54 protein-coding genes and 1 pseudogene (2 of these 55 only partly in view) are annotated in these 55,327 nt (G+C 69.5%); 21 read left to right on the top strand and 34 right to left on the bottom strand.

The features are described from left to right. A protein-coding gene (locus I4Q42_RS09495) for a DUF1003 domain-containing protein (RefSeq protein ID WP_198575825.1) crosses the window boundary here: on the top strand, positions 1–366 show its 3' portion. Its footprint begins 189 nt before the window's first position; 366 of the gene's 555 nt are visible here — the last part of the coding sequence; its start codon lies beyond the left edge, outside the window; it ends in the stop codon at positions 364–366. A gap of 9 nt (positions 367–375) precedes the next feature. Here I4Q42_RS09495 and I4Q42_RS09490 read toward each other — a convergent pair whose 3' ends face one another. After that, positions 376–1,317 (bottom strand): GlxA family transcriptional regulator, encoded by a 942-nt coding sequence (locus I4Q42_RS09490; RefSeq protein WP_198575824.1) that lies wholly within the window; start codon positions 1,315–1,317, stop codon positions 376–378. Between the two features lie 95 nt (positions 1,318–1,412). Between I4Q42_RS09490 and I4Q42_RS09485 the strand changes: the two genes are divergently transcribed. Then, positions 1,413–2,117, top strand: a complete 705-nt coding sequence (locus I4Q42_RS09485; RefSeq protein WP_198575823.1) for a DJ-1/PfpI family protein — start codon at positions 1,413–1,415, stop codon at positions 2,115–2,117. Positions 2,118–2,126: 9 nt separating this feature from the next. Here I4Q42_RS09485 and I4Q42_RS09480 read toward each other — a convergent pair whose 3' ends face one another. The 5 genes from I4Q42_RS09480 to ygiD all read right to left on the bottom strand — a co-directional run bounded on the left by I4Q42_RS09480 (position 2,127) and on the right by ygiD (position 6,691). Next, complete coding sequence (locus I4Q42_RS09480) at positions 2,127–3,413, bottom strand: TraB/GumN family protein (protein WP_198575822.1); 1,287 nt, start codon at positions 3,411–3,413, stop codon at positions 2,127–2,129. A 182-nt stretch (positions 3,414–3,595) separates the two neighbouring features. Then, complete coding sequence (locus I4Q42_RS09475) at positions 3,596–4,141, bottom strand: DUF1697 domain-containing protein (protein WP_198575821.1); 546 nt, start codon at positions 4,139–4,141, stop codon at positions 3,596–3,598. 211 nt (positions 4,142–4,352) lie between these two features. Continuing rightward, positions 4,353–4,862: a hypothetical protein gene (locus I4Q42_RS09470; protein WP_198575820.1), complete on the bottom strand. Its 510-nt coding sequence runs from the start codon at positions 4,860–4,862 to the stop codon at positions 4,353–4,355. Positions 4,863–4,953: 91 nt separating this feature from the next. Then, positions 4,954–5,664, bottom strand: a complete 711-nt coding sequence (locus tag I4Q42_RS09465) for a hypothetical protein (protein ID WP_198575819.1) — start codon at positions 5,662–5,664, stop codon at positions 4,954–4,956. 256 nt (positions 5,665–5,920) lie between these two features. Then, positions 5,921–6,691, bottom strand: coding sequence for a 4,5-DOPA-extradiol-dioxygenase (gene ygiD / locus I4Q42_RS09460; RefSeq protein ID WP_198575818.1), 771 nt, complete (start codon positions 6,689–6,691; stop codon positions 5,921–5,923). Between the two features lie 124 nt (positions 6,692–6,815). On the opposite strand from ygiD, the gene I4Q42_RS09455 reads away from it, so the two are divergent. Continuing rightward, a complete protein-coding gene (locus I4Q42_RS09455; RefSeq protein ID WP_198575817.1) occupies positions 6,816–7,976 on the top strand; it encodes an acyltransferase family protein in 1,161 nt (386 codons plus the stop codon). 173 nt (positions 7,977–8,149) lie between these two features. Here the strand turns inward: I4Q42_RS09455 and nadC are convergent, their stop codons facing one another. The 5 genes from nadC to I4Q42_RS09430 form a co-directional block, all read right to left on the bottom strand. Continuing rightward, entirely contained in the window at positions 8,150–8,992 is an 843-nt protein-coding gene (gene nadC, locus I4Q42_RS09450) for a carboxylating nicotinate-nucleotide diphosphorylase (RefSeq protein WP_198575969.1), read from the bottom strand. A 14-nt stretch (positions 8,993–9,006) separates the two neighbouring features. Beyond that, positions 9,007–9,633 carry a Uma2 family endonuclease gene (locus I4Q42_RS09445; RefSeq protein WP_198575816.1) on the bottom strand — a complete coding sequence of 209 codons (627 nt, stop codon included), beginning with the start codon at positions 9,631–9,633 and terminating at the stop codon, positions 9,007–9,009. A gap of 29 nt (positions 9,634–9,662) precedes the next feature. Then, a complete protein-coding gene (locus I4Q42_RS09440) occupies positions 9,663–11,189 on the bottom strand; it encodes an L-aspartate oxidase (protein WP_198575815.1) in 1,527 nt (508 codons plus the stop codon). A 39-nt stretch (positions 11,190–11,228) separates the two neighbouring features. Continuing rightward, positions 11,229–12,314, bottom strand: coding sequence for a quinolinate synthase NadA (nadA, locus tag I4Q42_RS09435; protein WP_198575814.1), 1,086 nt, complete (start codon positions 12,312–12,314; stop codon positions 11,229–11,231). Positions 12,315–12,519: 205 nt separating this feature from the next. Next, entirely contained in the window at positions 12,520–14,913 is a 2,394-nt protein-coding gene (locus tag I4Q42_RS09430) for a hybrid sensor histidine kinase/response regulator (protein WP_198575813.1), read from the bottom strand. Positions 14,914–14,991: 78 nt separating this feature from the next. Between I4Q42_RS09430 and I4Q42_RS09425 the strand changes: the two genes are divergently transcribed. Together I4Q42_RS09425 and I4Q42_RS09420 are read left to right on the top strand one after the other, a co-directional pair. Next, positions 14,992–15,468, top strand: coding sequence for a Dps family protein (locus tag I4Q42_RS09425; protein ID WP_198575812.1), 477 nt, complete (start codon positions 14,992–14,994; stop codon positions 15,466–15,468). A gap of 16 nt (positions 15,469–15,484) precedes the next feature. Continuing rightward, a complete protein-coding gene (locus I4Q42_RS09420; protein ID WP_198575811.1) occupies positions 15,485–16,717 on the top strand; it encodes a cell wall hydrolase in 1,233 nt (410 codons plus the stop codon). A gap of 4 nt (positions 16,718–16,721) precedes the next feature. On the opposite strand, the gene trxB is transcribed toward I4Q42_RS09420, so the two are convergent. After that, positions 16,722–17,729 (bottom strand): thioredoxin-disulfide reductase, encoded by a 1,008-nt coding sequence (gene trxB / locus I4Q42_RS09415; RefSeq protein WP_198575810.1) that lies wholly within the window; start codon positions 17,727–17,729, stop codon positions 16,722–16,724. A 27-nt stretch (positions 17,730–17,756) separates the two neighbouring features. On the opposite strand from trxB, the gene I4Q42_RS09410 reads away from it, so the two are divergent. The 5 genes from I4Q42_RS09410 to I4Q42_RS09390 are packed head-to-tail and all read left to right on the top strand — an operon-like array spanning position 17,757 to position 20,244. Further along, the gene (locus I4Q42_RS09410) at positions 17,757–18,002 is read left to right on the top strand and encodes a DUF433 domain-containing protein (protein ID WP_198575809.1); all 246 of its coding nucleotides are present in this window, start codon (positions 17,757–17,759) and stop codon (positions 18,000–18,002) included. Then, entirely contained in the window at positions 17,999–18,331 is a 333-nt protein-coding gene (locus I4Q42_RS09405; protein ID WP_198575808.1) for a DUF5615 family PIN-like protein, read from the top strand. Before I4Q42_RS09410 ends, I4Q42_RS09405 begins: the two co-directional genes overlap by 4 nt. Positions 18,332–18,346: 15 nt before the next feature. Continuing rightward, a complete protein-coding gene (locus tag I4Q42_RS09400; protein WP_198575807.1) occupies positions 18,347–18,646 on the top strand; it encodes a hypothetical protein in 300 nt (99 codons plus the stop codon). Between the two features lie 54 nt (positions 18,647–18,700). Then, positions 18,701–19,756: a pseudaminic acid synthase gene (gene pseI, locus I4Q42_RS09395; RefSeq protein ID WP_198575806.1), complete on the top strand. Its 1,056-nt coding sequence runs from the start codon at positions 18,701–18,703 to the stop codon at positions 19,754–19,756. A gap of 5 nt (positions 19,757–19,761) precedes the next feature. Then, a complete protein-coding gene (locus I4Q42_RS09390; RefSeq protein ID WP_198575805.1) occupies positions 19,762–20,244 on the top strand; it encodes a hypothetical protein in 483 nt (160 codons plus the stop codon). Between the two features lie 353 nt (positions 20,245–20,597). Here the strand turns inward: I4Q42_RS09390 and I4Q42_RS09385 are convergent, their stop codons facing one another. The 5 genes from I4Q42_RS09385 to I4Q42_RS09365 all read right to left on the bottom strand — a co-directional run bounded on the left by I4Q42_RS09385 (position 20,598) and on the right by I4Q42_RS09365 (position 25,129). Further along, on the bottom strand, positions 20,598–21,599 hold the full coding sequence (locus I4Q42_RS09385; protein ID WP_198575804.1) for a mitochondrial fission ELM1 family protein: 1,002 nt from the start codon (positions 21,597–21,599) through the stop codon (positions 20,598–20,600). 97 nt (positions 21,600–21,696) lie between these two features. Continuing rightward, a complete protein-coding gene (gene greA, locus I4Q42_RS09380) occupies positions 21,697–22,170 on the bottom strand; it encodes a transcription elongation factor GreA (protein WP_110121313.1) in 474 nt (157 codons plus the stop codon). Between the two features lie 177 nt (positions 22,171–22,347). Next, entirely contained in the window at positions 22,348–23,961 is a 1,614-nt protein-coding gene (locus I4Q42_RS26350) for a methyl-accepting chemotaxis protein (RefSeq protein ID WP_198575803.1), read from the bottom strand. Then, positions 23,958–24,317 carry a hypothetical protein gene (locus tag I4Q42_RS09370; protein WP_332873053.1) on the bottom strand — a complete coding sequence of 120 codons (360 nt, stop codon included), beginning with the start codon at positions 24,315–24,317 and terminating at the stop codon, positions 23,958–23,960. The genes I4Q42_RS26350 and I4Q42_RS09370 overlap by 4 nt, the downstream gene beginning before the upstream one ends. A gap of 146 nt (positions 24,318–24,463) precedes the next feature. Beyond that, a complete protein-coding gene (locus I4Q42_RS09365) occupies positions 24,464–25,129 on the bottom strand; it encodes a glutathione S-transferase (protein ID WP_198575802.1) in 666 nt (221 codons plus the stop codon). Positions 25,130–25,242: 113 nt separating this feature from the next. Here I4Q42_RS09365 and I4Q42_RS09360 point away from each other — a divergent pair, with 113 nt between their 5' ends. Continuing rightward, positions 25,243–27,456: a methyl-accepting chemotaxis protein gene (locus I4Q42_RS09360; RefSeq protein ID WP_198575801.1), complete on the top strand. Its 2,214-nt coding sequence runs from the start codon at positions 25,243–25,245 to the stop codon at positions 27,454–27,456. A gap of 31 nt (positions 27,457–27,487) precedes the next feature. On the opposite strand, the gene I4Q42_RS09355 is transcribed toward I4Q42_RS09360, so the two are convergent. The 8 genes and pseudogenes from I4Q42_RS09355 to I4Q42_RS09320 all read right to left on the bottom strand — a co-directional run bounded on the left by I4Q42_RS09355 (position 27,488) and on the right by I4Q42_RS09320 (position 36,353). Next, positions 27,488–28,573, bottom strand: coding sequence for an HPP family protein (locus I4Q42_RS09355; protein ID WP_198575800.1), 1,086 nt, complete (start codon positions 28,571–28,573; stop codon positions 27,488–27,490). Positions 28,574–28,629: 56 nt separating this feature from the next. Beyond that, positions 28,630–28,911, bottom strand: coding sequence for a DUF1294 domain-containing protein (locus tag I4Q42_RS09350; RefSeq protein WP_198575799.1), 282 nt, complete (start codon positions 28,909–28,911; stop codon positions 28,630–28,632). Then, a complete protein-coding gene (locus I4Q42_RS09345) occupies positions 28,908–29,357 on the bottom strand; it encodes a hypothetical protein (RefSeq protein ID WP_198575798.1) in 450 nt (149 codons plus the stop codon). Before I4Q42_RS09345 ends, I4Q42_RS09350 begins: the two co-directional genes overlap by 4 nt. 2 nt (positions 29,358–29,359) lie before the next feature. After that, positions 29,360–29,757 (bottom strand): annotated as a pseudogene (locus I4Q42_RS09340) (DUF2269 family protein). 71 nt (positions 29,758–29,828) lie between these two features. Next, positions 29,829–31,118: an SDR family oxidoreductase gene (locus I4Q42_RS09335; protein WP_198575797.1), complete on the bottom strand. Its 1,290-nt coding sequence runs from the start codon at positions 31,116–31,118 to the stop codon at positions 29,829–29,831. Positions 31,119–31,369: 251 nt separating this feature from the next. Beyond that, a complete protein-coding gene (gene carB / locus I4Q42_RS09330; RefSeq protein ID WP_198575796.1) occupies positions 31,370–34,666 on the bottom strand; it encodes a carbamoyl-phosphate synthase large subunit in 3,297 nt (1,098 codons plus the stop codon). A gap of 148 nt (positions 34,667–34,814) precedes the next feature. Continuing rightward, on the bottom strand, positions 34,815–35,999 hold the full coding sequence (locus tag I4Q42_RS09325) for a patatin-like phospholipase family protein (RefSeq protein WP_198575795.1): 1,185 nt from the start codon (positions 35,997–35,999) through the stop codon (positions 34,815–34,817). A gap of 144 nt (positions 36,000–36,143) precedes the next feature. Further along, entirely contained in the window at positions 36,144–36,353 is a 210-nt protein-coding gene (locus tag I4Q42_RS09320) for a cold-shock protein (protein ID WP_198575794.1), read from the bottom strand. A gap of 276 nt (positions 36,354–36,629) precedes the next feature. Between I4Q42_RS09320 and I4Q42_RS09315 the strand changes: the two genes are divergently transcribed. Together I4Q42_RS09315 and I4Q42_RS25940 are read left to right on the top strand one after the other, a co-directional pair. Next, positions 36,630–36,830: a hypothetical protein gene (locus tag I4Q42_RS09315; RefSeq protein WP_198575793.1), complete on the top strand. Its 201-nt coding sequence runs from the start codon at positions 36,630–36,632 to the stop codon at positions 36,828–36,830. 126 nt (positions 36,831–36,956) lie between these two features. After that, positions 36,957–37,091: a hypothetical protein gene (locus I4Q42_RS25940; protein ID WP_232792998.1), complete on the top strand. Its 135-nt coding sequence runs from the start codon at positions 36,957–36,959 to the stop codon at positions 37,089–37,091. Positions 37,092–37,096: 5 nt separating this feature from the next. On the opposite strand, the gene I4Q42_RS09310 is transcribed toward I4Q42_RS25940, so the two are convergent. After that, entirely contained in the window at positions 37,097–38,152 is a 1,056-nt protein-coding gene (locus tag I4Q42_RS09310; protein WP_198575792.1) for an alpha/beta hydrolase-fold protein, read from the bottom strand. A gap of 82 nt (positions 38,153–38,234) precedes the next feature. Further along, positions 38,235–38,852 carry a CDP-diacylglycerol--glycerol-3-phosphate 3-phosphatidyltransferase gene (gene pgsA, locus I4Q42_RS09305; protein ID WP_198575791.1) on the bottom strand — a complete coding sequence of 206 codons (618 nt, stop codon included), beginning with the start codon at positions 38,850–38,852 and terminating at the stop codon, positions 38,235–38,237. 250 nt (positions 38,853–39,102) lie between these two features. Between pgsA and I4Q42_RS09300 the strand changes: the two genes are divergently transcribed. Next, positions 39,103–40,377: an MFS transporter gene (locus I4Q42_RS09300; RefSeq protein WP_198575790.1), complete on the top strand. Its 1,275-nt coding sequence runs from the start codon at positions 39,103–39,105 to the stop codon at positions 40,375–40,377. 168 nt (positions 40,378–40,545) lie between these two features. Next, on the top strand, positions 40,546–42,237 hold the full coding sequence (locus tag I4Q42_RS09295; protein WP_198575789.1) for a sensor histidine kinase: 1,692 nt from the start codon (positions 40,546–40,548) through the stop codon (positions 42,235–42,237). A gap of 44 nt (positions 42,238–42,281) precedes the next feature. Here I4Q42_RS09295 and I4Q42_RS09290 read toward each other — a convergent pair whose 3' ends face one another. From I4Q42_RS09290 to I4Q42_RS09275, 4 genes are all read right to left on the bottom strand, one after another. Beyond that, positions 42,282–43,634 (bottom strand): lipocalin-like domain-containing protein, encoded by a 1,353-nt coding sequence (locus tag I4Q42_RS09290; protein WP_198575788.1) that lies wholly within the window; start codon positions 43,632–43,634, stop codon positions 42,282–42,284. Between the two features lie 150 nt (positions 43,635–43,784). Next, the gene (gene uvrC, locus I4Q42_RS09285; protein WP_198575967.1) at positions 43,785–45,698 is read right to left on the bottom strand and encodes an excinuclease ABC subunit UvrC; all 1,914 of its coding nucleotides are present in this window, start codon (positions 45,696–45,698) and stop codon (positions 43,785–43,787) included. Between the two features lie 19 nt (positions 45,699–45,717). Beyond that, complete coding sequence (locus I4Q42_RS09280) at positions 45,718–45,999, bottom strand: type II toxin-antitoxin system RelE/ParE family toxin (RefSeq protein ID WP_198575787.1); 282 nt, start codon at positions 45,997–45,999, stop codon at positions 45,718–45,720. 3 nt (positions 46,000–46,002) lie between these two features. After that, positions 46,003–46,323: a hypothetical protein gene (locus tag I4Q42_RS09275; protein WP_198575786.1), complete on the bottom strand. Its 321-nt coding sequence runs from the start codon at positions 46,321–46,323 to the stop codon at positions 46,003–46,005. A gap of 61 nt (positions 46,324–46,384) precedes the next feature. Here I4Q42_RS09275 and I4Q42_RS09270 point away from each other — a divergent pair, with 61 nt between their 5' ends. The 6 genes from I4Q42_RS09270 (at position 46,385) to I4Q42_RS09245 (ending at position 53,351) form a co-directional block, all read left to right on the top strand. Further along, a complete protein-coding gene (locus tag I4Q42_RS09270) occupies positions 46,385–47,005 on the top strand; it encodes a TIGR02466 family protein (protein ID WP_198575785.1) in 621 nt (206 codons plus the stop codon). A gap of 99 nt (positions 47,006–47,104) precedes the next feature. Beyond that, positions 47,105–49,207 carry a multicopper oxidase family protein gene (locus tag I4Q42_RS09265; protein WP_198575784.1) on the top strand — a complete coding sequence of 701 codons (2,103 nt, stop codon included), beginning with the start codon at positions 47,105–47,107 and terminating at the stop codon, positions 49,205–49,207. 74 nt (positions 49,208–49,281) lie between these two features. Next, a complete protein-coding gene (locus tag I4Q42_RS09260) occupies positions 49,282–51,000 on the top strand; it encodes a tyrosinase family protein (protein WP_198575783.1) in 1,719 nt (572 codons plus the stop codon). A 38-nt stretch (positions 51,001–51,038) separates the two neighbouring features. Continuing rightward, a complete protein-coding gene (locus I4Q42_RS09255; protein WP_198575782.1) occupies positions 51,039–51,452 on the top strand; it encodes a hypothetical protein in 414 nt (137 codons plus the stop codon). Then, the gene (locus I4Q42_RS09250) at positions 51,449–52,252 is read left to right on the top strand and encodes a DJ-1/PfpI family protein (RefSeq protein WP_332873051.1); all 804 of its coding nucleotides are present in this window, start codon (positions 51,449–51,451) and stop codon (positions 52,250–52,252) included. The genes I4Q42_RS09255 and I4Q42_RS09250 overlap by 4 nt, the downstream gene beginning before the upstream one ends. Positions 52,253–52,589: 337 nt before the next feature. Next, complete coding sequence (locus I4Q42_RS09245) at positions 52,590–53,351, top strand: phosphocholine cytidylyltransferase family protein (RefSeq protein WP_198575781.1); 762 nt, start codon at positions 52,590–52,592, stop codon at positions 53,349–53,351. 6 nt (positions 53,352–53,357) lie between these two features. On the opposite strand, the gene I4Q42_RS09240 is transcribed toward I4Q42_RS09245, so the two are convergent. The 3 genes from I4Q42_RS09240 to bcerS form a co-directional block, all read right to left on the bottom strand. Beyond that, positions 53,358–54,287 (bottom strand): phosphodiester glycosidase family protein, encoded by a 930-nt coding sequence (locus I4Q42_RS09240; protein ID WP_198575780.1) that lies wholly within the window; start codon positions 54,285–54,287, stop codon positions 53,358–53,360. A 157-nt stretch (positions 54,288–54,444) separates the two neighbouring features. Beyond that, the gene (locus I4Q42_RS09235) at positions 54,445–55,200 is read right to left on the bottom strand and encodes a nucleotidyltransferase family protein (protein WP_408611064.1); all 756 of its coding nucleotides are present in this window, start codon (positions 55,198–55,200) and stop codon (positions 54,445–54,447) included. Next, positions 55,200–55,327 carry the 3' portion of a ceramide synthase gene (gene bcerS / locus I4Q42_RS09230; protein WP_198575778.1) on the bottom strand. It continues 1,027 nt past the right edge of the window, so the window shows 128 of its 1,155 coding nt (coding positions 1,028–1,155); its start codon lies off the right edge, out of view; the stop codon is at positions 55,200–55,202. Before bcerS ends, I4Q42_RS09235 begins: the two co-directional genes overlap by 1 nt.

Raw genomic sequence — 55,327 nt, 5'->3', positions numbered from 1 at the left:
GGCTCCTGGGGCTTCATCGGCAGCTTCTCGGCGATCCTGGCGGCCTGGGTGATCCTGAACCTGGCCCTCATGCCGTTCCACAAGGCCTTCGACCCCTATCCCTTCATCTTCCTGAACCTGGTGCTGTCGACCCTGGCGGCGATCCAGGCCCCGATCATCATGATGAGCCAGAACCGGCAGTCGACGAAGGACCGCGAGGCGGCCGAGCACGACTATGTCGTCAACCTGCGCGCCGAGCTGGAGATCATGCGGCTGCACGACAAGCTGGACGCGTTGCGGGTGGCGGAGCTGTCGGAGATGGCGCGGGCCAATACAGCGTGCCTGGACGAACTGCGGGCCGAGGTGAAGGCGTTGCGGGGCGGGTGATCCCTCGAACTAACCCGCCTTCGCCGCGCGCCGCAGCGCCTGGGGCGGTTGGCCGTAGACGCGGATGAAGGCGCGGCGCATGCGTTCGGAGTCGCCGAAGCCCGACTCGAGCGCGATGTCCTCGACCTGCAGGGGCGCGCTGTCGAGCAGGGCGCGGGCGGCCTCGACGCGCAGGCGCTCGACGGCCTTGGCCGGGGTGGATCCGGTCTCGGCGGCGAACAGGCGGGCGAAGTTGCGCGGGCTCATGGCGGCGCGCTCTGCCAGGTCCTCGACGCTGAGAGAGCGCGCCAGGTTCTCGCGGGCCCAGGCCAGCAGCGGATCGAAGCGGCCGCCCTTGAGATCCAGCAGGGCCGAGAACTGCGACTGGCCGCCCGGGCGGCGGTGATAGACGACGAGCTGCTGGGCGGTGCGCTTGGCGATCGCCTCGCCCAGATCGGCGCCGATCATGGCTAGGGCCAGGTCGATGCCGGCGGTGATGCCGGCCGAACTCCACAGGTCGCCGTCCTGCACCCAGATGCGGTCGGCCTCGAGCCGCACATTGGGGAAGCGCCTCTGGAAGTCCTTGGTGCGGCTCCAGTGGGTGGTGGCGCGCTTGCCCTCCAGCAGGCCGGCGGCGGCCAGGACATAGGTCCCCGAGCAGACGCTGGCCGTGCGGCGAGCGGTGCGGGCGGTGTCGCGCACATAGGCCAGGGTGGTCTCGCAGGTGGCCGGGGCCTTCACGCCGTCGCCGCCGGCCACCAGCAGGGTGTCGAGGGCCGGGGCCTTGTCGAAGGGCAGGGTGTCGAAGGCCGCGCCGGAGGAGCTGGGCGTCCAGCCGCCGTCGCGGGAGACCAGGAACAGGCCATAGGCGCCGGGATCGAAGCGGGCGGCGATCTCGAAGGCCGAGATCGGGCCGGCCGCGTCCAGAAGCTGGAAGCCGGGATAGACCAGCATGCCGACGGCGCGAGGCATAGTTTGACCCTGTCTGGCGGAAATCGAGGGATCTCCGTCATTTCCGCCGAACGCTAGCTGGGAGACCCTCGGTCGTCAAACCCGGAGGGCTCCTCATGACCGACCAGATCCGCATCGTCTTCGCCCTGTTTCCGGGCGTGACCCATCTCGACTTCACCGGTCCGCACCAGATCCTGGCGCGCCTGCCGGGCGCAGCGATCACCGTCGCCAGTCTGGAGGGCGGCGAGGTCGAGGCCGATGGCCTGATCTTCGCCCATCTGGCGCGGCTCGACCAGATCGAGGCGTGCGACATCCTCTGCATTCCCGGCGGCTTCGGCGTGACCCAGGCGATGGGCGACGCGGCGTTCCTGGATCAGGTGAAGCGGCTGGCCTGGAGCGCGCGCTACGTGACCAGCGTCTGCACCGGCTCGCTGGTGCTGGCGGCGGCGGGACTGCTGGAGGGCAAGCGGGCCGCCTGCCACTGGGCTTGGCGCGACCAGCTGGCGCTGTTCGGCGCGATCCCCGACGAGGCCCGCGTGGCGCGCGACGGCCGCTTCGTCACCGGCGGCGGGGTGACGGCCGGCGTCGACTTCGCCCTGACCCTTGTGGCCGAGATCGCCGGGCCGGGCGTGGCCCAGGCTATCCAGCTGGCGGTGGAATACGCGCCCGATCCGCCGTTCCAGTCGGGCCGGCCCGAGCTCGCGCCGCCGGAGGTGCTGGCGCGGGTGCGGCGGATCTACGACAACGGCATGGACGAGCGGGTGGCGGCGGCCGTCGCGGCGGCGGCGAAGCTGGGGAAGGGCGAGGTCGTGCCGGCTTGAGCGATGAGATCAGCGCGTCGCGGGTTTCTCGACGCCGAGCACGCTGGATGCGGTGAACGTCGGGGCCAGAATGGCGATATCGTAGCCAAGCGCCAGGTCACGCCATTCCGCGGGTGCTGACGCCAGCAAGCTCTTGGTCCTGAGCATCCGCAGATCCACGAGCATCCACGATCCCGGCGCGGCGTCGGCCGCTTTCGCGAGCGTGGCGTCCTTGCGCCAGTCGGAGCCCTTGTCGTCAACCCTGTCGAAGGACCGCACGACGGCGGGCCGCCCGACGCCGCCATAAACAGCCACCGAGCCCCTGGCCCCCAACACGATGATGTGCAGGGCCGAGACGCCTTCGCCCTCGGCGCGCTCGGCCACATAGGCGCCGAGGTCGCGCTGATTGAGCGGATTGAGCGACTTGTAGGCATGGTTGGCGCCGAACTTCAGCAGGACCCTCGCGCCAGGATTTTCGGCCAGATGGGCGGCGAATGTGCGCTTCATCAGCCTCGCGCGGCGCCCGTTTGCGTCGCCCTGGCCCGACTGCGACGCCTGATAGATGGCGCGGGTTTCCGTCAGCAGGCCAAACAGATAGCGAACGCGCGCCCCGCCATCGCGCGCGACCGCGGCGGCGGCCTGATCAAGATCGTCCTGTTTGGCCGAGAGCAGGAAGAGGTCGAAAGGCGAACCCGATGCGAGCGCGGCGGCGGTCGCTTCCCGGTCCTGGGCGGCAAGACCGGTGAGGGCGGCCCGCGCGAGGGGCCCTGGCCTCGAGGCCAGCATTTCCTGAAGCAGAGGGCCGCTGGATCCGAGGAACTCCTGGTCCAATCCCCAGAGCTTGAACTTCGGCCCGGCGGTGGCGGCGCAATCGCCGGCCATGCGGACTTCATCGCGTCCGTTGAAGAAGGCGATCCCGTCTGGATGCGTGCGCACGAAATCGGCGATCCGGGCTTCGCGGTCTTCGGATCGCATGGCGGAATCGACGACGCGGGCCGCTTCGGGGCCGGTCTCGATGGCCATGGCGGTCAGGCCGGACGGCGCCATCAGGCGGCAGATCTGGGTCGTGAGGGCCGGGATCTCGCGGGTGTGGTGGGTCTCGCCGATCAGCACGTAGCGGCTGGCGGCGACTGCCTCCGACAGGACAAGCGCGCCCGCGCCCGACAGGCCGTCCGGATTGACGTCCAGAGGCGCGATCGCCTGGGCGAGGCGCGAAGGGAAGGGCGAGGGCGTCGCCTCCTGGGCGACCGCGCTGGTCGCAAAGGCGCCGAGGGTGGCCAGAAGGATGCCCGACAGACCCCGATAAACTCTCCGCACGTGTTCCCCACCAGGCGACTCAACTGATCGTGGTCTATCGCGGCGTGGTTGGGACAGCCAATTAAAACGCGGCCATGCCGAGGCAAGGCCTGCGCTTGCATTGGCCCGTGGCGCCTCCACCAACCCTCACGTCAAGCGTCCGACTCGGGGCGGGGCGATGGCGACAGGAAAGACAGTGAGGACTAGACCGGCTCAAGCATATCGGCGAGCGCCAGCACCGCCGTCCAGGTCCGCCCCGTGATCCGCGTGCCGAGGGTCTTCTCGACCAGGCTGGTGGTCAGCTTCGAGCCGCCGACGCCGTCGGGATAGATCGCATAGATCTGGCGGCTTTCGGCTCGGGCCTGCTCGGTTCCGCGGATCGCCGCGCGCAGGGCGCCCATGGCCTTCTTGTCGGGGGTGTCCTTGCAGAACAGGGTCATCAGCCAGCCCGGATCGGCCGCCGCGAAGTCCGGGAACGGGTTGGCCGCGACCAGGGCCCGCCAGGCCTCGGCGGTGCGGACATAGACATCGGTGCGCAGGCCCAGGCGCGCCATCAGCTCGGTTTCGATCTGGGTCTGAAGTTCCGCGCCGGTGCGCTCGCCGCTCTCGAACACCAGGTCGCCGACCTTGGGGCCCATGCGGACCTCGGTGTGGCCGAGATCGGTCAGCAGGCTGGTCAGCTCGTCGGCGGTGATCAGACGACCACCGGCGGCGTTGACGCCGCGCAGCAGGGCGATGTGGAGGGACATGGTCGGGCCTTTCGAACGAGGCGGCTGTTTAAGCCCTGGGCGAGCCGCCGTCGCGGTGGATTTGAGGCCGGCGATGCGGACTCCGGATTGGCAGAGGTGGGGTGGCTTGCGGAAAGTAGGCGTCGACGCTGAGGCCCTGACGCACCTTGCCACGAAGCGCACCGTTCTGAGATCAGCCAAGATGGACGGGGAGTCGTCAGGCGCTCAGCTGTCAGCGCCGCGCGCGGCCGGGCTTCTCTGCCATGACGACCGCCAGATCCTGCTCCACGAAAGGCGCAAGGTACTCTCGCACTGGCCGGTCAAAGCAAGCCACCCAAGGCTGATTGTAGAGAAAGTAGGACCAGAAGTTTCGTCCTTCCGGACTTGCGGCGAAGGCCTTCAGAGCGACCAGGTCAGGAACATAGAGCCGTTGGGCAATTGGTTCAGCGACGCATTGTATAGCTTGATCAATTATTGTCTCGGGCGCTGACTTCGCTCGCGCGATGAGACGGTCCGACAGCCTGAAATCGCGATCGTAAGCGTTCGCGCCGCGCTCGTTCAGAATCTCGGCTGATAATCGGCTGGCGGCCATTGCCATGCCGTGGCTATATTCAGAGATATAGGCCTCACGAGGAAATAAAGCCGCCGCTGCGGCTCTGCGTTCTGGCCCGGGGTCCTGCGGCAAAGCTGGTGGGATCGGGGCAACTTGAACAGCAATGGCGATCAATGCAGATGCAAGCATGGCGCAGATTAGCACAGCTGCGGATAGAGGCGAAAGGCGTCATCGTAGCATGTGCTGCGATAGCTTTCCTGAGCCTTCATTCGAAAAGAATTCAAGGTTCCATCTTAGCATGATCGATCAGGATGACTTCGCGGCCATCCGTTCGACTGATATTGGCGTACTGGGTCAGTTGTCGCCATCTGGCTCCGACATGCTGCTCCCAACTGCATAGCATGTAGGTCGTCTGGAGACCTACGCAGGTCACCTTCCTGACCTGTTCGGAGGCGATGGCGCCGCGGCCACCCGCAGAGAGCGCCCTGGCCCATTCACCTGGCGGGAAATGCGCAAAAAGCGTTTCCTCATCCGCTGGATTGAGAGGCGGCGGGATGTCGGACGCGCGGATCTTGGGCGTCGCGGGCGGATCCCAAAGTCCAAGTTCGTAGAGTGAAGGACGATGTTCGGTGGCATCTCCCGATTGCGGTCCCGCCGGTTCGAGCGTCCAACCATTGGCGCCGAGTTCACCGGGCCGAGGGGCGCGCCTGACAAAGATCTGGCGCCGTTCACGCCAGTCCGCCGCTGGCCCGAGACGGGCGGCCTCATAGCGGCAGACCGCCCGCCCTGCCTCTGAGGTCGAGCAGCGAACATCTCGCACGCGCGTACGGGCTGCGTGGTTGATACCCTCGCTGTCGCCCACCCCGACGATCTCCACGTCCTGCAAGACGGCCAGTCCGGTCTCGATCCTGGCGATGGCGCCGACGCTGGGGTGCTCGACGTAAGCACACCCCGAGACACTCAGCATCATGATCAACGCCCAGGCGCGCAATGCCACCTCCCAACTGGAAGCTCCGCTCAGAGGCAGGCTTATCCATCCCGAAACATTCGGCAAGAGTGGGCAGGAGACGTTGCCGCCTCTGAGCCAGCTCAGCTGAGCGACCATGTCTCGCTGGGCTTCCGCTTGCGTCGCTTAGAGGCCTGTTGGCGGACGCTGACGCCATCCGCTCACCGGAACAATGTCGGTATCGGTGAGGCCCCCGGTTCCGGGGCGGGACTGACCGGAAGACGGCAGGGCCTGAGAGGCGCTACCCCACCCGCACCCCCGTCATGGAAATCGCCGCGAAGACGTCGTCGGTGAAGAACGACGCCGTCTCGCCCTGGCCTTGCACGCCCAGCACGTAGAGCAGGGGCAGGTAGTGCTCGGCGCTGTTGATCGACAGGGCCGCGTCGTCGCCGAGGGTCTCCCAGTCGATCAGCGGCTGGTGGTCGCCGGCCGCGATCAGGGCCTTGGCGGTGTCGTTAAAGCGCGGCGCCCAGTCGGGGGTCTGGCCGCTGCGGAAGTTCACGGCCCGCAGGTTGTGGACGATGTCGCCGCTGCCGATGATCAGCACGCCCTCGTCGCGCAGGTCCGCCAGCTTGCGGCCGGCCTCGTAGTGCCAGGCGTTGGGCTGGCCGCGGTCGAGGCTGAGCTGCACCACCGGCACGTCGGCGTCGGGATACATCGGCAGCAGCACGCCCCAGGCGCCGTGGTCGAGGCCGCGGGTCGGATGCAGGGCGGTGCGCTGCGGCGCCAGCAGTTCGGCGGCGCGGGCCGCCAGGGCCGGATCGCCCGGCGCGCGGTACTGGACGTCGAACAGCGCCTGGGGGAAGCCGCCGAAGTCGTGGATGGTCTCGGGACGCTCCGAGGCGCTCAGCGCGGCGCCGCCCGAGGTCTCCCAGTGGGCGCTGATCATCAGCACGGCCTTGGGACGGGGCAGGTCGCGGCCCAGCTGCGCCCAGGCGCGGCTCCAGGCGTTGTCCTCGATGGCGTTCATCGGCGAGCCGTGGCCGACGAACAGGGCGGGCATGCGGGTCATGGCGGGAAGTCCAATTAGATACTTATGCAGTTACAGATAGGGTGCGGCCCTTAGGGGATCAAGGACGTCCAGCGCGACCTTCCGCCGCTTCCCCCGGCGGCTCGGCTTTGTTAAGGCCTGCGCCGTGAGCCTGCCGTCGTCATCCTCGGAGTCGGTCCCCCCGGCCGACCTTACCGCGTCCCCCGTCGTCCACGCCTCTCGCCCGGCCACCCGGGGCGGCGCGCTGGACCTGCTGCGGCTGCTCGCGGCCCTGCTGATCGTGGTCTACCACTTCGGGGCCGAGAGCCCGATGCGGATCGAGCGCTTCCACCCGGTGTTCGCGCGCGGCTACCTGGCCACCGACTTCTTCCTGATGCTGTCGGGCTATGTGCTCGGGCGCGCTTACGGGCCATCGGCGATCTCGGGGCGGATCACCCACTTCCAGTTCTGGCTGCGCCGCGCCGCCCGCGTCTGGCCGGGACACCTGATGGTGCTGGCCGCCATGGCCGGCCTGGTCTTCGCGCTCAACCTCATCGGCACCGACGCCCACAAGCCCTCGCGCTTCGCCTGGGACCAGCTGCCGCTGCAAGCCATGCTGATGCACGCCTGGGGCTTCAACAGCGACGGCTGGAACCTGCCCAGCTGGTCGCTGTCGGCGCTGATCGTCTGCTACGCCCTGTTCCCGTGGTTCTGGCGGGCGGCCAATTGGACCCGGCGGCCGTGGCTGCCGATCGCGGCGGCCGCCGTCGTGGTCGCGGCCTTCGACGTCGCCTCGCGCCGGACCAACGGCTTCGGCTTTTCCGAGGTGTCGATCGGCCTGTCGGACCTGCCGCTGCGCATCGGCGTGCTGCGAGCCCTGCCGCTGTTCCTGCTGGGCCTGTGCCTGGCGCGGGCGGTCGAGCTGAACTGGCCTTCGGAGAAGACCGCCACGGTCCTGCTGACCGCCGGTTGCGTGGGCCTGGTGATCCTGCAGCTGATCGGCCGCTTCGACCTGCCCAGCCTGGTGTGCCTGGCCGCCATCATCCTCGGCGCCGGCCGCCTGCCGGTGAAGCATCCCAAGGCCTGGATCGAGGAGGGCGCCAAGCTCTCCTTCGCCTTGTTCATCACCCACATTCTGGTCGGGGTGATCTACTGGAGCGCCGTGCACAAGCTGATCGACACCGTGCCGATCGGCATCGGTTGGCAATGGCTGATGTGGATCGCCGGCTTCCCGCTGGCGATCGGCGCGGCCTTCCTGTTCCACACCTATGTCGATCAGCCGGTGCAGGACCGGATCATGCCTTGGGTGCGGGGCAGGGGGCGCTAGGAGCGGCGCCCTTACTTCCCGTCATTCCCGCCCTTGTGGCGGGAACCCCTGCTTCCGCGCGCACGTGAAGAGCAAGCGGACCGCCAGCGGTCCGCCCCGTGCGCCCTTGCGGCTGAGAGAGGGTTTCCCGCCACAAGGGCGGGAATGACGGGAGTTTAAAAGAGGGACGGCCCTCAGGCCGCGTCCAGGCCGATATCCAGAACCGGCGCGGAGTGGGTCAGCGCGCCGACGCTGATGACGTCCACGCCCGTCTGCGCGATGGCCCGCACCGTGGTCAGGTTGACGCCGCCCGAGGCTTCCAGCACCGCGCGGCCCTTGGCCAGGGCTACGGCGGTCTTCAGATCGTCGAGGCTGAAATTGTCGAGCATGACGACGTCGGGGCCGTGCTTGAGGGCGTCTTCCAGCTGGTTCAGGCCGTCGACCTCGACCTCGACCTTTACCAGATGGCCAGCGAAGGCGCGGGCGCGGCGGACGGCTTCGCCGACCCCGCCGCAGGCGACGACGTGGTTGTCCTTGATCAGGATGGCGTCGTCGAGGCCGAAGCGGTGGTTGACCCCGCCGCCGCAGCGCACGGCGTATTTCTCCAGGGCGCGCAGGCCCGGCGTGGTCTTGCGGGTGTCGACGATGGTCGCGCCCGTGCCCTCGACGAGGCGCACATAGGCGCGGGTCAGGGTGGCGATGCCCGAGAGGCGGCCCAGCAGGTTCAGTCCCGTGCGCTCGGCGGCCAGCACGGCGCGGGCGTTGCCCTCGGCGCGGGCCAGCACCGTCCCCGGCGCGGCGTCGGCGCCGTCGGGCGTGACGACCTCGAAGTTGGCGGTCGGATCGAGGGCGGCCAGGGCCAGGCGTGCGCAGGACAGGCCCGCGACGCGGCCATCCTGGCGGCTGGCGAACAGCACCGACAACCGTGCGTCGGCGTCGATGCAGGCCAGGCCCGTGATGTCGCCGGCCCGGCCGAGATCCTCGGCCAGGGACAGATCGACGATGGGGCGGACGAGAAGGTCAGGCAGCGGCTCGATGCGGGGAGAGGCGGTCAAAATACGCTCGTTAGGGCAATGTCGGCGTCGGTAGCGAACAGCGGCGAGACGCTGTCGGCGGCGGTCAGGATCAGGCGCTCGGTCCAGTCGCCTGCAACCGGGCGGCGGAAGACGTGAAGCTGGGTGTGCTTGATGTCGATCACCCAGTATTCGGCGATGCCGGCAGCCGCGTAGGCGTGGCTCTTGGAGCCAAGGTCACGTTTCAGCGTCGCCAACGAGGACTCGATGACCAGGAGAACCTGGTCGGGGCGCAGGAAGAAGGCCTCAGCGTCGCGGGCGATGACGGCGCCGTCCGGATCGAAGGCCGAGAAGTCGGAAACGCGGACTGTTCCGCCGTTGAGCACCTCGAAGCGGTCCGCCATGTCCAGCCGCGTGAGGGCCAGATTGAGCGCCAGCGACAAACGGGCGGCCGCCCGCGCGTGATGCAGCGACTCCGACGACATCCGCACCAGCCTTCCGTCTTCGAGTTCCACGCGGGTCGCATCGTCGCGATCGAATACGCCCGCCCGGAGCATGGTCTCCAGGTCGTCGACGGTCAGCAGGAACTCGGTCACGCCTTGTTCGGCAAAGCCTTCCGGCGATCCGTCGAACGGGCTGTCAGATGGACCGAACGGCGTGCTCATGGTCGCGTCTCCGTTCCCCTTACGTACCACTATTCCGCGGCGTGGCGCAAACAAGCCTGGACGGGATCGAGGGTGACGAAGGTGCGGGCGGGGACATCCTTTTCGGGGAAGTCGGCGCGGTAGTGGCCGCCGCGGCTTTCCTGGCGAGCCAGGGCCGCGTCGACGATCAGGCGAGCGGCGACCAGGGGCGGGCAGGTGCCGTGGGCGGTCTCCAGAGCGGCGATCTCGGCTTGCAGACGGGCCAGGCCCGCCGCGTCGCGGATGACGCCGGCGTCGCGGCTCATGGCCTGGCGCAGGGCCTGGAAGGCGGCGTCCGGCAGGTCGGGGAGGGGCGCGAGGGAGACCGGCTCGCCACCGGTCGCCTTCTCGGCCGCCGCGGCGCGGCCGGCGCGGGCGCCGAACACGGCCGCTTCTAGCAGGCTGTTGGAGGCCAGGCGATTGGCGCCCTGCACGCCGGTAGAGGCGCATTCGCCGGCGGCATAGAGGCCGGGCAGGCTGGCGCGGCCGTCCAGATCGGTGGCCACCCCGCCCATGTGGTAGTGCACGGCGGGCGTGACTGGGATCATCTCGCGGCGCGGGTCGACGCCTGCGCTCTGGCAGGCCTCGAACACGGCCGGGAACTCGTGCGGGAAGTGGGCGCCGACCGCCGTGGTGGCGTCGAGGAAGGCGCCGCGGCCGGCGGCGCGCTCGGCATGGATGGCGCGGGCCACGACGTCGCGCGGCGCCAGTTCCTTGGCCGGGTGATAGTCGGTCATGAAGGCGCGTCCATCGGTGTTGCGCAGGATCGAGCCTTCGCCGCGCAGGGCCTCGGTGGCCAGGGGCGCGGGATCGCGGCCCCCATAAGCGCTTAAGTCGATGGCGGTGGGGTGGAACTGCACGAACTCGGGGTCGGCGATCTCGGCGCCGGCCAGGGCGGCCAGGCCCAGGCCCTCGCCGCGCACCTGGGTCGGGGTGGTGGTGACGGCGTAGAGGCCGCCGACGCCGCCGGTGGCCAGGATCACGGCAGGGCTGCGGATCTCGACCAGCTCGCCGTCGATCTGCGCCAGCACCCCGACCACGCGGCCGGTCTCGTCCTGGAGCAGACGGCGGGCGCGGGCATTTTCGCGGATCTCGATGGTTGGCGTCGCGCGCACCGTGGCGATGACAGCGGCCATGATCGCCGCGCCGGCGCCGTCGCCGCCGACGCGGGCGACGCGGGCCTTGGAGTGGGCGGCTTCGAGGCTCAGCACGAAGTCGCCGTCGGCTTTGCGGTCGAACGGCGCGCCCAGCGCCGCCAGGGCGCGGACGGCGGCGGGGCCTTCGCGGGTCAGCAGGGCCACGGCGTCGCCGTCGCACAGGCCGGCGCCGGCGGCTATGGTGTCGGCCGCGTGCAGCGACGGGGTGTCGTCGCCGGCCAGGGCGGCGGCCAGGCCGCCCTGCGCCCAGGCGCTGGAGCAGCCGGTGGCCAGCGGCGTCGGCGACAGGACGAGCGCCGTCTTCGCGGCGAGCGCTGCGGTGAGGCCGGCGAGGCCCGCGCCGAGGATGACAGGGCCGTCGAAATCTACGCGTTGGATCACTGGAAACGCTCCCTGGGGAGAGGGAAGGGCGAAGGAGGCTTAGATCAGCTCCACGTCCACGTGGTGGCGCGCCTTGACGAGGTCGTAGCGGGCCGGGGCGGCGGGCGGGGGCAGGTCGATCATCCGCTGCACGGCCTGGCGGGCGCGGTCGAGGATGTCGGCGTCGACCGTCACCTCGTACTGCTCGTGGACCAGGGCGTCGTAGATGTTCTGCAGGGTGATCCGCTTCATGTGCGGGCACATGTTGCAGGGACCGATGAACTGGGTGCCGGGGCTTTCGGCCTGGACGTTGCTGGCCATCGAGCACTCGGTGATCAGCACCACCTGGGCGGGCTTTCGCGCGGCGACGTAGTCGTTCATCGCCGCGGTCGAGCCGGCGAAGTCCGAGGCCTCGAGGATCTCGGCCGGGCATTCGGGGTGGGCCAGCACCTCGGCGCCGGGCCAGGCCGCGCGCATGTCGGCGATGTCCTGCACGGTGAAGCGCTTGTGGACTTCGCAGTGACCGGCCCAGGCGATGATCTTGACGTCGGTCTGGCGGGCGACGTTGCGGGCCAGGAACTCGTCGGGGATAAGGATGACCTTGCCGGTCCCCCATTCCTTGGCGGCCCACTCGACCACCTGCACGGCGTTGGCGCTGGTGCAGCAGATGTCGGTCTCGGCCTTCACGTCGGCGGTGGTGTTGACGTAGGTGACCACCGGCACGCCCGGATGGCGCTGCTTGATCAGCCGGACGTCGGCGCCCGTGATCGACGAGGCCAGGCTGCAGCCGGCCAGCAAATCGGGGATCAGGATCTTCTTGTCGGGGCTGAGGACCTTGCTGGTCTCGGCCATGAAGTGCACGCCGGCCTGGACGATGATCTTGGCGTCGCTCTTGGCGGCTTCCTTGGCGAGCGCGAGGCTGTCGCCCACGAAGTCGCCCACGCCGTGGAAGATGTCCGGCGTCATGTAGTTGTGGGCCAGGATGGCCGCGTTTTTCTCGCGCTTGAGCCGGTTGATCTCGACGATCAGCGGGGCGTGCAGGCGCCATTCCATCGGGGTGACATGGTGCTTGACCTTGTCCCAGACGGCGGCGGTCTCCGCTTCGATGTCGGCGGTGAAGGCGAGGGGCGCGAAACCGTCGGCCATGTCGTCCTCTCTTATGCTCAAAGTGAGCATTTCCTGGGCCTCAAAAAACGCCGGACGAAGGTTGCGGCTCCCTCCGGCGTCGCGACTTATGCTGAAAGTGAGCATAAGGGGCTATCCAGATATAGCGGCTCGTTCCGCGAATGCAAAGCATGCGGACGAAAAATCGTACGGCGCCGTTCGATTAGCTGCGGCGGCGCCGGTTTGGTCAGTGCATCCGCCGGGCCTCGAACGCCTGGTCGATGGCCCGCACCAGGGCGTCGAGGGCGTAGGGCTTCTTCAGCAGGGGCCAGGGCGTGGCCCGGGCCTGGGCCAGTTCCTGGCCGGTATAGCCCGAGCTGAGCAGGATCGGCAGGTCCGGACGCTCGGCCGACAGGATCGCCGCCAGGTCCACGCCGCTCTTGTCGCCGGGCATGATCACGTCGGTGACCAGAAGGCCCAGCTCCGGATGGGCGCGGGCGACGATCAGGGCTTCGTCGGCGTCGCCGGCCCGGCGCACGTGGTGGCCCAGTTCGGTCAGCATGGCCTCGACCAGGTCGCCGACCTCGGCGTCGTCCTCGGCCAGTAGCACCTCGACGCCGGGGCGCGGGGCGGGGGCGGCGACCGGGGCGGCCTGCAGGATGGCGCCCTCGTGGCTGGCCGGCAGCAGCAGCGACACCGTCGTGCCCTTGCCGGGCCTGGAGGCGATCTCGACCTCGCCGCCGCTCTGGCGCACGAAGCCGTAGACCTGCGAGAGCCCCAGGCCCGTGCCCTTGCCGGTGGCCTTGGTGGTGAAGAACGGCTCGAACGCGCGGGCGATCGTCGCCGCGTCCATGCCGTGGCCTTCGTCGCGAACCGCGACCCGCAGATAGGCCCCGGGCTTCAGCTCGCCGCGCCCCTCCTTCAGGGTCTCGGGGCCGGACTCGACGACGATGGCGCCGCCAGGCGGGCTGGCGTCGCGGGCGTTGACCACTAGGTTCAGCAGGGCCGCCTCGAACTGGCTGGCGTCGATCAAGGCCGTCCGCGTACCCGAACCCAGGCTGAGCTTCAGCGGCAGCACCTCGCCGACCGCCCGCCGCAGCAGGGCTTCGCTTTCGGCGATGACGCGGTCGACGCGGCAGATCTCGGGATTGAGCGGCTGGCGGCGGGCGAAGGCCAGCAGGTGCTGGGTCAACTTCTCGCCGCGCCGCGCGGCCGATAGGGCCGCGTCGATCATCTTGTCGCGGCGGCGGGCGTCGCCGGGATGGCGCTGCACCACGTCCAGGGCGCCGATCACCACGGTCAGCAGGTTGTTGAAGTCGTGGGCCACCCCGCCGGTCAGCTGGCCAATGGCCTCCAGCTTCTGCGACTGGTTGAGGGCGGCCTGCACCAGGTCGCGCTCGGCGACGGCTGTCTCGACCTTGTCGGCCAGGCGCTCATTCAGGCCGGTCAACTGGGCCTCGGCCTCCTTGGCCTCGGTGACGTCGAAGGCGATGCCGATGAAGCCGGCAAAGGCGCCGCCGGGGCCGTAGCGCGGCTGCGAGAACGACTTCAGCCAGCGCCACTCGCCGTCGGGCCGGCGATAGCGGGCCTCCAGGCTGAAGGCCTTGCGCGAGGTCTCGCCGGCGATCTGGGCCTTGAGGATGCCCGGCAGGTCCTGAGGATGGATGCGGGTGCGCCAGTCCAGGGTCAGGGCGGCCCGGTAGTCGGCGCCGGCGAAGTCCACATAGGCGGCGTTGACGAAGTCGCGCGCCCCGCCCTGGCCGGTGATCCACATCAGGGCCGGGGCGCTGTCGGCCAGGGCGCGGAAACGGGCTTCGCTTTCGCGCAGGCCTTCCTCGGCCTGACGGCGCTTGGTGACGTCGAAATTGACGCCCAGCACCCGCAGGGCGCGGCCGTCGGGGCCGCGCTGGATCTGGCCGCGACCGTGGATCCAGCGTTCCCCCTCCTGGCTGTCGACCAGGCGGTACTCGACCTCGTAGATCGGCCCGCTCTTGACGGCCTGGCGGATCTGCTCGCGCACCTGGGCGCGGTCATCGGGATGCACGGCGGCGGCGACGTCGTCGAAGGTCAGGGGGACGTCGAGCGGCAGGCGCAGGTTGCGGCGCGCGGCCGGCGACAGGTGCAGGTCGCCCGTGGTCACGTCCCATTCCCAGGGACCGACGCCGGCGGCGGCCTGGGTGGCGTCCAGGCGGGTTTCTGCGTCGAGCTGGCGGTGACGGGCCTCGGCGAGGTTCGCGACGGCCTCGCGCAGGCCGTGGGCCGCGGTGGTCGTGGCGATGGCCGAGATCCCGTACAGCACCATGCAGGCGCTCTCGGAATCGCTCAGGGCCTCGCCGTAGCGTCCGCCCCACAGCCACCAGGCCAGGGCCCCGCCAGCGGCGATCGGTACGAGGCCCCAGCGCCAGCCGGCGTACAGCGTGACCAGCACCATGGCCGGAAAGAAGGCCTGGGTCGCGCCGATCGCCTGGTCGGGTCCCAGCAGGGCGAAGCGCATGCCCAGGGCCGCGATGGTGGCGATCGCCGCGGCCGTCGCGGCGCGCCATGCCGGCGGCGGAACCTCGGGTATGAGCCAGGCGCTTAGCAGGGCGGACGTCGAACGGTGTGGCTTCGACGCCGGGGGGAGCGGATCATTCTTGTTCATTCTTGCTCCGCGCTCAGAAGCGGGCTTGCCATGAGCATGGACACGCTTACCTAGGACACGCAACACGGGAGATCATGAATGGCGACCGCTCCGAACATCGGCATCTCGGCCAAGCAACGCGCTGACATCGCGCAGGGATTGAACAAGGTCCTGGCCGACAGCTACGCGCTCTATCTGAAGACGCATGGCTATCACTGGAATGTTCGCGGTCCCTATTTCCAATCGCTGCACATCCTGCTGGAAGGCCAATACAACGAAGAGTGGGCCGCCCTGGACCTGATCGCCGAGCGCATCCGCGCCCTGGGCGAGCTGGCGCCGCAGGGCTACGCCGCCTTCGGCAACCTCTCCAGCATCAAGGACGGCGACGGCGAGCAGGACTGGGAGGCCATGATCAAGGAACTCCTGGCCGACAACGAGACGGTGATCGCCACCCTGCGCGGCGCGATCGAGGCGCCGGACGAGGCGGGCGACGAGGCCACGGTCGATCTCTACACCCAGCGCCTGGCGGCCCACGAAAAGCACGCCTGGATGCTGCGCTCGACCCTGAGCAAGTGATCTGAACATCCCGGTCATGCCGTCGAGAAGGCGACAACCGGACCTGAAGGCCGCCGCGGCGCTGATCGCCGTCGGCGGCCTTTCTGCGTGCGCCACCGCCTATCACCTGCCGCGCCAGCACGGCCGGGCGGCGGGGGTGGCGAGCGAGGCCGGCGCGCTGTCGGAGGCGGGCCTAGCCCGCTACGTCGCCGACATGGACCCTGCCATGCTGGCCTTGGCCCGTCGCCACGATCCGCGCCCGCACAAGGACTACTGGGGCCGCGTCGAGGGCTGGGAGCGGCTGAACCTGGCGGAGGTCCCGCGGCTGGGCGATCGCGAGCCGGACTTCGAGGACGCCCGCCGCATCAACGCCTATCGGCCGCAGAGCACGCTGGCGATCGAGCCCTCCAGGCCCTTCATGCTGACGGGGGCTGAGACCGAGCGCGCCAAGGCCCTGCTGTGCATGACCCAGGCGGTCTATTTCGAGGCCGGGTTTGAGCCGGTCGCCGGCCAGCAGGGCGTGGCCCAGACGGTGATCAACCGCGTGCGCCACCCGGGCTATCCCAAGTCGATCTGCGGGGTGATCTACGAAGGCGCGTCGCGCCGGACGGGCTGCCAGTTCAGCTTCACCTGCGACGGTTCGCTGTCGCGGCCGGTCAATCCGGTGCTGTGGACCAACGCCGAGCTGGTGGCCAAGCGGGCCCTGTCGGGCTTCGTGATGAAGGAGGTCGGGGCGGCGACGCACTATCACGCCGACTACGTCTATCCGTATTGGGCGCCGACCCTGGTCAAGCTGAAGACCCTGGGCGTTCACGTCTTCTATCGCTGGACCGGACGGTCGGGGACGCGGGCGGCCTTCACCGGGCGCTATTCGGGCGACGAGACGGTCTCGGCCGACATCCTGATGGGCGCCGATCCGCGCACCCTGGAGGCGGCGCCGCCCGAGGTGCTGGCCCAGGCCCGGGCGGAAAGCGCCGGGGCGGCGGTCCTGCCGGTCCAGACCGGCGAGGTCGCCCACATCGTCGGGCCGGACGGGGTGGTCGAAATCCTGGCGCCGCTGGCCGGCGATCCGACCACGGCCATGCGCGGCGGGCGCCGCGCGCCGACGCCCGAAGAGATCGACAAGATCAACAAGGCGCTGGCGCCGATGGACGCGCCGCCGACCGCGGTGGTCGCCCCGGCGGCCACGCCGCCGTCAGCCCCGCCGCCGCCCGCGCCCAAGAAGAAGAGCTATTTCGGAACGGAGCGGCCGGGGCTTCCGGGGCAGTAGGGCCTTACCAGGCGCCGATTTCGTTGGCCTCGGTGTGGCTGATCGGGTGGTGGGCCTTCTTGTGGTCTTCCTCGGCCAGGAAGCGGACGGCTTCCAGGGCGGCCATGCAGCCCATGCCGGCGGCGGTGACGGCCTGGCGGTAGACGTCGTCGGTGACGTCGCCGGCGGCGTAGACGCCCTCGATGGCCGTCGAGGCCGACCCCGGCTTGACCTTCAGATAGCCGCCCGGACCAGTTTCCAGCTGGCCGGCGAACAGCTCAGACGAGGGGGCGTGGCCGATGGCGATGAACACGCCGTCGGTCTTCAGGTCGGTGGTGGCGCCGGTCTTGACGTTCTTCAGGCGCACGCCGGTAACGCCGGCCGGATCGCTGTCGCCGAGCACCTCGTCGATGGCGCTGTCCCAGACGACTTCGATCTTCGGGTGAGCCAGCAGGCGCTCCTGCAGGATCTTCTCGGCCCGCAGCTCGTCCTTGCGGTGGACGAGGGTCACCTTGCTGGCGAAGCTGGTGAGGAACAGGGCTTCCTCGACGGCCGTGTTGCCGCCGCCGACCACCACGACTTCCTTGTTGCGATAGAAGAAGCCGTCGCAGGTGGCGCAGGCGCTGACGCCGAAGCCCTGGAACTTGCTCTCGCTCTCCAGGCCCAGCCACTTGGCCTGGGCGCCGGTGGCGATGATCAGGGTTTCGGCGAACCACTCCTGGCCGCTGTCGGTCTTGATGTGGAACGGGCGCTTGGAGAGGTCGGCGCTCAGCACGATGTCGCTGACGAACTCGGTGCCGACGTGCTCGGCCTGGGCGCGCATCTGGTCCATCAGCCAGGGGCCCTGGATGACGTCGGCGAAGCCAGGATAGTTCTCGACGTCGGTCGTGATGGTCAGCTGGCCGCCCGGCTGGATGCCGGCGATGAGCACGGGCTTGAGCAGCGCGCGGGCGGCGTAGATGGCGGCGGTGTAGCCGGCGGGGCCCGAACCGATGATCAGGCAGCGGGTGTGGCGGGGAGCGGTCGTGGACATGGCGGATATCTAGGCGCGATTCCGCTCGTGCGCTACATTGACGCCATGAACCCGCTGCTGGAACGCATCACGATCGAACCCGGCAAGGCCGGAGGCCGCCCCTGCATCCGCGGTCTGCGCGTGCGTGTGCAGGATGTTCTGGAGATGCTGGCGGCGGGCATGAGCGCCGCCGAGGTCCTCCAAGAGTATCCTTATCTCGAAGCCGACGACATCCGCGCCGCGCTGGCCTATGCCGCCGCTGCTGTCGCCGACACCACCGTCGTCGCCGCTTGAAGCTGCTGATCGACGCCCAGCTCCCGCTGTCCCTGGCCGACTGGCTGCGAGGTCATGACCTGTCGGCGGATCATTTGGCGGAGCTGGGTCTGCTGTCGGCGTCCGATGGCGAAATTTGGGATCTGGCCTTGAGCGAGGGCTACATCATCGTCACCAAGGACCGTGACTTCGTCGAATGGTCGCGGCACAGAACACCACGCGCCAGAGTGCTGTGGGTTCGGTTTGGAAACATGAGCCGTGAGATGCTCCTGGCGCGAATGGAAGGCGCCTTGGGCGAGCTTCGGCAAGCCTTGGCGGGTGATGCGGCCGTCATTGAGATAGGTCGCTGAGTTGAAGGGGAAGTCATGAAGGGCGGACTTGCGATCGGCATCGGGGCCGGGACGGCGATCGGGGTCGGGCTGGGCTTGGCGACGAACAACATCGCCGTGGGCATCGCGATCGGCGTCGCCATCGGGGCGGGCCTGGGCACGGCGCTGGAGTCGGCCAAGCCGGCCGAGGCCAAGGCCGGCGGCAAGAGGGGCGACGGCGGCGACAGCAGCGGCTCCACCTATTCCAGCACCGACAGCAGCTCATCGTCGGACTGCGGATCCTCGGACGGCGGAAGCTGCGGGGGCGGTGACGGCGGGGGCGGCGGGGGCGATTGACGCCTCGTCCACGATTTCAGGGTTAATATAGGCCAAACGCGTGAGTTTCAGCCCATGACCGCCTCGCCCGAAATCGAGATCGCCGGCCGCAAGATCGGCGCGGACCATCCGCCCTATGTGATCTGCGAGCTCTCGGGGAACCACAACGGCAGCCTCGAGCGCTGCCTGTCGATGGTCGACGCGGCCGCCGACACCGGCTGCGACGCGATCAAGATCCAGACCTATACCGCCGACACCATCACGCTCGACGTCGACCGGCCGGAGTTCAAGATCAACGGCGGCCTGTGGGACGGCCGAAGCCTCTACGAGCTCTACCAGGAGGCCCAGACGCCGTTCGAGTGGCATGCAGCGATCTTCGAGCGGGCCCGGGCGCGGGGCGTGACGATCTTCTCCAGCCCCTTCGACGAGACGGCGGTCGACCTGCTGGCCGGGCTCGACGCGCCCGCCTACAAGATCGCCTCGTTCGAGGCCGTCGACCTGCCGCTGATCCGCTATGCGGCCAGCAAGGGCAAGCCGCTGATCATCTCGACCGGCATGGCCAACCTCGCCGAGATCCAGACCGCGCGCGACACGGCGCTGGAAGCCGGGGCGGCGGGCGTGCTGCTGCTGCACTGCGTGTCGAGCTATCCCGCCACCTTCGCCGACGCCAACGTCCGGACCGTGGCCGACATGGCGACCCGCTTCGGCTGCCCGATCGGCCTGTCGGACCACACGCCGGGCACGGCCGCTTCGGTGGCGGCGGTGTCGGTGGGCGCCGCGGCCATCGAGAAGCACTTCACCCTGGCGCGCGCCGACGGCGGCCCGGACTCGGCCTTCAGCCTGGAGCCGGTCGAGTTCAAGGCCCTGGTCGACGACACCAAGAACGCCTGGGCCGCGCTCGGCCGCGCCCACTACGACGTGCTGGGTTCCGAGGAGGCCAACCTGCAGTACCGCCGCTCGCTCTACGTCACCGCCGACGTGCCGGCCGGGGCGATCCTGAGCCGCGACAACGTCCGCTCGGTGCGTCCGGGCATCGGCCTGCCGCCGGCCGATCTCGACAAGGTGCTGGGCCGTCCCGCCGCCCGCGCCCTGACGCGCGGCGAGCCCCTGGCCTGGGACATGGTGGGCTGAGCCCAGTGTCCGAGACTGTCGCCGGCCGCGTCGTCTTCCGCCGATCCGACCGAGGCTTCGTCCTCGGCTCGATCATGGTTTTCGGTGGGTTCCTGATCGCCGGCGCGGTCACCTGGGGCCTGGACCGGACTATCGCGATCTCGTTCTTCGCGATCGGCGTCACGTTCAGCCTGCTGTTCGGGTGGATCGCCCTGGAAGCCTTCATCGGCAGGGGAACGGCGCTGGTCGTCGCCGAGGACGGCGTGCGCTGGCGCAAGCCCTGGTCGCGGCGTCTGTTGTTCCTGCCCTGGGGGCGGATCGCTCTGGCGCGGATCGAGACCTACACGGTGCGGTCGGCCGTGCAGCAGAGGCTGTATCTGAAACTAAGGCCGACCGGGCATGCGGCGCTGATCGCCGAACCGATGGTCGTGCTCAACGACCTCGACGCCTCGCCCGAGGCGGTGCTGGAGGCGCTGGCGCCCTACGTCTTCGTGCAGGACGACCGCTAGGCGGCGTCAGCGACGGTCGAATTTCTGGAAGGCCCAATACACCCCGAAGGACAGGGCGCCGCCGAGCAGCATCATCAGGGACATTTAGACGAGTGGGTCCATCGCTAGTCCTCCACCTTGCGCAGAACATAGTGGGCTAGGCCTTGCAGCGCAACGAAGGCGGCTGCGGCGACCAGGGCTCCAAAGCCTCCAGCTCGCTTTGGTCTATACTCAAGTCCGTGTTTCCCCGCGAAGGCGGGGATCCAAGCTGAGGTTGCGGATGATCCACCGCCGGGTCGCGCTCTGAAAGTCCGCTTGGATCCCCGCCTTCGCGGGGATGCTCGGAAAAATGAATGGCGAAGGTGTATGCGCTCTCAGCCCGTCGCTCGCGCCGCGTCCATCCGCGCCAGCACTTCCGCCGCCGCGCGGCCGGTCTCGTCGACCGGGTCATAGGTCCAGCCGTGGAAGGCGCCGCCATAGGGACGGGCCGCGCCCTGGCGTTCCAGTTCCTCGTGGAAGAGGCGGAACTTCAGGCTCTGGCCGGCCATCTTGAGGATGAACACCGGCTTGCCGGTCGAGGCCGCTTCGGTGGCCATGTTGGTCGAGTCCTCGGTGACGAGGATGTAGTCGGCCGCGGCCAGGAAGGCGAAATAGGGGTTGGGGCCTTCGCCGTCCCAGATGATGCCGGGCAGGTCGCGCAGGCGGGCGGCCAGCAGGGCGCGGGCCGGCTCGGGCGTGCGGCGCGAGAAGGTCATCAGCAGGCTGCCGCCCTCCTGCTCCAGCGGCAGCTGGATCTCGTGGGCCATCTGGGCGGCGCGCTCGACCGGCAGGTCGAAGGCCTTGGACTTGCCGCCCAGCAGCACCGCCACGCGCGGGCGGGGCAGGGCCTCGATGGCGTCCTTGAACTTCTCGTATTCGGCGTCGAGCCGGGCCTGGCTGACGCGGTGCGGCGAGCCGGTGATCGGGATGACGTTGTCGCCGGTCAGGCGGTCGTGCTTGGGCGGGATGACCAGGTCGAACATGTGGGCCGGGACGCGGGGATCCTGGATCTGGACGACATAGGTCTTGCCGGCCGACCATTTCTTCAGGCGGATCGACAAGGGCAGGGTGGCGCGGCCGGCGGCGACCCACAGGTCGGGCCAGGGCGGCGTGATCTCGCTTTCGGGCGTCAGCCAGCGGCGCGGCAGCAGCGCCAGCCACCAGGGCAGGCGGCCGGTGCGGCCCTTCCAGCCGACCCGCTTGACGACGATCCTGGCCGGACGCCGGCGCGCGATGGCCTCGGCCAGACCCACGGCCTGGGCCTCGATGCCGGCCCGGCCGTCGGAAACGGCCCAGATGGTCAGCGGTTCGGGACGAGGCTCGTCGCTCGCGCTCATCGCTTCAGCCCTCAAAACGGCGAACGCCGCGGAACCGCCTTCGAAAGGCGGCTCCGCGGCGATTGGCCGAACTTCATGGCGGGGTTAGGGCTAAGCCCTAGACCCACTCGACCTTGAGGATCTCGTAGGCCTTCACGCCGCCGGGCGTGTTGACCTCGACCACTTCGCCCACTTCCTTGCCGATCATGGCGCGCGACAGCGGCGAGCTCAGCGAAATGCGGCCCGACTTCACGTCGGCCTCGTGGTCGCCGACGATCTGGTAGCGGGCTTCTTCCTCGGTGTCCTCGTCGACCACGCTGACCGTGGCGCCGAACTTCACCTGGGCGCCCGAGAGCTTGGAGACGTCGATGACCTGGGCGCGGGCGATCTTGTCCTCGATCTCGGCGATCTGGCCTTCGATCCAGCCCTGGCGTTCCTTGGCGGCATGGTATTCGGCGTTCTCGGAGAGGTCGCCATGCGAGCGCGCCTCGGCGATCGCGGCGATCACCGCGGGCCGCTCGATCGTCTTCAAACGCTTCAGTTCTTCGTCGAGGGTCTGATAACCCAAGACGGTCATCGGCACTTTTTCCATTGCGGATTTTAGCTCGGTTCGCCGTAAGGGAGGAAGACTCCCGATCGCTGGCGCAGCGCGACCGGGGGCTGAGAGGATAGGCGCCGCATTTCGGATAAGCAAGCCTAACGCGCCGACCGAAGCGTGTGGCCGAGCTTGCGGTTCCCAGCGTCTCTCAGGTTCTCCCCAGTCGTCGTCTCAGGCCCGCTTCAGCGCCCCGGGGCGGGAGGCCAGCCGGCGATCGCCCGGCAGTTGAAACTGGCCGACCAGGCGGGCCAGTTCGCCGGCGTCGTCGTTCAGGGCGTGGGTCGCGGCGGCGGTCTCTTCGACGAGGCCGGCGTTCTGCTGCAGCACCTGGTCCATCTGGTTCACGGCGGTGTTGACCTGGGTCAGGCCCTGGGCCTGGTGCTGGGCGCTGGCGGCGATCTCGGAGACCAGGCCGTCGATCTCGGCGATCTGCGAGACGATGCGCTGCAGGGCCTCGCCGGTGCGGCCGACCAGTTCCACGCCCTCGCCGACCTGGCGGCTGGAGGTGGTGATCAACTGCTTGATTTCCTTGGCCGCTTCGGCCGAGCGCTGGGCCAGGCCGCGCACTTCGGAGGCGACGACCGCGAAGCCCTTGCCCGCGTCACCGGCGCGAGCGGCTTCGACGCCGGCGTTCAGGGCCAGCAGGTTGGTCTGGAAGGCGATCTCGTCGATGACGCCGATGATCCGCGAGATCTGGGTGGCCGAGGTCTCGATCGCGCCCATGGCGTCGACGGCCTCGCCGACCACCTCGCCCGAACGGCGGGCGTCGTCGCGGGCGCGGGCCACGACGGCGGCGGCCTTGCGGGCGCCGTCGGCCGTCTGGCCGACCGTGGCGGTGATCTCGTCCATGGCGCTGGCGGTCTCGGCCAGGTTGGCGGCCTGCTGCTCGGTGCGGCGCGACAGGTTCGAGGCGGCGTCGGCGATCTGGTCGGAGCCGCGGCGCACGCCGCCGGTGCGCTCGTCGATCACCGCCAGGGCGTCGGCCAGCTTGCCGGCGGCCTGGTTGAAGTCGGCGCGCAGCTGTTCGTAGGATTCGGAGAACTGCTCGACCAGGCGGACCGAGAGGTCGCCCTTGGCCAGGCGCGACAGGCTCATGGCGAGGGCGTCAACCATGTCCGCGCGCTGGCGCTCGGCGGCGGCCTGGACGGCGGCGTGGGCGACGCGGCCCTCTTCCTCCGAGCGGCGGGCGTTGTCGGCGGCGGCGTCGGCGTCGCGGGCCTCCTGCATGGCTTCCTCGGCCTTGCTGCGGGCGCGTTCGGCCAGGCCGATGACGCGGTGCAGGCCCTGGGTGGCCATGATCAGGGCGCCGGCCTCGACGATCAGGATGACGGCGTGGACCAGCACGCGGCCCAGGCTCGCCGAACCCGGGAAGACGGCGGCGGGCAGCAGGTAGCTGAGCGAGAGGTGGTGCACGGCCACGGTGGCGGCGGCGGCGGCGATCACGGTCCAGTCGCAATAGACGACCAGCAGGGCCAGGGCCGCGAAATAGGCCATGTGCATGTCGATCTGCCAGGCATGGCCGTCGAGGGCGGCGACCAGCAGCGAGACCTGGGCCATCAGGGCCACGCCCGACAGGATGCGGCCCGTCGAGGTCTCGCCGCGCTGCAGGACGGCGCCGGCGGCCAGGGCCGCGGTCAGCACGGCCGCGATGGCCATGCCGAGCACGTGCTCGCCGACCATGAAGCGGGCGCCGATGACGATCGGGGCCATCACCGCAGTCAGGGTCAGGATCAGGCGGCCGCCCAGGCGGCGCTGGACGTCGAGGTTCGAGGTCTTCGTGCTCATGGGCGGGGCTCCAGAACGGACTTGGCGGCGCAGACGCCGGCTCTTTCCGGGTCGAGAAGGACCAGCGCGCCGGCGGCGTGCAGGCGTTGACCCAGGGTGGCGGGATCGCCGCGCAGGATCAGGATGAAGGGGACGGCGCCGGCGCCGGAGATGTCTCCGGCCGCGGCGGCCGCGCTGGCGGCGCGGGCGGCGCTCCACCAGGGCGGAAAGATCGCGGCGACGCGGCCAGGGTCGCGCGGCGAGGCGCTGGACAGCGTCACGGCGACCAGGGATCCGATGATCGCGAGGGTTGCGGCCGCGATCCGACCCGTGGCGCGAAGTCCATCACGCCAGGTTCGAACATGCGACAGGGACACCCTCGATCTCCGGGCAAGCTGGGCCACGATCGCGCGGCTTCTAGGGGAAGCTTTTGCGCGATCGTGGTGATCGAAGTCTTAAGATCGGGGTCGAGCGTCGCCATGTCGCAGGCCCTGGCGACGCGCCTGGGTTGTGGAAGTCCCGCCTAGTCGGCGTAGGCGTACTCGCCGCCGCGTTCCAGGGCCTTGCGATAGGCCGGGCGGGCGTGGATGCGATCGAGGAAGGCCTTCACCCGCGGGCGCGAACCGGCCCCGGCGCGCGAGACGGCGGCCTCGAGCGGGAAGCTCATCATCACGTCGGCGGCGGTGAACTCGGCCCCGGCGAACCATGCGGACTTGGCCAGCTCGGCGTCCCAATAGTCGATGTGGGCCTTCAGCTGGGGATCGACGAAGCCGGCCTGGGCCTTGCCAGCGATGGCCTTGACCAGGGGCTTGAGCAGGCCGGGCGAGCGGGCGGGCAGGGCGTTGAAGACCAGCTTCAGCAGCAGAGGCGTCATGGCCGAGCCCTCGGCGTAGTGCAGCCAGTAGGTATAGCGCAGGCGCTCGGGCGTGCCGGGCGCCGGGATCAGCCGGCCGTTCCCATAGGTGTCGAGCAGGTATTCGACGATGGCGCCGGTCTCGGCGATGGTCTTGTCGCCGTCGGTGATCACCGGCGACTTGCCCAGCGGATGGATCGCCCGCAGCTCTGGCGGGGCCAGCATGGTCTGGAGGTTCCGCTCGTAGCGCTTGACCTCGTAGGGCACGCCCAGCTCCTCGAGCAGCCAGAGGACGCGCTGGCTGCGCGAGTTGTTCAGGTGATGGACGACGAGCATGCGGGCTTTCCCTGCCTTCTACTTACGGGACCGGACGATGGCCGCCCATTCAGCGTTCGGCAAGGTTTGCCGCGTCTTGTTCGCCCTCAAGTCGAGTCGGGGGACTGATGAGTATGCGTAAGACGTTCGACCGGCTGTCGCTGGCCGGCAAGCTGATGGCCGCGGGCGGCATGGCCCTGGGCGTGCTGCTGATCGCCGGTTCGCTGCTGATCTCGTGGCAGAGCGGCAAGGCCGTTCGCAGTCTCGCCCAGCGCTACGCCGCCAGCGTCACCGCCCAGACCGCCCAGGAGATCAAGAACGACCTCGACGACGCCGACGCCGTGGTGCGCTCGTCGGCGGGTCTGTTCGCCGCGTCCTACCAGGCCGGCCAGCGCGATCGCGCCGTGTACCTGGCCCAGCTGAAGCCGGTCGCCAGCGCCTCGCGCACCGAGCTGGGCGCCTGGCTGATGTTCGCCCCGGGCGCGCTTGGCGACGACGCCGCCTTCGCCGGCCGCGCCGACCTGGGCTCGACCCCGCAGGGCCGCTTCGTCGGCTACTGGGTGAAGAGCGGCGACGGCCTGAGCCTGGAGCAGGGCGAGGACGCCGAGTTCGGCGAGGACTTCTACACGACCAGCGCCGCCAGCGGCCGGCCGGCGATCCTGGAGCCCTATCGCGACAACATCACCGACGGCGGCGAGACCAAGATGCTGCTGATGACCTCGGTCACCTACCCAGTGGTGGTCGACGGCAATACCGTGGGCGTGATGGGCGCGGATCTGGCGCTCGATGAGATCGCAGGGCGCCTCACGGCGCTGAAGCCTTTCGATGACGGCCGGGCCATGCTGGTCTCGCCTGGCGGCCTGTGGGTGTCGCATCCCGAGGCGGACCTGCGGATGAAGGCCTATGCCGATCCCGGCCTCGACGCGATCAAGGCGGTGATCGCCGGCGGCGGGCCGACCGTGATCGACGGCGTGGAGATCAAGGGCCAGCGCGCCGAGCGGCTGGTGGCGCCCGTGCGCCTGGCCTCGGGCGCGACCTGGGCCATGGTGGTGGACGTCACCGAGGACGCCCTGCTGGCCCCGGCCCGCAAGCTGGCCATGGGCCTGGCGATCGGCGGCCTGGTGCTGTTGCTGTGCGCCCTGGGCGTGCTGGCCCTGGCGTCGCGCAAGCTGATCGCCCAGCCGCTGCTGGCCCTGCGCGGCGCGGTCGGGGAACTGGCCGAGCATCGCTACGAACAACCCGTGGCCGAGGCCGCCCGCGCCGACGAGATCGGCGCCATCGGCCGGGCGCTCGACACGCTGCGGCTGGAGCTGGCCCGCGCCCAGGCGATGCGCGAGGAGCAGGAGGGCCTGCGCCGCGCCGCCGACGCCGACCGTGACCGCGCCGCGGCCCTGACCCTGTCGATCGACGAGCAGACCGACGTGGTCCGCCAGGTGGGCGAGGCCCTGGCGGCCGTGGCCGAGGGCGACCTCAGCCGCCGGATCGCGGGACCCTTCGCCGAGGTCTACGAGCCGCTGCGCTGCGACTTCAACACCGCCGTCGAGAGCCTGGAGCAGGCGATCGGCGAGATCGCCGAGGCCAGCGCCGCCATCGGCGAGGCGACGACCGCCCTCAGCCGCGCCTCGGGCGAGCTGGCCGGCCGCACCGAGCGCCAGGCCGCCGGCATCGAGCGGGCCGCCGGCTCGCTGAACGAGATCACCCAGGCCGTGGGCGAGGCGGCCGGCGGGGCCGACGAGACCCGCCGCCTGGTCGCCGCCGCCCGCGGCGAGGCCGACCAGGGCGGGGCGGTGGTCACCCAGGCCGCCGGCACCATGGGCGAGATCGACGCCTCGGCCCGCCAGATCGGCGACATCGTCGGCCTGATCGACGAGATCGCCTTCCAGACCAACCTTCTTGCCCTGAACGCCGGGGTCGAGGCCGCTCGCGCCGGCGAGGCCGGTCGCGGATTCGCCGTCGTGGCCCAGGAGGTGCGGGCCCTGGCCCAGCGCTCGGCCGGCTCGGCCAAGGAGATCAAGGCTCTGATCGGCGCCTCGGCGGTGAAGGTCGAGGCCGGGGTCAGCCTCGTGCAGCGCACGGGCTCGGCCCTGCACGGCGTGGCCGGGCGGATGGCCGGCATCGACGCGGCCGCCACCCGCATCGCCTCGTCGGTGCGCGAGCAGGCGCAAGGCCTGTCGGCGGTCAATGCCGAGGTCGCCGAGATGGAGCGCTTCACCCAGGAGAACCTGGCCATGGTCGCCCAGGCCCGCGTCGCCGACCAGGCCCTGGCCGGCCAGGGCGCGCGGCTGGAGGCGCTGGTCGGGCGGTTCCGGCTGGGACGGACGGCGGGGCGGCGGCGGGTGGCGGCTTAGGGATGTAATCCCTCTCCCTATGGGAGAGGGGTCAGAGCACGCTCTCGACGATGTGCGCCCGGTAGAGCACGGCGATCAAATCCGTCTGGGTGATCACGCCGACCAGCTTGCGGTCGCGGTCGACGACCATGGCTTCGTGGGTCTGGCCGCTGGAGAGGATCGGCAGCAGGGCGGCGATCGGGGTGCCTTCGCGCACCCGGTGGACGAAAGGATCGAGCGCGGCCTCGACGGTGCGGCGGCGGTTGGCCTGCAGCTCGGCGCGGCGGGCCATGCCGATGACGCGGCCTTCCTCGTCGACCACGGGGGCGACGCGCAGGTCGTGGGTCTGGAGGAAGGCCAGGGCGCTTTCCGCCGACTGGCCGCGGTCGAGGCGGATGACGTCGCGGGACATCACGTCGCCGCAGCGGATCTGCGAATGCAGGCGCTGGTGGGCCGCGATCTCGACCTCGCGGAACAGGACGTCGAGGTCCTCGCGGCTGACGTCGAGCAGTTCGCCGTAGCGGGCCAGGGCCTTGTCGAGGTCGCCGGTGCTGTAGCCGATGCGCGAGGCCGGCGGGGCGTCGGCGGTGCCGTGCGGGCTGGGAGGCGGGGCGGGGGCCTTGTGCGGATAGGAGCGGCCGACCAGCCGGTTCCAGGCCATGCCGGCCAGGACCAGCAGCACAGAGTCCAGCAGCACCGGATTCAGCGCGAACAGGTAGCCGGCCTTGGTGACGGCTGGCCCGCCGATGACGGTGATCAGGGCTACCGCGCCGCCAGGCGGGTGCAGGCAGCCCAGCAGCACCATGGCGGCGATGGCCAGGCCCACGGCCAGGGGCGCGGCGATCAGCGGCTGGGTCGGCAGCAGCATCGCCACCGTGATGCCGATCAGGGCCGAGACGAGGTTGCCGCCGATGACGCCGCGCGGTTGGGCCAGGGGGCTGGCGGGCACGGCGAAGACCAGCACCGCCGAGGCCCCGATCGGCGCGACCAGCAGCGGATGCAGGAGGTCGCCGCCGACCGCCAGGCGTCCCAGCACCCCGGCGAACAGCAGGCCCAGCAGGGCGCCGCCGCCGCCCTTCAGTACGTCGGCCGGTCGGATCGGGGTCTTGCCGCGAAGCAGGGTCAGCAGCTGGCTCATGGGGCTTGATAGGCGATGACGTCGGGCGATGGCGCCGAAATTCGCTAGGCGGTCCTTCAAGTCCGCTGGAAGGCGAGGGCGGCGAGGCCCGCGACGGCGCAGGCCTGGGCGAAGACGATCAGGGCCAGCCAGGCCCCGAACGGCTGCTTGCGGGTCTTGTGGCGCAGCCAGCGTTGGGCCAGCAGCGCCCCGGGCGCGGCGCCGAGGCAGGCCGACAGCAGCAGCACGCGCTCGGGCACGCGGCGCTCGCCATGGACGGCGGCGGCCTTGTCGTGGGCGAACAGCAGGAAGCAGAACAGGTTGGTCGTCAGCAGGGCCAGGCCGGCGATCAGCTTCATCGCGCGGTCTCGGGCGGTGCGTGGTCCAGCGGCGCGAGATCCGGCTCGACCCAGCCGCGACGGGCGGCGACGCTGAACAGGCGCTCGCGCGACCAGAAGGCCAGCGGCCAGGCCTTGTCGCCCAGGGGCGTGGCCAGCAGGCGGGCGGCCGCCTCGCCGTCGTCCACCTCGGCCGGCAGGGCGGCGGCGAAGGCGCGGATGGCGGCCAGATAGGCCTGGGTAATGGTATCGTGATAGCCGCTGGTGTCGTCGTTCACCCCGCCGACGGCTTCGTTATAGGCGCGGATGATGCCGGGCAGGTCGCGCTCCAGGTTCGCGTCGCGGGTTCGGACCAGGCGCAGGGTGGCGGTCAGGTGGGCCGCGTGGGTCCACTCTTCCTTGGGCAGGCTGGCGTCGAGCAGGCGCTCGGCCAGAAGGGCGACTTCGGCGGTGGTGTAGGCGCTCATCGTCAGAAACTCGGCTTGGCCAGCATCAGCCAGACGATGGCCAATACCGCGGCGAAGGCGGGGAAGCCCAGCACGAACCACAGGCGGAACAGGCGGTGTAACGCGCGGGCAGGGGCTCGCCGGCCTTGGCGGCGGCGTCGGCCAGATCGCGCAGGCGCAGCTGGATCCACACCACCGGCAGCCAGCACAGGCCGGTGACGACGTAGAGCACCAGGCTGAGCCCGATCCAGCCGCTCAGCAGCGGATAGCCGACCAGATGGGCCAGGGCCGCGCCGGTGATCGGCTGGGCGATGACGGCCGTGGCGGTGAACACGGTGTCGGCGATGACCACGACGCGGGCGGTGTGGGCGATCAGGGCCGGCTGGCCGGTGCGGTGGGCCATCAGCATGAAGAAGGCGATGCCCGCCCCCGTGCCCAGCAGCACGGTGGCGCCGACTACGTGGGCGGCCTTGAGCAGCAGGTAGAGGTCCATCAGCGTTCGTCCAGGATGGCGAGGGCGGCCAGGGCCAGCACGGCGGCGGGGATGCTTTTGACCAGCGGGCCGAGCGGATCCAGCCACAGGTCGGGACGCACGATCGCGCCGCCGGTCAGGTAGCCGATGGTGACGGCGATCATGCCCAGCAGGGCCAGGCGCGCGGTGCGGCGATGGGCGACCAGCAGGGCCAGGGCGACGTCGACGACGCCGCCGCCGACCACGAAGGCCTGGGCGAGGGGCTCGGGCAGGTGTGCGCTGGTCAGCAGGGCGATGGCGGCGTCGCGGCTGACCGTCAGGCCGATGAGGCCGGAGACCAGCCAGAAGGCGCAGAGAGTCGCCAGGATCAGCGGCTTGGCCAGCCAGGCCTTGGCGAACCAGCGCTCCTGCACGCCGGACGGCATGGCCGCCAGGGTCTGGTCCAGCGACTTAAGCGACAGCCCCAGCCGTTCGGCGTCGGCGGCGTTGCCGGCCACGCCGAGGCTCAGCTGTTCGAGCGCCGTGCTGCGCAGCGGGCTGCGCCAGCCGAGGAAGGCCAGGGCGTCGGCGACCTTGGCCGGGATGGCGGCGAGGGCGGCGGGCAGGTTCAGGACCGGCGCCGGCGCAAGGCCGATCCAGGCGCGCAGGCGAGTGAGGATGTCGGCCAGGGGGACCTGTTCGGCGTGGACGAGGTCCAGGCTCTGGCCGGCGGGGGTCTCGGGCTGGACGGCCAGGGCGACGGCGGCGGCGACCTCGTCTGCCGCCACGGTCTGGACGCGGGCCTGGGCGTGGACGGCGGGTATCAGCAGAGGGAAAGCCGCTAGGGCCCGCAGCAAGGCGGTGCCGCCATAGGCGGCCGGGGCGATAACCAGACCGGGGCGCAGGACGATCCAGGCGATGCGGCTCTGGGCGATCAGGGCCTCGGCCAACTGCTTGGTGGCGCCGAAGGGATCGGCGCGGCCGGGCGCGACTCCGACGGCGGAGATGTGGACCAGACGCGTGCCGGTGGCCTCGCAGGCCTCGACGATCCTGGCGACGGCGGCGGCGTGGACGGCCTTCAGATCGTCGCGCGGGCCGTCCTGCAAGGCTCCGGCGCAGTTGACCACGGCGTCCGCGCCGGCGAGCAGGGCGGTCCAGTCGGCGATGGAGGCCGTGCGCAGGTCGGCGGCTTTCCAGTCCACGGCCGGGAAGCGCCGACGGGCCTGGACCAGATCACGCCCAACGCCCACGACCGCGTGGCCGTCGGCCAGCAGCCGGGCGGTCACGTAGGACCCGATCAGCCCATAGGCTCCGATGACGACGATGCGCATGGCGGCGTTGTTAGCCGGTGGAAGCGGGGTGGTGAAGGGCAGGGCTGCCTTCTCCCAGAGGGAGAAGGTGGCGCGAAGCGCCGGATGAGGGGTTAGGGACTGAAGACGGCGTGCCGGCACGCCGGCTGGCGGCGTAACCCCTCACCCTCCCACGCTTCGCGCGGGTCCCTCCCTCTCCCTCTGGGAGAGGGAAACAGAAAAGCCGCCCGGATCGCTCCGGACGGCTCTTCAATCTCACATGTAGAAACGCCCTACGACGCGTAGCTTTGCAGCGGGCGCACTTCCAGGGCCTTGGCCGGGGCCGAGGAGATGGCCTGGGCGGCGGCGAGGGCGCCGGCGCTGGTGGTGTAGTAGGGCACCTTCATCATCAGCGCCGTGCGGCGGATGTCGAAGCTGTCTTCCAGGGCCTGCTTGCCTTCGGTGGTGTTGAACACCAGCTGCACGCCGCCGTTCTTCATCACGTCGACGATGTTCGGACGGCCTTCCAGCACCTTCTTGACCAGCTCGACCTCGACGCCTTGCTCGGCCAGGTAGCCCTTGGTGCCGACGGTCGAGATGACCTTGAAGCCGGCGGCTTGGAGGAGCTTCACCGGCTCGACGATCCAGGGGCGGTCGCTTTCCTTGACCGACACGAACGCAGTCCCGGACGTCGGCAGGGTGACGCCGCCGCCCAGCTGGCTCTTGGCGAAGGCGCGGGCGAAGGCCGGGCCGAGGCCCGTTTCGCCTTCGCGGATCCAGTCGAGGCCCATGACCTCGCCGGTGGAGCGCATTTCCGGGCCGAGGATGGTGTCGACGCCGGCGAAGCGGGCGAACGGGAAGACCGCTTCCTTGACCGCGATGTGGTCGTAGGGCTCGTCCTTCAGGCCGAACTCTGCGAGCTTGGCGCCGGCCATCAGCTTGGCGGCGATGGCGGCCACGGGCTGGCCAATGGTCTTGGCGACGAACGGCACGGTGCGCGAGGCGCGCGGGTTCACTTCCAGCACGTAGATGCGCGGGTTGTCGCCGTGCGGCTCCTCGATGGCGAACTGCACGTTCATCAGGCCGCGCACGTTCAGGGCCAGGGCCATCTGCACGGTCTGGCGCTTCAGCTCCTCGACGGTCTCGGCCTTCAGCGAGAAGGGGGGCATCGAACAGGCGCTGTCGCCCGAGTGGACGCCGGCTTCCTCGATGTGTTCCAGCACGCCGGCCACGAACACGCTCTCGCCGTCGCACAGGGCGTCGACGTCCACCTCGGTGGCGCGGCTCAGATAGTGGTCGAGCAGGATCGGGTGCTCGAACGAGATCTCGCCGGTGTTGGCGATGTAGCGCTCGAGTTGCTCGTGGTCGCGGATGATCTCCATGCCGCGGCCGCCCAGCACGTAGGACGGACGCATCACGAACGGGAAGCCGATCTCTTCGCCAGCCGCCCGGGCCTCGTCCCAGGTGCGGGCGATGGCGTTTTCCGGTTGGGCGATGTTCAGGCCGTTCAGCAGCTGCTGGAAGCGCTCGCGGTCCTCGGCCAGGTCGATGGCGTCGGGGCTGGTGCCGAGGATCGGCACGCCGGCTTCTTCCAGGGCGTGGGCCAGCTTCAGCGGGGTCTGGCCGCCGAACTGGACGATGACGCCGGCCAGTTCGCCCTTGCTCATCTCGACATGCAGCAGCTCCAGCACGTCCTCGGCCGTCAGCGGCTCGAAGTACAGGCGGTCGGAGGTGTCGTAGTCGGTCGAGACGGTCTCAGGGTTGCAGTTGACCATGATCGACTCCACGCCGATCTGGTCGAGCGCGAAGGCGGCGTGGCAGCAGCAGTAGTCGAACTCGATGCCCTGGCCGATGCGGTTGGGACCGCCGCCGAGGATGACGGCCTTCTTGGCGCCCGACGGCTCGCTCTCGCACTCGGGAACCTGGCCGAGAGCCCCGAACTCGTAGGTCGAGTACATGTAGGGCGTGGTGGCCAGGAACTCGCCGGCGCAGCTGTCGATACGCTTGAAGACCGGGCGGACGTTCAGGCCCTGGCGGGCGGCGCGGACGGCCTTTTCGTTGGAGGCGGTCAGCTTGGCCAGGCGGGCGTCGGAGAAGCCCTGGGCCTTGAGCGCGCGGAAGCCTTGCGCGTCGGTCGGCAGGCCGCCGGCGCGGACCAGGCCTTCCTGGCGGACGATCTCGGCAATCTGGCGCAGGAACCACGGCTCGTAGCTGCAGGCGGCGTTGACCTCGTCGACGGTCAGGCCGTGGCGGAAGGCCTGGGCGATGACGCGCAGGCGATCGGGGGTCGGCACGCCCAGGGCGCGGATGACCGCGGCCTTGCCGGTGTCGGGATCATCGGCGCCGGCGATTTCGACCTCGTCGAAGCCGTTCAGGCCGGTTTCCAGGCCGCGCAGGGCCTTCTGGACGCTTTCCTTGAAGGTGCGGCCGATGGCCATCACTTCGCCGACCGACTTCATGGCGGTGGTCAGCAGGGGCTCCGAACCCGGATACTTCTCGAAGGCGAAGCGCGGGATCTTGGTGACCACGTAGTCGATCGACGGCTCGAACGAGGCCGGGGTCGCGCCGCCGGTGATGTCGTTCTTCAGTTCGTCCAGCGTGTAGCCGACGGCCAGGCGGGCGGCGACCTTGGCGATCGGGAAGCCGGTGGCCTTGGACGCCAGGGCCGACGAGCGCGAGACGCGCGGGTTCATCTCAATGACGACCATGCGGCCGTCCTTGGGGTTCAGGGCGAACTGGACGTTCGAGCCGCCGGTCTCGACGCCGATCTCGCGCAGCACGGCGATCGAGGCCGCGCGCATCCACTGGTATTCCTTGTCCGTCAGGGTCAGGGCCGGGGCGACGGTGATGCTGTCGCCGGTGTGGACGCCCATCGGGTCGATGTTCTCGATCGAGCAGACGATGATGCAGTTGTCCGCCGTGTCGCGGACCACTTCCATCTCGTATTCCTTCCAGCCGAGGACGCTTTCCTCGATCAGGACCTCGGTGGTCGGCGACAGGTCGAGGCCGCGTTCGACGATCTCCTCGAACTCCTCGATGTTGTAGGCGATGCCGCCGCCGGTGCCGGCCAGGGTGAAGGACGGGCGGATGATCGCCGGCAGGCCGACGAAGGCCAGGCCTTCGCGGGCCTCTTCCATGTTGTGGGCGGCCTTGGACTTGGGGCTCTCGAGGCCCAGCTTATCCATGGCGTCGCGGAACTTCTGGCGGTCCTCGGCCTTGTCGATGACCTCGGCCTTGGCGCCGATCATCTCGACGCCGAACTTCTTCAGGACGCCGGCTTCCTCGAGGGCGAGGGCGGTGTTCAGGGCCGTCTGGCCGCCCATGGTCGGCAGAAGGGCGTCGGGACGCTCCTTCTCGATGATCTTGGCGACCATGTCCGGGGTGATCGGCTCGATATAGGTCGCGTCGGCCACGTCCGGATCGGTCATGATCGTGGCCGGGTTCGAATTGACCAGGATGATGCGGTAGCCCTCGGCGCGCAGGGCCTTGCAGGCCTGGACGCCCGAATAGTCGAACTCGCAGGCCTGACCGATGACGATCGGGCCGGCGCCGATGATCAGGATCGAGGAGAGGTCCGTTCTTTTGGGCATCGTAAACTCGCGCGCAGAGACACGGTCGCGCACATCCGCGCGCCCGCTGCCGACCATCTTGCAGGTTAAGCCGCCCCTTTAGAGACGGAGTCAGGCGGGCGCAACCCCAAAGCCCAGGAGTCTGAAAAAGCGCTGTTAGCGGTGCAGCTTAGCGTCCGCTCTTGGCCGGCGGCGCGGGGACGAGCGGCGGCTCCGGCGGCGGGGCGGCGATGCTCCAGGCCCAGCCGGCGACGGCGCGGTCGTAGCCCATGTGGAACAGGGTCTTGCGGTTGCCGGCGGCGAAGTCGAGGCCCGAGGTGTCGGCCTCGGCCGCATCGGGAATGGCGCTGTAGAACAGCTGGCCGCCGTTGCGCTGGGCGAAGCCGGCGCTGGCGGCCAGGTGGGTGCGGATCAGGGCCTTGCTCATGGTCTGCCACGAGCGACCGACGATCGACAGGGCGCCGCCCTTGGTGAAGCCGAACGACCCGCCGACCTGGCCGTTGACGATGACGAAGATCCGGCCCGGGCGCGCCTCGCCCTTGTCAACGGTCCACAGCAGCAGGGATTCCGGGGCGACGAAGAACGGGATCGAGACGCCGCCGTCGACATGCATCTCCGACAGCCGCCGGCCGTGGCCCTCGACCTGGATCAGGGCGGGCGGGAAGACGCCGGGGATGCTGGCCGAGGCGACCAGCACGTCGCGGAACAGCTCGCGCGAGGCCTCGTCGTCCTTGGAGGCGATGGCGCCCATGTCCCAGATCACCGTCTCCTCGGTGTCGAGGTTGGTGGTGGCGATCAGCAGGCGGCGGCCGCGGCGGTGCTCGGCGGCGATGGCCTGCATCATGTTGGCGTCGGCGTACTTCTCGACCAGGCCGCGCAGGGCGCCGCTGTCGTAGAAGCTGGGATGGAACAGCACGCCCAGGCCGCGCGGCTGCAGGATGCGGTCGGCGGCGGGGCCGGTATAGACCTCGGTCAGGCGGTCGTCCCAGGTGGGGCCGAGGAAGGCGAAGGGGGCGGTGAGGGCGCCGGTCGAGACGCCGGTGACGATGTCGAACTCGGGCCGCTCGCCGGTCTTGGTCCAGCCGGTGACCACGCCGGCCCCATAGGCGCCGTTCGAGCCGCCGCCCGACAGGGCCAAGACGTCGAAGGTCTTCTGGCCCTTGGCGCGGGTGCGGGCGGCCTCGGCGAAGCGGATGCCGGCGGCGCTGTCGCTGGCGTTGAAACGGATGTCCGACAGGCCCTGCGGCGGCGGCCCGGCCAGGTCGCTGGCCTTGTAGGCGTCGCGCGAGATCGAGCCGCAGGCGGTCAGCGCCAGGAGCGCGAGGGCGGCGAGGAGAGGGCGAAGGCGACGCATGGCGAACCGGAAGGACGACGGGGCGAACCTAGGCGGGGCGCGTCGACGCGTCCACCGAATGGCGCCGTTAGGCAAAAGGGGACGCCAAAACGCAAAACGGGCCGGCGCAAGGCCGACCCGTTCCGAGGTGTCTCTGAAGACGGCTTAGACCGCTTGCAGTTGACCGGCCGACATCTTGCCGCTGCGACGGTCTTGTTCCAGCTCGTAGCTGACCTTTTGACCTTCGTTCAGCGAGCCCAGGCCGGCGCGCTCAACGGCCGAGATGTGCACGAACACGTCGTTGCCGCCGTCGTCCGGTTGAATGAAGCCGAAGCCCTTGGTGCCGTTGAACCATTTCACGGTGCCGATAGCCATTTGGGTAGTCCTTTAGTTCGTAGTTCAGGGCGTCACGCAGCACGTGCCGGAGACGATCAATTTCGTTGGAGGTCGGAGGGCTGGCTCGGCGCTTCTGAAAGAAGCATGGAGTAGCAGATCGAGCGGCAGCGAATTCGATAGGTGTTCTCGTAGAAGGTCTGTCCGCCCTTAGCAAGCGGAATATGGGTATTTTATTTTTTCACCTTCAAGCGTCACCTTCGCAGCACTTCGCGCGTTCTGGTTATCGACATCTCTGAATTTGAGTGGAGCGTGACCATGACGCTGATCGATCGCATTCCCGCGCTGAAGGATGCCGAACTGGCGCAACTGCTGAGCAACGTGCGGCGGCTGGACGTCAGCGGCACGCCGGACGAACGCCGCCAGGCGGCCGAAGTTGCGCCCTATCTCGAGCGCGAGGCCTCTCGCCGCCGCGAGAAGGTGCTGATGTCGCGTCGCGCGGCGACGGCGCGCTTCTAAAAGCGCTACGGCAACAGCGCGTTGCTGAAACGGAACCTTCGCCGAAGAAATCGCCTTGATCAGGTCGCTATTGAGAGTCACTCTCAATAGCGACCTTGAGTCCTGGAGGCGATCATGGTGTTGCGGATGACGGGTACCCGCTGGCTGGCCCTGATGATGCAGGCCGAACGGTGCGGCGGCGACGAACGCCCCGACAGCGAATGGCTTCTGCACGGCCCGTCCGAGGAAGACGACGGCGAGGAAATCCTGCCCGCGGAGTAGGGCGGCTACTTCTCCTCGTAAGCCAAGGCGCGTCCGAAGAACGGCAGGGCTCTCGTCTCGACGCGGCCGCCTTGCGTCCAGTGCCGCTCGCCCCACCACCCGCGATATTCTTCGGCCTCGTTGGCGACCCCTAATTCCTCGAGCAGGCCCGCGAAGGCGCGGTTGGCGACCACGTGGTCGGCGTTGCCGTCGAAGCGACCCCAGTCGAACATCAGGCCCCTCAGCGCCTTCAGTTCGCTCGCATGGGCCGGCAGCAGGCGGTCCAGCAGGAAGGCGTTCTGCAGCCTGGCGGTGAGGACCGGATCGGTCGCCAGGCTCGCGCCGCGGCCGCTGGCCGGAAAGTCGACATGGAAAGGCGGCTTGCCGGGATGGGGCAGGAAGGCCTGGTACATGCCCAGGAACACCCGCGAGAAACCGTCGTCGCCCAGGTCGTCCAGGCTCTTGGCGGCCGCCAGGCGCTCGAAGTTCGGGCGCGAATTCATGGTCTGCAGGCCCACGCCCGTGCCGACCGGATGCAGGGCGTAGACGGCGCCGAACACGCCCGGCGCCAGCATGGCCGTGCGGATCGCGCCGTAGCCGCCCATGCGGTCGCCTAGCAGGCCGCGCGAGTCCGGACGGGGCAGGGTGCGAAAGCGGCCGTCGACGGCGGCGACGAGGTCCTGGGCCAGGAAACCCGTCCAGTCGCCCGTGACCGGCGAGGTGGCGTAGAACGAGCTGCCGGCCGGAGTGGAGAAGTCGGCCGAGACCAGGATCAGCGGCGGAACCGTTCCCTCGGCGATGGCGCGGTCGAGCACGGCCTTTGCGCCGTCGCGGTCGAAGATCGCGCGCTGGTCGTCGAACAGGTTGGGCAGGAAATAGACGACCGGATAGCGCCGGCGTCCGGCCTCGTAGCCGTCGGGCAGGTAGGCGATGGCCTTGCGGATCGCGGTGACACCGGCCTGGTTGCCGTCGAAGCGCCTGGAGGCGATCTCGAAATCGACCAGCCGGCCCTCGGCCCGCGCGGCTACGGGCGCGACGAGCAGGAGAAGCAGGAACACCGCACGCCACAGCAAGCCAAGCATAGCCGAGCCCCCGCCTTCGAACGTCGAAGAATGATGTTCGCTCTATGCGTGTGTCGAATTTGCGGCGACGCTAAGGGCGCGCCTAGGTCAGGGCCTTGCGAGCGGCTTCCCAGTACTGGGCGCCGGTGATCAGGGTGACCACGGCGGCCAGCCACAGCAGGCCGTGGGTGACCAGCGAGGCCGGGCCGACGATCGCCGGATCCTGCGGCAGGTCGAACGCGCCCCAGGACACCACGACCAGCTCGGCGCCGATGGCGACCAGTTGCAGCGTGGTCTTCCACTTGGCCAGCAGGGTGACGGGCAGCTTGATGCCCTTGCCCGCGCCGACCTCGCGCAGGGCGCTGACGGCGAACTCGCGGAACAGGATCAGGCCGGCCGGCAGGATGACCAGCGGGTCGGGGCGCAGGGCCATCAGGCCCAGCAGGGCGCCGCAGACCAGGATCTTGTCGCCGATCGGATCGAGGATCGCGCCCCAGATGCTGACGGCGTCGAGCTTGCGGGCCAGCCAGCCGTCGAAGAAGTCGGTGATCGCCGCCACTACGAACGCCCAGAACGCCCAGCGCTGCAGCGAGAACTGCTGGTCGGCGGTCAATTGCTCGCTGAACCACGGCACGCCGCCGGCGGCGGCCGCCAGGGCGACGAACATGAACAGCGCGATGACCAGGCGCGCGGAGGTCAGGATGTTGGGCAGGGCTTTCATGGCCCCGGTTCTAACGCATGAGATCGGGCGATGGATATGTTTCCTGTCCGACTTTGCGCGCGGGCGATCTCGGCTTGGCGGCGTCGAGGCGCTGTTTGCGCAACGCCAGAGGCTCGGAAGCCAAATTCCTTGAAAGGAAATGGCGTGCATGGGCCGTAAAGCTGGTTGAACGGGGTTGTTTTTCTCTGTGAAGGTTGACGCAGGGCGCTTCCACGGCCAAGCCATGCGCCTGATTTTCGAGGGAAGCGTCATGAGCGGCGTCGACAACAATCCCGGCGGGCCGTCGAGCCGTCGCGTGCTGCTGGCCAGCCTGGTCGGCACGGCGGTGGAGTTCTACGACTTCTACATCTACGCCACGGCCGCCTCGCTGGTGTTCGGGCCGCTGTTCTTCCCGTCGCACTCGCCGTCGATGCAGCTGCTGGCCTCCTACGCCAGCCTGGCGGTGGCCTTCTTCGCACGGCCGGTCGGGGCGATCGCCTTCGGCCATTTCGGCGACCGCATCGGCCGCAAGTCGACTCTGGTGGCGTCGCTGATGCTGATGGGCGGCTCGACCCTGCTGATCGCCTTCCTGCCGACCTACCAGATGGCCGGCTGGCTGGCGCCGGCGCTGCTGTGCCTGCTGCGTTTCGGCCAGGGCTTCGGCCTGGGCGGCGAGTGGGGCGGGGCGGCGCTGCTGGCCGTCGAGAACGCGCCTCCCGGCTGGAAGGCCCGGTTCGGCATGTTCCCGCAGCTGGGCGCGCCGGTCGGCTTCATCGCCGCCAACGGCCTGTTCCTGATCCTGGGCCTGCTGCTCAGCCCCGAACAGTTCGAGGCCTGGGGCTGGCGCCTGCCGTTCCTGGCCAGCGCCGTGCTGGTGGGCCTGGGGCTGTGGGTGCGGCTGAAGCTGACCGAGACCCCGGCCTTCGCCGCCGCCCTGGCCCACGAGCCGCCGCCGGCCGTGCCCCTGGCCGAGCTGGTCCGCAAGCACTGGAAGGAGACCCTGGGCGGCACCTTCGCCGTGGTCTGCTGTTTCGCGCTGTTCTACCTGACCACGGCCTTCGCGCTCGGCTACGGGTCCAAGACCCTGGGCTACGACCGCCAGCTGTTCCTGGGCGTGCAGCTGTTCGCCATCCTGTTCATGGCCGCCGGCATCGTCGCCTCTGGCTACTGGTCGGACGCCACGACCCCGCGCCGCGTGCTGATGGCCGGCTGCGCCATGACCGTGGCGGCCGGGGCGCTGCTGCCGGTGATGATGGGCGCCGGCTCGCTGGCCCTGATCTGCGCCTTCCTGTCGCTGGCCCTGTTCGCCATGGGCTTCGTCTACGGCCCGCTGGGCTCGTGGCTGCCCGAGCTGTTCCCGGCCCGGGTGCGCTATACCGGCGCCTCGATGGCCTTCAACGTCGGCGGCATCATCGGCGGCGGGCTGACGCCGATGGCGGCCACGGCCCTGGCCGCGCATGGCGGCCTGGTGCCGGTGGGGGTCTATCTGGCGGCCGCGGCGGCCATCAGCTTCGTCGCCCTGATCCTGCTGAAGCCGCGCGCCTGACGCGACTGTCGGGGATAACGGCGGTTTCTTAGCGGGTGACAGCGGCGCCACATGGCGTAAGGTCGCGTCATCCGGGACCGGGCGGGAGACGACCATGGCGGAGAGGTTGGACGGGCTGAGCGGAACGATGGTCCGCAACCTTCGTCCGGCCGCCGCGTAACACCCTCCATGGCATCGACGCCCCCCGATGCGCCCGCGCCCGGCGCACCCGCGTCAAACCGGCGAGCCCTGCGCGGTTCGGTCCGCGGCTTCCTGGTGCTGCTGACCATCAGCCTGCTGATCCCGGCCCTGGTCGCCACGGCCCTGCTGCTGGAGCGGGCCAATCGCCAGAACCGCGACCAGCTGGAAGAGCAGCTGATGGCGACGGCCCGGGCGCTGTCGGGGGCGGTCGACCGCCAGGTGGCCGAGGGGGTGGCTGTGGCCGAGACCCTGGCCACAGACCAGGCCCTGCTGAACGGCGACTGGGGCGGATTTTACACTCGCGCCAAGCGAACCACGGCCAACCGCCCCGGCTGGATCGTGGTCGCCAGCCTCGACGGCCAGCAGATGGTCAACACCCTGGTGCCGTGGGGCGCGCCGCTGCCCACGACGCCGCCCACGCAGGACATGGTCCAGCAGCGCGAGACCGGCCGCACCCTGGTCTCGGACCTGCGCATGGGGGCGATGGCCAAGCGTTATGTGATCACCGTCGGGGCGCCGGTGCAGATCAAGGGCAAGGCCTATGTGGTGACCTATGTGGTCGAGTCCGCCAGCTTCGCTTCGGTGTTCCGTCAGCAGCGCGCGCCCGAGCGCTGGGTGGCCACCATCCTCGACAATCAGCGCAAGGTGATCGCCCGCTCGGTGCGCAACGAGCGCTGGACCGGCGCGACGGCCTCGCCGGACATGGCCCGCAACCTGGCCCGGTCCAGCGAGGGCGTGAACAAGAGCGTCTCGCTGGAGAACGTGAAGACGCTGGTGGCCTACACGCGCTCGCCGCGCACCGGCTGGACGCTGGTGGTGGCCATCCCGCGCGCCGAGGCGGCCCGCGCCGGCGTTTCGCTGGCCCTGGGGACGGCGACGGTGTTCCCCTTCCTGCTGCTGCTGGGCATCGGCCTGGCGCTGTTCTTCGCCAACCGGGTCAATCGCGAGGTGGCGGGGCTGGTCGAGGACGCGGCGACGATCGGCGAGGGGCGGCCCCTGTCGGCCGGGCGTGGCGACGGCCTGGCCGAGATCGCCGCGGTACGCGAAGCCCTGGTCGCCGCCTCGCGCGAGTTGGAAGCCCGCGAGGCCCGCCAGGCGGTGATGATCAACGAGCTGAATCACCGGGTGAAGAACAACCTGGCCACGGTGCAGTCCCTGGCCCGCCAGACTTTCGCCAAGCTCGACGCCGAGCAGGTGCGGATCTTCACCGAGCGGCTAGTGGCCTTCTCGGCCGCCCACGACCTCCTGACCCGCACCGGCTGGACCGAGGCCGACCTGATCGATGTGGTCGCCACCTGCGTGCGGGCCCATGGCGACCGCATCGACGCGGCCGGACCCAGCGTGGCCTTGAGCCCGCACGTGGCGGTGTCGCTGTCGATGGTGCTGCATGAGCTGGCCACCAACAGCGCCAAGTACGGCGGGCTGTCGGCGCCTGACGGGCGCGTGGCCCTGCGCTGGAGCCTCGACGAGGAGGCGCGGCAGCTGCGTCTGACCTGGATCGAGAGCGGCGGGCCGGCGGTCAGCGAGCCGAGCACCTTCGGTTTCGGCGCCCGGTTGATCGAGAACCTGACCCAGCGTGAGCTGAAGGGCCGCTCGCGGTTCGACTTCCGGCCCGAGGGCCTGTGTTTCGAGGCCTGGCTGCCGCTGGCCTCGGTGCAGCGCTGGCGCAACGATTTCTGAGGGGTTGGCGCGACAAGGCTGTACCCCGTCGCGCCGCCGCTCTTCTAGAGCGCCTGCTCGATCCAGCCCGTCCCGGAGGTCGGGAGGCCCTGGAACGTGCCCTCGGCCGAAGCCACGCCCTCGTAGATCGACCCCTTCGGCAGAATGGGGAACTCCTGGTCCGGCATCAGGGCCTTGAAGTTCAGCGCCGCGTCGAAGCTGGCGATGTCGAGGTGGTAGTCGAGATAGTAGGTCACCCCCGAGGCCGGGCTGATCCAGGGGCGGTCGGCGGTCATGACGCCCGCCACCAGGTACATCTGTCCCTGCGGGTCTTGCAGGGTGACCTCGCAGGCGACCGGCTCGCCCGGCTTGGGCAGCTTGTTGGCGGCCGACAGGACGTAGTGGTTCGACAGCGTCCAGCCGTTCTCCAGCTGGGCGTTCTGCAGCAGCCACTTCACCGGATTGGCGGCGCTGCCGAAGAAGCCGTACTCGTGATCCATCCAGGTCTTGCCGGTGACCGCGATGGTCTCGCCGTCGATGGTGATCGTGCCGGCGGCGGCGACATTGGTCAGCGAGTAGTAGTAGTTGCCGGTCTGCAGGTGCGAGCCCCAGGCCGGCGGCAGGATCTGGCTGACGCCGGTGCCCCAGACCAGGAAGGGATCGCCCTTCTGCGACAGGGTCAGGTCGAACACCACCTCGGTTCCGATGGCCTGGTCGGTCAGCTTGGAGACCACGGCCATGTTCTGGGTCGGGTCGCCCCAGGCCGCGTCCATGGTGATGAAGGTATGGACGGCCATGGCCGTGGCGCCCGAGCCCTTGCCGGTGGGGTCGGTGATGGTGACGGTCGGCAGGGCGGTGTAGCCGCGCCCCGGATTGGTGACCTGGATCGCGGCGACCGCGCCGTCGACCACGATGGGATAGGCGATCGCCTGCGAGCCGCCGCCGCCGGAGACCGTGACGACGGTGAACAGCGGGTCGTAGCCCGAGCCGGGGTTGGTCACCTTGACCGCGGTGAACTGGCTGCTGGGGTCGCCCAGGCCCACGTGCCAGTCGCGATTGACGTCGTGCTCGGCCCAGGTCGTCGGATCATAGCCGGCCGGCGGATTGTAGGTGGTGGTGGCCTGGTAGTGCTTCTGGTTCTGCACGTCGGTCAGCATGATCTGCGAGAAGCCGAAGGCGGGCGCGCGGCCCGGGAACGAAGCGGCGTTGATCTCGAAGCCGAACACCCGCTCGCCGGCCTTCAGCGTGCCGATGTGCCACCACCATTCGGTCGGGGCGTCGCGGTGCAGGTAGTGGTCCGCCGGCAGGTGGATCACCGACTTTTCGCGCGGGATCGGCGCCGGGGCCTGGGTGTCGGCGCAGGCGAGGGCGAGCGGGCGCGCGAGGCCGCGACCCCGCAGGAACGGAAGAGCTGTCATGGCGATGTTTCCCCCAAACGACTCCGGTGCGGCGCGCCCGTTGCGCGCTGCATGTCAGGTTGCGATCATTTCCAGAGTGGCCGGAGGTTGCGTTCGGCGACCGGTGTTGTCAATCGGCCATGCGGCCAGGACAGCGCTTGCGAAAAGGGGTCAGCCCTTGCGGAAGAAGGCGTGGATGCGCTCGGCCAGGGCCTGGCTGACGCCGTCGACCTTGACCAGGTCCTCGACGCTGGCCCGGCTGACGCCCTTGGCCGAGCCGAAGGCGTGCAGCAAGGCTTTCTTGCGACCGGGACCGACGCCCTCGATCTCGTCGAGGGGGTTCTTCTTCAGGTCCATGCTGCGACGGGTGCGGTGAGCGCCAATGGCGAAGCGGTGGGCCTCGTCGCGCAGGCGTTGCAGATAATACAGAACCGGCGACTTGGGCTCGAGCATGAACGGCGTCTGGCCGGGGACGAAGAACCGCTCCAGCCCCGCGTCGCGGTCCGGCCCCTTGGCGACGCCGATCACGGTGATGTCGTCGACGCCCAGGTCGGCCATGACCTCCAGCGCCGCGTCGAGCTGGCCCTTGCCGCCGTCGACCAGGACGAGGTCGGGGCGGGCGCTGTCGTCGCCTTCCTCCTCTTCCTTGACCAGGCGGGCGAAGCGGCGGCGCAGCACCTCCTTCATCATGCCGTAGTCGTCGCCGGGGGTGAGCTCGGTGCTCTTGATGTTGAACTTGCGGTACTGGCCCTTCATGAAGCCGTCCGGCCCGGCCACGATCATGCCGCCGACGGCATTGGTGCCCTGGATGTGGCTGTTGTCGTAGACCTCGATCCGTTCGGGCGGGGCCTCCAGCTTGAAGGCCTCGGCGACGCCGGCCAGCAGCTTGGTCTGGGCCGAGCCCTCGGCCATCTTGCGGCCCAGCGCCTCGCGCGCATTGGTCAGGGCGTGGCCCACCAGGTCGGCCTTCTCGCCGCGTTTCGGGACGACGATCTCGACCTTGCGGCCGCTCTTGAGGGCGAAGGCTTCGCTCAGCAGGTCGGCTTCGGCCGGCTGGACGTTGGTGAGGATCAGGCGGGGGATCGGCTTGCCGTCGTAGAACTGGCCCAGGAAGGCGGTGAGGATCCGCTGCTCCTCGGTAGTGCTCTCGTCGTCGGACTCGTCGGCGGCGCCGGCGACGCGCGGGAAATAGGCGTGGTTGCCCCAGTTCTGGCCGGCCCGGAAGAAGAACACCTGCACGCAGGCCTGGCCGCCCTCGACGTGCAGGGCGACGACGTCGGCCTCGTCGACGGTCTCGGGGTTGATCTGGCTTTCCTGAGCGACGGCGGCCAGGGCGCGGATACGGTCGCGCAGGCGGGCTGCGCGCTCGAACTCCAGGTCCTCGGCGGCGGCTTCCATCTCCTTGGCCATGGTCGCCATCACCGCGCGGGACTTGCCGCGCAGGAAGGCCTCGGCCTGGTCGACCAGAGCGCCGTAGTCTTCGAGGCTGACCAGGCCCGTGCAGGGGGCGGCGCAGCGCTTGATCTGGTGCAGCATGCAGGGCCGGTCGCGCGTCTCGTAGACGCTGTCGCTGCACGAGCGCAGCAGGAAGGCCTTCTGCAGGGTGTTGAGCGTGCGGTTCACCGCCCAGGCGCTGGCGAAGGGCCCGAAATAGTCGCCCTTGAGGGTGTGGGCGCCGCGGTGCTTGCGCAGTTGGGCGGCGTCATGGTCGCGGCGGATGACGATCTCGGGAAAGCTCTTGTCGTCGCGCAGCAGCACGTTGAAGCGCGGCTTCAGCTGCTTGATCAGGTTGATCTCGAGCAGCAGGGCGTCGGCTTCGGTGCGGGTGGTGACGAACTCCATGGCCCGCGTGGCGTCAACCATGTGGGCGATGCGGTTGGTGTGGAAGCGGCCCTGGGCGTATTGCACCACGCGCTTCTTCAGGCTCTTGGCCTTGCCGACATAGAGCACCTCGTCGGCGTCGCCGATCATCCGGTAGACGCCGGGCGCGTCGGGCAGACGCGTGACCTCATCCTTGATCAGGGCGGCGCCGGAGAGGCGAGGGGAGGCGTCGATGTCGGTGGTGGTGTCGGTCACGGGGTAGATATAGGCGAGTCCGGAGGAGTCAGCGATCTTCGAGGCTGTGTCGGATACGCAGGATCACGATCGCATCGCCGTGGACCTGATATTGAATGACGTACTGGTTCGAGTGGAAGACGACGTAGTGCTCGCGATAGCGGCCTGTACGATTGGCGGAGCTGCGCTCCGGAAAGTCGATCAGCCCGTTGATTGCGGCCTCCAATTCCAGACCAAGGCCGCGCGCGTAGGGTAAGCCACGCTCGATGAGCCAAGCTTCAAGCCTGTTGACGTCCGTGTTGGCAGGTTCGGTGAATACGATCCGGCGCACGAGTCAGCGGGGTTGGCCGAAGTTCCGCAGGCGCGCCTGCACCTGCTCCCAGGGAACGCCGCCAGTCTTCAGCGCTTCTTCCGCGATGCGATCGAGTTCGTCGGCATAGGCCTCCGCGTCCTCCCCGAAGCCGTTGTCACGCGCAACGCGAGGCGGCGCGCCGTTCCACGAGGTTTCGGCCTCTTCGAGGCCGGGCCGTTCTGTGGCGCGCCATAAAATATCCAGCGCATACGCCTCAACGCTCTGACCCGCCGCGTCCGCGAGGACTCGCAGGCGTTCGGCGCGCGCCGCGTCGATCTTGAGGATGAATTCGCCATCGGCCATGTTGCCATGATGTTCCAATAGCGGTTTGTCGTCAATCGCACGGGGCTGTATGACCCCGCCCATGACCACCCGCTCTCTCTTCGTCACCCCGCTCTATGAAGCCAGCCTCGCCGGCGAGAAGGGCTTCGACGCCTTCATCGACGAGCTGCACGACGCCTGCATCGCCGTGGCCGAGGACGACGAGGCCGGCCAGGCCTGGGCCGAGAAGAAGGGCTATCTGGGCTACACCTCCTACGCCTCGCTCGACGACCTGCCGCAGCGCGACAGCCTGTTCGCCGACCTGAAGAAGAAGCTCGACAAGCATGCGGCGGCCTTCGCCAAGGAGCTTGGCTTCGACCTGGCCGGCGGCAAGCTGGTGATGGACAGCTTCTGGATCAACATCCTCGATCCCGGCGGCCAGCACACCGGCCATATCCACCCGCACAGCGTCATCTCCGGCACGGTCTATGTGACCATCCCGCCGGAGGCTTCGGCCCTGAAGTTCGAGGACCCGCGCCTGCCGATGATGATGGCCGCGCCGACCCGCGAAGAGGGCGCGCCCGAGAGCCTGCAGCCCTTCGTCTACGTCCAGCCCGAACCGGGCACGATCCTGATGTGGGAGAGCTGGCTGCGCCACGAGGTGACGCCCAACCAGGCCGAGGAGCAGCGGATCAGCATCAGCTTCAACTACGCCTGGCGTTGAAGCGCTAAACCTGTGCGAAAGCGCACAAAAATAATGACTTCAAGTTTAGTATCGCAAGGGTAGTATATTCCCTGGGGTTGTGAACTCGGGGAGGCTGAAATGCGCTATATGCGTAGGTGTTGGAGCGTGCGTGGACGGCTGCTGGCCGGGCTCGCGGGCGTGGCCTTGGCTGCGGCGGCTGGGAGCGCGGCGGCTCAGGACCGGATCGTCGACAATCCCCGAGTGCTTGGCGCGCCGCTGCCCTCGGCCGGGCTCGAGGCGGCCGCGCCGCCGCCGCCCCTGGCCCTGACCGGCACGGCCTCGAAGGACAAGAGCTACGTCATAGCCCCGGCGACCACGCCCGACACGGGCGACCGCCGGCTGAACCTGAACGTGGTCTATACAGACGGCCAGCTCTACAACCCGGCCAACGGGCGCAACGACAAGGTTCACCTGCGCAGCTACAACGGCGCCGACGTGTCGGCGACCACGCCCTATGTGGCGCCGACCATCCTCGTGCGGCCGGGCGACACCGTGCGGGTGGCGCTGGACAACAAGCTGCCGGCCGATCCCAGCTGCACCGATCCCAACTGGCTGATCAACGTGCCGCACTGCTACAACGGCACCAATCTGCACAGCCACGGCCTGTGGGTCAGCCCGACGGGCAACAGCGACAACGTGCTGCTGTCGATCAATCCCGGGGTGCAGTTCGAGTACGAATACAACATCCCGCGCGACCATCCGGCCGGCACCTTCTGGTACCACACCCACCGCCACGGCTCGACCGCGCTGCAGGTCTCCAGCGGCATGGCCGGGGCCCTGGTCATCAAGGGCGACCGCAAGCCGACCCCGAAGACCAACGGCGATCTCGACACCCTGCTCTACAAGGGCTCGTCGCCGATCCCCGAGAAGCTGCTGGTGTTCCAGCAGATCCAGTACGCCTGCCTCGACGCCAACGGCAACATCAAGGTTCGCGAAGACGCCAAGGGCAATGTGGTCGAGTGGGTCTGCGATCCCGGCGACACCGGCGTCATCGAGTTCTACAGCGACGCCAACGGCAACGGCTTCGGGCCGGGCAGCTGGGGGCAGTCGGGCCGCTACACCAGCATCAACGGCCAGGTGCTGGCAACCCTGCCGGCCAAGGCGGGCGAGCTGGCCCGCTGGCGGATGATCCACGCCGGGGTGCGCGACACCATCTCGCTGCAGTTCGTGAAGATGGCCCAGGGCGGGGCCGAGGCCCTGGAGCGCCTGGCCGCCGCCGACGGCGAGAAGTTCCGCGAAACCTACTGCGTCGGCGACCCGGTGCCGTTCTACATCGTCGCCGACGACGGGTTGACCGACGCCCAGGCCCGCAAGACCGTCGTCGCCACTCTGCAACCCGGCTATCGCAACGACCTGCTGGTCGTGTTTCCGAAGGCCGGCAACTACTGCATGCTCGACGCCGACAGTTCGCTGGCCGGCTCGGTCAACAACGTTCCGGTCGGCACCCGCCTGCTCGGCAAGGTCGCCGTCGCGCCGGGGCAAGAGGTGGCCGACATCCCCGCCTTCGTCACCAAGGAGCTGGTGGCCGCCGCCAACACCCAGATGCCGGCCGATGTGCGCGCCAGCGTCGTGGCCGACCTGCAGGCGGGGCTGAAGCTGACCCGCTTCGTGCCGCACCCGACGATCTCGGACGCCGAGGTCAAGGGCCAGCCGGTCGAGAAGGTGCTCTTCAACATCGCCATCCCGGGCCAGAACACCAACATGCCGGTGCAGTTCGAAGTCGGCTCGCAGGACTATGCGCCGCGCCCCTACGCCCCCGACCGCGTCGACCGCACCCTGGTGCTGGGTACGGCCCAGGAGTGGGAGCTGAAGTCGGAATTCGTCAGCCACCCGTTCCACATCCACGTGAACCCGTTCCAGATCGTCAAGATCCTGGATCCCGACGGCAAGGACGTCAGCGAGCCCGGCGCCAAGGACACGTTCGGCATCGGCGGCGACGATCCGCAATATCCGGGCCTGAAGGGCGTCTGGAAGGACACCCTGTGGGTCAAGAGCGCCCAGAAGGTGAAGAACGGACCCTACTTCCCCTACACCCTGGTCGTGCGCACCCGCTACCAGCGCTACATCGGCGAGTACGTCCTGCACTGCCACATCCTCGACCACGAGGACCAGGGCATGATGCAGAACGTCCAGATCGTGCTGCCCGACGGCGCCGGCGGCGTCTCGCACGGCCACCACTGACTTCGTGTCCCAAGTCCCCCGGCGCGACCGATCGCGCCGGGGGCGATCCCTTTCCCGTTTTCGAGAGCCTCGCCATGACCCACGACCCGATCGCCGGTCCGTATTCGCCCCTGCTTCCCTCGCGCCGCGCTCTTATGGCGGCGGGCGGCGCCGCCGCGCTCGGCGCTCTGACGGCGGGGCAGGGGCAGGCCCAGCCGGCCGCCCCGACCAAGGCCCGCTGGCGGCGCTGGAACGTCGCCAGCCCGCAGGGCCAGAAGGCCCTGGCCAGCTACGCCAAGGCGGTCAAGATCATGCTGGCCCTGCCGCCGGAAGATCCCAATAACTGGTACAACCACGCCCTGACCCACACGGTCGACTGCCCGCACGGCAACTGGTGGTTCGTGGTCTGGCACCGCGGCTATGTCGGCTATTTCGAGCAGGTCGTGCGCAAGATCAGCGGCGACAACGATTTCGCCTTCCCCTACTGGGACTGGACGGCCAGTCCGCAGGTGCCGGCGCAGATGTTCCAGGGGGTGCTGAACCCCAACGACGCCGCCTACATCCAGAGCCTGGACGCCTTCAACAAGGCCTTCGGCCCGGTGCTGGAGACGTTCTGGGCGGGTCTGACCGGGGCCCAGACCCAGCAGTTGCTGATCCGCGGCCTGCGCTTCCCGGCCGACCTGCTGTTCGACATCGGGCCCAAGGGCGGGCCGATGTTCTTCGCGCCGCCCAACGCCCGCGGCTCGACCCAGCAGAACCCCGGCTTCGACGGCGTGACCAGCCGGGCGGTGTCGCCGTGGATGCTCGACAACGCCCTGTCGCCGCGCGACTTCATCGGCTTCGCCAGCCCCAAGTCGCAGTTCCACAGCAGCATCACCGGCTTCGGGGTGATGGAAGGCCAGCCGCACAACAAGGTGCACAACTGCGTGGGCGGCATCTGGACCGACGCCAAGGGCAACACGACCTATGGCGACGGCCTGATGCAGTCGAACCTGTCGCCGGTCGACCCACTGTTCTTCCTGCACCACGCCAATATCGACCGCATCTGGGACCTCTGGACCCGCAAGCAGCAGGGCTACGGCTATCCGACCCTGCCGGACGACAACAAGAGCTACCTCAACCCGCGCGGCGACCTCGGCCAATGGCGGGCCGAGCCGTTCCTGTTCTTCCACGACGTCAACGGCCAGCTGGTGACCGGCGACAAGGCCCTGGCCGGCGCCTACGAGACCATCGGAACCTTCGACTACGACTACCAGCCCGGCTCGGGCGAGAACGTCGTGCCGCCGACGGGGACCACGAAGCTGAAGGCCGGCAAGCCCGCGCCGGCGACCAAGTACGCCGCCAAGCTGAAGACGCCGGGGGCGGCCAGCCTGGCCGCCGGCGACGTCGCCGTGCCGGCCGCCGTCCTGGCCGCGGCGGCCAAGCCGGGCGGGACCAGCCTGCTGGCCACTATCACCATCGACCTGCCGCCCTTCGAGCACGCCAACGACCTGGCGGTGGTGGTCAATACCCCCGAGGGCGAGGCCGTGGGTCTCGACTCGCCGGGCTTCGTGACGACCCTGTCGATGTTCGGCCGCCACCTGGTGACCCGGCCGGTCAGCTTCACCGTGCCGCTGTCGCCGCCGCTGGCCGCCGTGGCCAAGGCCAAGGGGCTGTCGGCCGCCGCGCCGCCGTCCGGCCTCAGCATCCGGCTGGTGCGCTTGGGGAGCAAGCCGCTGCTGTCGGCCGCCGCCGCGCCGCACGCCCACCACGCCGACGCTGGCGCGACCACGGCCGTGCCGCAGGTGCTGGACATCGTCGTGCACGCCCAGTGACGGGCGGAAGGTCGAAGATCTGAAAGGGAGGACGCCCGATGGCGATCGCCGGCAAGTGGACCTATCGCAGCTACCTGAACAATCCCGAGCTGGTGGACGGCAACGCCCAGACAGCGCTCAGCCTGATCTTCGGCGAGGGGGTGTTCACCTTCGAGACCCCGACCCCGGAGACGATCATCGGCACGCTCGACATGGGCGGCGGCTATGTTCTGGACCTGAAGGGCAAGATCATCGGCGACTGCGACGGGCCGGTCACCCTGGTCATCGACGGCTACGGCCGTGACGGCACGCCGACGGCGGGCTGGGAGTACGACTATCACGCCTGGCCGGGCTACGAGTGGCCCGACGCCGTCGACCAGGTGCCGTCGCTGCTGGGCACGACGGTCCGCGCCAAGCCGCACAACGGCGAGCCGGCCGGGGTGACGGCGTCGTTCATCGCGGTGCGGCAGTGAGCGACCCGCGCATCCTGCCCGCCGCCGCGCCGGCGTCGCCGCCGTTCACGGTGGGCATCGTGCTCTATCCGGGCGTCGACATCCTCGACGTCGCCGGTCCGCACGAGGTGTTCGGCTTCTTCGACGGCTCGGTGATCGACCGCACGATCCAGGTCGCCACCGTGGCGGCCACCACCCAGCCGATCCCGACCTCGGGGCCGCTGAAGGTCGTGGCGCAGTACGACTTCTACAGCAGCCCGCACATCGATCTGCTGTTCGTGCCGGGCGGCGGCAACGGCCTGCAGGACGCCATCGGCGACACGGCCCTGCTCGACTTCCTCAAGCAGCGAGCGCCGGAGGCGCGCTATGTGGTCTCGGTCTGCACCGGCGGCCTGATCCTGGCCTCGGCCGGGCTGCTGGACGGTTATCAGGCGACGACCCACTGGGCCTTCATCGACTGCCTGAAGCTGTTTCCGACGGTGACCGTCGTGAACGGCTGCCCGCGCTGGTACAAGGACCGCAACCGCATCACCGGCGGCGGCATCTCGTCGTCGGTCGACGAGTCGCTGTTCATGGTCCAGACCATCGTCACCGACCTGGCCGGCGGGCCCGACGCCGCCGACAAGGCCGCGCTGGCGGCTCAGAAGGTGCAGCTGTCGATCCAGTACCATCCCGACCCGCCGTTCCCGGGCGGCGATCCGTGCTCGGTGGCCTACGACGTCTTCGAGCCGGTCAACGCCGGCATGACTGGCTTCCGCGGCGCGCTCGACGCGGCGATCGAGGCGCGGCTGCATCCTGCAAAGGTTACGGTGGAAGCGTGACTCCCTTCTCCCGTCATCCCGGCCGAAGCGCAGCGTAGAGCCGGCGACCCAGGGGCGGCCGCACTGCGCCGGCCAGCGCCATCGTCGCCAGCCAATTTTGTGCGCCGGCCTCTGGGTCCCAGATAACGGCTTCGCCGTTTCCGGGATGACGAGCTTGGTGAGCGCGAGGCGGCATCCCACCCGCGCACATTGTCGCAAATCGGCCTTTTGCGGGACGACGGGCCTTGCCCTGGCTATGGTCGCGACCAAATTGCGCTGGTAAGGCTCGCTTCGAGTCGCTTCCTCGCCTTTTCGGTCCCGCCTTCGTCGCCTTGCGCGGCGCGTTCGAGTTTTCCCCATGCAGCCGCCGGTCAAAGCCATCATCCTCAGCGCCGGGCAGGGCAAGCGCCTGTCGCCGCTGACCGACACCCGGCCCAAGTGCCTGGTCGAGCTGTCGGGCCGTTCGGTGCTGGAATGGCAGATCCGCCACCTGCACCAGGCCGGCGTCACCGAGGTGGTGGTCGTCACCGGCTTCGCCGCCGACTTGGTCGAGGCCGAGCTGGCCCATCTGCGCCTGCCGGGCCTGACCCTGCGCACCCTGTTCAACCCGTTCTACAGCGTCAGCGACAACCTGGCCTCGGTGTGGATGGCGCGCGGCGAGATGCAGGGGACCTTCCTGCTGCTGAACGGCGACACCCTGTTCGAGCCGGCCATCGCCGAGCGCCTGCTGACCGCGCCGTCGGCCCCGATCACCGTCACCATCGACCGCAAGGCCGGCGGCTACGACGCCGACGACATGAAGGTGCGCACCGAGGGCGACGCCCTGCGCGAGATCGGCAAGACCATCACCGCCTACGACGCCGAGTCGATCGGCTTCCTGCGCTTCGAGCCCGAGGGCGCGGCGCTGTTCACCGACATCGTCGAGCGTTCGCTGCGCACGCCCGAAGGCCTGCGCCGCTGGTACCTGTCGGCCATCGACCAGATCGCCCGCGCTCACGACGCCGTGGCCGTGCGCTTGATCGAGGGCCTGGACTGGGCCGAGATGGACTTCCCCGAAGACCTGCCCAAAAACCGCGAGCTGGCGGAAGCCTGGGCGGCGGCCGAGGCGACGCCGGCCTGAGCGGCCTCAGCGGGCGGAAACGGTCGTCGTCACCCGCACGCCCAGCTGGTTGGCCACCGGCCGCTCGCGACCGGGCACGCCGGTGTGGATCGGCGAGTTCAGCACGCGCGGGCGGCCGAAACCGTCGTCCACGGCCAGGGTGGTCGAGCCGCCGCCGTCCAGGTTGATGGCGTCGGCCGCGCCCAGGTCGCGGAAGAAGGCGGTCAGCTCGGGCAGAGTCGCGCCTTCGCTGAGCACGGTCTGGCGACCGTCGACCACCACCAGCCAGCCCGTGCGGCCGTCGGCCGAGACGCCCAGGGCGGTGCGCGGATGGCGGTCGGCGGCGTATTTCGGGCCGGCGTGCTTGAACGATCGCTCGGCGCCGTCGACCAGCAGCACCGGACCGGCCGCCACCGCGTCGACCACGTCCCAGCGGCAGGTGTGGCCCGAGCGGATCTCGACGAAGGACGGGTGGATGCAGAGGATGGCGTTGACCCGCGGATCGACCTCCGGCGCCTCGGGTGGAGCGACGACGGCGCCGCCGACGATCACCTTGCCGACCGGATCCACGTGCTGGCCCGCATGGGGCACGAAGTCGTCGCCGCCCGGCGCGCCGGGCTTGAAGGGCACGAAGTAGCTGGCGTTGACGGCCAGCAGGGCGCCCGAGGCGGTCACGAATTCCGAGGTCGTGCGGGCATGATACTGCCCCGCGCCGTCATTGGGCGGCGAGACGAACAGCTGAACCTTGGGATTGGCCAGATCGAGCTGGACCACGTGGAAGACTTGCCGCAGCGGGTTCTCGCGGGTCTCGCTCCAGTAGGTCACGCCCTCGGACAGCGTGCTCGAGGCGCTGCGGCTGAACGCCGTCCGCGGCGAGGCGGGGATGTCGATGCTGGCGCAGGCGGAAAGCAGCAGCAGGGCGCCCAGCAGGGCGGGGCGCAGGAGGGATCGGAACACGGGCAAGCTTATGAACTGTGGGTCGGCCTCGTCACGCCGTAGGCGGACGATTGCTTGGGCAGATAGGCGCGGGGCTCGAACTTGGGAAGGCTTCTCGCCGCCGATATCGACAAAAACCTTTGGTTTTCAAGGTGATGTTCGCCTGGTGGGCGAACGGTCAGGCCTCGCCGACGATCCTGCGCACGAGGTCGAGGTCGGCCGGCTTATCGACGTCCACCGCCGCCAGGCCGTCCTGGGCGCGGACCGCCGCGGCCTTGACGCCAGCCAGGGCGCCCAGGCGGGCGATGGCTTCGTCGAGGGTCAGCAGGCCCAGCAGGTAGCGGACCAGCAGGCCCGGGCCGAGCATGGCGGCGATCTTCCAGGGCTGCTTGCGGTTCTGCTCGACCCGGCGCCACAGGGCGATGGCGGGCAGGGCGGCCTCGCTGCGGAACAGGAAGAGGTTGCAGCCCGAGAAGCGGCCGTCGCGGAACTTCAGATAGGTGCGCTGGGTGTCCGGCGCGGCGGCGCGGACGCGGTCCTCCGGGGCCAGCATCAGGGCGACGTCGGCGTCTTGCGGGGCATCGGTCAGGAACTGGGCGATCCACTCGGGCTTGAGCAGGGCGTGGTCAACCGTGGTGATCAGCAGCGGGAAGCCCAGCGCCTGCGCACCTTCGCGCACGCTCTGGCTGGGACCCTCGGTCGAAGCGGCGATGGCGGCGACGCCGACCGGCAGGGCCGAGACGATGGCCGCGTCGGAGGTCGAGACGCCGATCGCGTCCGCGCCCGCCGCCTGCACCGCGCCCAGCACGCGATCGAGCAGGGTGCGGCCCTCCAGCGTGATCAGCCCCTTGTGCGAGACCCCGGCATAGGCCGCGGCGCTGTCGACCTCGCCCGGCCGCGAGCCGGCCAGGACGAGGGCCTTGAAGGGCTGGATCACAGCGCCTTCTCGTAGACGCGATAGGTCTTGTAGATCTGCGACCCGATGACCTCGGCGATGCGGCGCATGGGCATGTTCTCTTCCAGCACCCACGAAATCTCGAAGCGCTCGTAGCCCAGCGCCA

The organism is Caulobacter hibisci (assembly GCF_016135805.1).
Taxonomy (GTDB): domain Bacteria; phylum Pseudomonadota; class Alphaproteobacteria; order Caulobacterales; family Caulobacteraceae; genus Caulobacter; species Caulobacter hibisci.
Note: the sequence above shows the minus strand (reverse complement) of the source record. Positions and strands in the feature narration are given on the sequence as shown.

Coding starts and splice junctions, on each gene's coding strand:
- I4Q42_RS26350 (WP_198575803.1), bottom strand. CDS start 23,961: ATGAGCACGAAGACCTCGAACCTCGACGTCCAGCGCCGCCTGGGCGGC.
- I4Q42_RS25940 (WP_232792998.1), top strand. CDS start 36,957: ATGACGGGTACCCGCTGGCTGGCCCTGATGATGCAGGCCGAACGGTGC.
- ygiD (WP_198575818.1), bottom strand. CDS start 6,691: ATGACCCGCATGCCCGCCCTGTTCGTCGGCCACGGCTCGCCGATGAAC.
- I4Q42_RS09385 (WP_198575804.1), bottom strand. CDS start 21,599: ATGAGCGCGAGCGACGAGCCTCGTCCCGAACCGCTGACCATCTGGGCC.
- I4Q42_RS09475 (WP_198575821.1), bottom strand. CDS start 4,141: ATGTCCCTCCACATCGCCCTGCTGCGCGGCGTCAACGCCGCCGGTGGT.
- trxB (WP_198575810.1), bottom strand. CDS start 17,729: ATGTCCACGACCGCTCCCCGCCACACCCGCTGCCTGATCATCGGTTCG.
- I4Q42_RS09425 (WP_198575812.1), top strand. CDS start 14,992: ATGGCGACCGCTCCGAACATCGGCATCTCGGCCAAGCAACGCGCTGAC.
- I4Q42_RS09420 (WP_198575811.1), top strand. CDS start 15,485: ATGCCGTCGAGAAGGCGACAACCGGACCTGAAGGCCGCCGCGGCGCTG.
- I4Q42_RS09255 (WP_198575782.1), top strand. CDS start 51,039: ATGGCGATCGCCGGCAAGTGGACCTATCGCAGCTACCTGAACAATCCC.
- I4Q42_RS09470 (WP_198575820.1), bottom strand. CDS start 4,862: ATGCTTGCATCTGCATTGATCGCCATTGCTGTTCAAGTTGCCCCGATC.
- I4Q42_RS09315 (WP_198575793.1), top strand. CDS start 36,630: ATGACGCTGATCGATCGCATTCCCGCGCTGAAGGATGCCGAACTGGCG.
- pseI (WP_198575806.1), top strand. CDS start 18,701: ATGACCGCCTCGCCCGAAATCGAGATCGCCGGCCGCAAGATCGGCGCG.
- greA (WP_110121313.1), bottom strand. CDS start 22,170: ATGGAAAAAGTGCCGATGACCGTCTTGGGTTATCAGACCCTCGACGAA.
- I4Q42_RS09485 (WP_198575823.1), top strand. CDS start 1,413: ATGACCGACCAGATCCGCATCGTCTTCGCCCTGTTTCCGGGCGTGACC.
- I4Q42_RS09310 (WP_198575792.1), bottom strand. CDS start 38,152: ATGCTTGGCTTGCTGTGGCGTGCGGTGTTCCTGCTTCTCCTGCTCGTC.
- I4Q42_RS09260 (WP_198575783.1), top strand. CDS start 49,282: ATGACCCACGACCCGATCGCCGGTCCGTATTCGCCCCTGCTTCCCTCG.
- I4Q42_RS09300 (WP_198575790.1), top strand. CDS start 39,103: ATGAGCGGCGTCGACAACAATCCCGGCGGGCCGTCGAGCCGTCGCGTG.
- I4Q42_RS09345 (WP_198575798.1), bottom strand. CDS start 29,357: ATGAGCGCCTACACCACCGCCGAAGTCGCCCTTCTGGCCGAGCGCCTG.
- I4Q42_RS09290 (WP_198575788.1), bottom strand. CDS start 43,634: ATGACAGCTCTTCCGTTCCTGCGGGGTCGCGGCCTCGCGCGCCCGCTC.
- I4Q42_RS09365 (WP_198575802.1), bottom strand. CDS start 25,129: ATGCTCGTCGTCCATCACCTGAACAACTCGCGCAGCCAGCGCGTCCTC.
- I4Q42_RS09245 (WP_198575781.1), top strand. CDS start 52,590: ATGCAGCCGCCGGTCAAAGCCATCATCCTCAGCGCCGGGCAGGGCAAG.
- I4Q42_RS09430 (WP_198575813.1), bottom strand. CDS start 14,913: ATGAACAAGAATGATCCGCTCCCCCCGGCGTCGAAGCCACACCGTTCG.
- I4Q42_RS09325 (WP_198575795.1), bottom strand. CDS start 35,999: ATGCGTCGCCTTCGCCCTCTCCTCGCCGCCCTCGCGCTCCTGGCGCTG.
- I4Q42_RS09320 (WP_198575794.1), bottom strand. CDS start 36,353: ATGGCTATCGGCACCGTGAAATGGTTCAACGGCACCAAGGGCTTCGGC.
- I4Q42_RS09445 (WP_198575816.1), bottom strand. CDS start 9,633: ATGAGCACGCCGTTCGGTCCATCTGACAGCCCGTTCGACGGATCGCCG.
- carB (WP_198575796.1), bottom strand. CDS start 34,666: ATGCCCAAAAGAACGGACCTCTCCTCGATCCTGATCATCGGCGCCGGC.
- I4Q42_RS09335 (WP_198575797.1), bottom strand. CDS start 31,118: ATGCGCATCGTCGTCATCGGAGCCTATGGGCTGATCGGGTCCTACGTG.
- I4Q42_RS09490 (WP_198575824.1), bottom strand. CDS start 1,317: ATGCCTCGCGCCGTCGGCATGCTGGTCTATCCCGGCTTCCAGCTTCTG.
- I4Q42_RS09270 (WP_198575785.1), top strand. CDS start 46,385: ATGACCACCCGCTCTCTCTTCGTCACCCCGCTCTATGAAGCCAGCCTC.
- I4Q42_RS09350 (WP_198575799.1), bottom strand. CDS start 28,911: ATGAAGCTGATCGCCGGCCTGGCCCTGCTGACGACCAACCTGTTCTGC.
- nadA (WP_198575814.1), bottom strand. CDS start 12,314: ATGGCCGACGGTTTCGCGCCCCTCGCCTTCACCGCCGACATCGAAGCG.
- I4Q42_RS09275 (WP_198575786.1), bottom strand. CDS start 46,323: ATGGCCGATGGCGAATTCATCCTCAAGATCGACGCGGCGCGCGCCGAA.
- pgsA (WP_198575791.1), bottom strand. CDS start 38,852: ATGAAAGCCCTGCCCAACATCCTGACCTCCGCGCGCCTGGTCATCGCG.
- I4Q42_RS09400 (WP_198575807.1), top strand. CDS start 18,347: ATGAAGGGCGGACTTGCGATCGGCATCGGGGCCGGGACGGCGATCGGG.
- I4Q42_RS09360 (WP_198575801.1), top strand. CDS start 25,243: ATGCGTAAGACGTTCGACCGGCTGTCGCTGGCCGGCAAGCTGATGGCC.
- I4Q42_RS09295 (WP_198575789.1), top strand. CDS start 40,546: ATGGCATCGACGCCCCCCGATGCGCCCGCGCCCGGCGCACCCGCGTCA.
- I4Q42_RS09355 (WP_198575800.1), bottom strand. CDS start 28,573: ATGAGCCAGCTGCTGACCCTGCTTCGCGGCAAGACCCCGATCCGACCG.
- I4Q42_RS09265 (WP_198575784.1), top strand. CDS start 47,105: ATGCGCTATATGCGTAGGTGTTGGAGCGTGCGTGGACGGCTGCTGGCC.